Raw genomic sequence first — 54,186 nt, 5'->3', positions numbered from 1 at the left:
CGCGCCAGCGCCGACGTCAAGGCGGTCGCGCGCCAACACTTGCAGCGCATCGACCAAAAGCTGAACGAGCTGGAACAGATGCGCAAAACCCTGTCCACGCTGGTGGCCGAATGCGCCGGAGACCAGCGTCCCGACTGTCCGATCCTGCAGGATCTGGCCACCCGGGGCGGCACCCAGAAACCCGACCGCAAGCGCCTCGACTAGACCCTGCGCCGCTTGGTCACGGCCCCACGGTCCCGCGCCGCTGCTTGCGCCGATAGCTGCCAGGTGTCATGCCGGTCCAGGTCCGGAACGCCCGGTGAAAGCTGGCCGCCGAGGAAAACCCCACATCCTGTGAAATCGCTTCCAGGCTCTTGCTGCCCTGGGTCAGTTCGCGGATCGCGGTGTCGCGGCGCAGCCCGTCCCGGATGGCCCGGAACGAGGTCTGTTCATCGTCCAGCCGCCGCATCAGGGTGCGCGGCGTCATGTTCAGCGCGCGGGCGGCATCCTTGAGGCGGAAATCCAGGTTGTCGGACAGAAACAGAAACTCGCGTATCCGCAACGACAGCGCGTGCTCGCGATAGCTGGTGAAAATCCAGTCTCTCGGCGCGCGTTGCAGGAACTCCTGCATCTCGGCATCCGTGCGCGACATTTCCAGCCCGCCCAGCCCGCGGTCGAACCCGATATAGGAACAGGGCTGACCGAACCGCACCGGCGCGGGAAACAGGATCGGATAATCCTGGGCGAATTCCGGGCGCTGAAACACGAACCCGACTTCGCGCAGCGGCAGTTCCCGCCCGGCCAGCCAGGACGTGATGCCATGGTTCAGCTTGAGCAGCAGCATGTGCCCGAACCGGTTCGGCACCGGCGTGGCATTTGGCCGAATACGCAGGCGCAGGATGTCTCCGTCTTCCTGCAGTTCGAGAAAATAGTCGTCCAGCAACAGGTTCCAGAATGTGGCGAAACGATACAGCGCGCCCCCCAGTGAGGCGGCACCGCGCACCGAAACACAGAGATGTTTCAGCGCGCCCTTGCGGATCGGGCGGCTCCACAGACCCATCATCTCGTCGCCGGTTTCGACCGCGACCAGCTGATACAGGCGCACGATCTGATCATGCGTCACCCGCGCCAACGGTTGATCGGCACCCGATGCCAGGTCGGTTTCATCGAGAAACCTCTGCAATTGCGCCGGCGTACAATGCGCCTGCAGCACCCCCAGCCAATCCTGGATGAACGCATGCGAGACGGTCGAAAGACTCGGCGGGGAATGCGACGGTTTCATGGGATCGCAGGACAGCAGGTTTTGTCACTTTTTGCAAATCTTGCGTCCGTGAAGGTGATAGCGTCCAATTCGTTTTCGGGCAAGAATACAGCCATGACGCAAACGCCCAGGAGGTTGGCCGGTGAAATACGAAGCGCCCATTCGCGACATTCTCTTCTGTATCGAACATCTGTCGACCTGGTCCGACATCGGCACCCTGCCAGCCTATGCGGAGCTGGATCTCGAGGACGTGTCGGCAGTGCTTGAGGAATTCGGACGGTTCTGCGCCGAAGAGATCGCGCCGCTGAATGCGCCGGGCGATCAGGCCGCATCGCGCTTTGATGGCGAAAAGGTGATCCTGCCAGACGGTTTTTCAAATGCTTACAAACAGTTCGTCGATATGGGCTGGCAAAGTCTGCCGCATCCTGTCGACCATGGCGGTCAGGGATTGCCGCGGGCGGTCGGTGCTGCCGCGACCGAAATTCTGAACGCCGCCAATGTCAGCTTTGCGCTGTGCCCGCTGCTGACCGAGGGCGCCATCGAAGCCCTGCTGACCGCCGGTTCCGACGCCCAAAAGGCAACCTATCTGGAACATCTGATCAGTGGCCGNCGGGCGGTCGGTGCTGCCGCGACCGAAATTCTGAACGCCGCCAATGTCAGCTTTGCGCTGTGCCCGCTGCTGACCGAGGGCGCCATCGAAGCCCTGCTGACCGCCGGTTCCGACGCCCAAAAGGCAACCTATCTGGAACATCTGATCAGTGGCCGCTGGACCGGCACCATGAACCTGACCGAGCCGCAGGCGGGCAGCGATCTGGCCTTGCTGCGCACCCGCGCCGAGCGCCACGAGGATGGCAGCTATCGCATCACCGGCACCAAGATTTTCGTCACTTATGGCGAACACGACATGGCGGAGAACACCGTCCACCTGGTGCTGGCCCGGCTGCCGGACGCCCCCAAGGGGGTCAAGGGCATCAGTTTGTTCATCGTTCCCAAAAGGCTGGTGCAACCGGATGGCACGCTGGGCCGGCGCAACGATCTGCACTGCGTCAGCATCGAACACAAGCTGGGGGTCAAGGCCAGCCCCACCGCCGTACTGGAATACGAGGGCGCGACCGGCTTTATCGTCGGCGAGGAAAACCGCGGCCTGAGCTATATGTTCACCATGATGAACGCGGCGCGCTATGCGGTCGGGCTGCAGGGCATCGCGGTCTCCGAACGCGCCCGCCAGCAGGCGTTGGACTATGCCCGCGAACGGGTCCAGAGCCGTCCGGTCGACGGCTCGACTGCCGAGTCGGTTCCGATCATCCAGCACCCCGACGTGCGCCGCCTCTTGTTGCGCATGCGGGCCCTGACCGAGGGCGGCCGGGCGCTGGCCATCGCCACCGCCGGCTGGCAGGATCTGGCCCGCCACGGCGCTACTGCTGATATCCGGGCCGAGGCGGATGCGATCGCCGGTTTTCTGGTGCCGCTGGTCAAGGGCTATTGCACGGAACGCGCGGTCCAGGTCGCCTCGGACGGCGTTCAGGTGCATGGCGGCATGGGCTTTATCGAGGAAACCGGTGCGGCGCAGCATTACCGCGATGCCCGGATCCTGCCGATCTATGAAGGCACGACCGCGATCCAGTCCAACGACCTGCTGGGCCGCAAGACCCTGGCCGATGGCGGCGACACCGCGCACCGGCTGGCCCGGATGGTCCTGCGAACCGAAGAGGCGCTGGCCAAGGGATCGGTCGATGCACTGGCGGTCTCGGTGCGGCTGGCGCGGGCACGCGCTGCCTTTACGGCGGCGGTCAACCATCTGCTGCAGGTTGGCCCGCAGGATCCGAACACTGCCTATGCGGGCAGCGTACCCTATCTGATGCTGGCCGGAAACCTGGCCGTCGGCTGGCAACTGGGCCGGTCCCTGCTGGCCGCCGAAGCGGCGCTGGACCAGGGTTCGGATGACGCGTTTTTGCACGCAAAGATCGCCACCGCGCGGTTTTTCGCCGAGCATATTCTGATCGAAACCGACGCCCTGCGCGAGCGCATCGTGGACGGAGCGGACAGCCTGCTGTCGGCCCCACTCTGACCCCGAAGCACGCGCATAGAGCGCCCAGACCGGCCGCGACCCGGCAAACACGGAAAGGATTACCGATGCACCTTATGGGAAACATGATGCAGGTGCCGCTGCTGATCTCGTCGATCCTGACACATGCGGCGCGCACCAGCCCTGAACAGCGGATCATCGAGGCCACTGGCAACGGCACGTTGAGCGAGATGACATATGCGCAGTTCGAAGAACGGGTAAAGCGGCTGGCCACCGGCCTGCGCGCCAATGGCGTTCAGCCGGGCGCGCGGGTCGGTACGCTGGCCTGGAACACCACGCGTCATCTGGAACTGTATTACGCGGTGTCCGGGATCGGATCGGTCTGCCACACGATCAACCCGCGCCTGCACCTGGATCAGATCGCCTATATCATCAACCACGCCCAGGACGATCTGCTGTTCTTTGATCCGGATTTCGCCGAAACCGTCGCGGCGCTGCAGCCCCTGTGCCCGGACGTGCGGCATTGGGTGGCCCTGACCGGGGACGCAACCGATACCTTGCAGGCGTATGACGCCTGGCTGCACGCCGTACCGGACGATTTCGCCTGGCCCCTGCTGGACGAGAACACCGCCAGCGGCCTCTGCTACACCTCCGGCACGACGGGCCACCCCAAGGGCGCCCTGTATTCGCATCGCTCGACAGTGTTGCACGCGTTGTCCAGCTGTCACCCCGATGCGCTGTCGATGTCCTGTTCGGACCGGGTGATGCCGGTGGTTCCGATGTTCCATGTCAACGCCTGGGGCCTGCCCTATTCGGCCCTGTTGTCCGGCGCGGCCATCGTTCTGCCCGGCGCCGACCTCAGCGGCAAGGCGCTGCATGCGCTGTGCGAGGCGGCCGGCGTCACCCTGTCGGCGGGGGTTCCCACGGTCTGGCAGGGTCTGATCGACCACATCGCGAAATCCGGTCTGCCCCTCAGCACCCTGCGCGAAATCATGATCGGCGGCGTCGCCTGCCCGGCCGCAATGATCCGCGCCTTTCAGCAGATGGGGGTCGAGGTCCGTCACGCCTGGGGGATGACCGAGGTCTCGCCGCTGGGCACGGTCTGCCGGCTGATGCCGCATCACGCGACACTGGACGAAGCCGCGCAGCTGGACATTCTGTCCACCCAGGGCCGCCCGTTATTCGGTGCCGACTTTGCGCTGACCCAGGACACTGGCGAGGTCCTGCCCCATGACGGCCAAAGCTCGGGCCATCTGATGATCCGCGGCCCCTGGGTGATCGAACGCTATTTCCGCGCCGAAGACAGTGCCGCACCGGACGGCTGGTTCGACACCGGCGATGTCGCCACGATCGACGCGAATGGCTATTTGCAGATCCGCGACCGCTCGAAAGATGTCATCAAGTCCGGCGGCGAATGGATTTCGTCGATCGAACTGGAAAACATCGCGCTGGAACACCCGGCGATCGCCCAGGCGGCCTGTATCGCCGAACCCAGCGAGAAATGGGGCGAACGGCCGCTGCTGGCCCTGCTCGCCCGGCCCGGCAGCACTGTGACCGCAGAAGACGTGCTTGCGCTCTATTCCGGTCGCATCGCGCGTTGGGCGATCCCGGACCGCGCCGTGTTTGTCGACGAGATGCCGATGACGGCGACCGGCAAGATTAAAAAGGCCGCTCTGCGCGAGATGTGCCTGTAACCCGAACCCCTGTCCCTATTCCCGAAAGGTCAAACCGATGCCCCTAGATCTCGATATCTCCCGTTTCACCAACCTGGCCATCGATCCGCAAGATGATGGCGTCTGGGTGGTGACCTTGAACCGCCCCCAGAAACGCAATGCCCTGGATGCCGCCACGATCGAAGAATTGGTCGATTTCTTTTCCAATGCCGCGCGGGCGGATGTGAAAGCGGTCGTGCTGGCCGGGGCGGGAGAACATTTCTGCGCCGGCTTGGATCTGGTCGAACATCACGACGAAGACCGCAGCCCGGCGGATTTCATGCATGTCTGCCTGCGCTGGCACGAGGCGTTCAACAAGATGGAATATGGCGGGGTGCCGGTGATTGCGGCGCTCAAGGGCGCCGTGGTTGGCGGCGGTCTGGAACTGGCCAGCGCCGCGCATGTGCGCGTCATGGATCAAACCACCTATTTCGCCCTGCCCGAAGGTCAGCGCGGTCTGTTCACCGGTGGCGGCGCAACGATCCGGGTGGCCGATCTGGTCGGCAAGGCGCGGATGATCGACATGATGCTGACCGGAAGGGTTCACCAGGGTCAGGAGGCCGTCGACATGGGCATGGCCCAATACCTGACCGACGGGTCCAGCTTTGACAAGGCGATGGAGCTGGCACGGCGCGCGGCCGCCAACCTGCCATTGACGAACTTCGCGATCTGCTCGGCGATCAGCCACATGCAGAACATGTCGGCGCTGGATGCCGCCTATGCGGAATCCGTGGTCGCCGGCGTGGTCAATACCCAGCCCGCCGCACGCGCACGACTGGCGGCCTTTGCCGACAAAACCGCGGCCCGCGTCCGCCCCAACAGCTGACCAAGCCCCGATGACGGACCCCGTCCCGGGGTCCACCCCCCCGGCCTGACGCCCTTTGGCGCACCGGCCAGACATTTCGGAGACCAAGACATGACCAGCCCTGCCATCAGCCGCTTTCCCGTGCCCTCGCTGGAGGAGATGCCCGATGACATCCGCGAAACCATTCTGACGGTTCAGGAAAAATCCGGTTTCATTCCCAACGTGTTTCTGACTCTTGCGCATCGTCCGGACGAGTTTCGCGCTTTCGTGGCCTATCATGACGCCCTGATGGAAAAGCCCGGCAATCTGACAAAGGCCGAACGTGAAATGATCGTCGTGGCCACCAGCAACTTGAACCAATGCCAATATTGCGTGGTTGCCCATGGCGCCATTCTGCGCGTCCGGGCAAAGGATCCTCTGGTTGCCGATCAGGTCGCCGTCAATTACCGCAAGGCGGACATCACCGACCGTCAAAAGGCGATGCTGGAATTCGCCGTCAAGGTTTCGGACCAGGCCTATGCGGTTGGCGAGGCCGATTTCGAGAGGCTGCGATCCCACGGTTTCAATGAAGAGGACGCCTGGGACATCGCCGCGATCTCGGCCTTTTTCGGGTTGTCCAACCGCATGGCGAATGTCACCAGCATGCGCCCGAACGACGAGTTCTTTACCCTCGGGCGCTGAGACGCGCGGGCAGCTCCGACAGGTTGCGCCCGGGCCTACATGGCCCGGGACAGCGCCTGACCGAGCTGTCGCGCGATTTCGGAATGGGTAACCGGACCGATGGCCTGTTCGGCCGCCGGCGCCTGCAGCGGTCCGAAATGCATGTGCGGCGTCTCGCCGGCCGGACCGGCCAGCGTCACCGGAATTTCCAGAATGCCGTCCGCATCGGGTTCGAGCTGCGCCAGCATATCGCGCGTCACCATCCAGGGGTCTGCGCCCAACGGCCCCTTGGCGTTGCGATATCGCAGCCACAACAACAGGGTCTTTTGCCCGGTCTTGCGCAACAACAGACGCATGCGCGCCACCCAGATCGACTGCAACTCGCGGCGCACCGCCGCAAAACGCTCTGCGGACAGAGCGTGCAGCGTGATCAGCATGTGCTTGTTGAAATGAAAGTCGGTGAAATCGACCTCGGGATAGATCGCGCTGAGCATCGGCGTGGCGGCCAGAAACCGGTCATTGCGCCGCGGATGCACCCGGTAGTACCGGTTCGTCAAATTCTGCGCGCCCATCACCTGCACCACCGTTACCTCGGCCCCGGCAGAGATCTCCATCAGATCGTCGTCATTGAGAAAGGCATCGACCCCGGCATTCGCGCAGCCCAGATTGATGCAAGGCAGGTCCAGCGCGGATTCGATCAACGCCGGAAACGGCCGGTCGATGAACCGGCCATACGTATCGCTGCTGCCCAAAATCGCCACATATGGCTGTTCCAGGGATCTGCGCGGTCCGCGGACCGGCAATCTGGAGGCGCCATAACGACATGGCGCTTCGTCAAGCGCACCTGCGCCTGGTACTTCAAAACTCATCTTACCCACCAAAAATTTCAGTTCACCCGCAACCAGATTTGATCGACAAACGTTGCGATTCGGCTAACTGGATCATTTGCCGCAAACTGTTGTGGTTTCTGCCTCTTGTCCCCGCCTGCCCGCGACCGATATGGTCGCCTCGACGCAAGACGAAAGGCGGGGACATGAGCATTCAGACTATCGGCGTGATCGGTGCGGGACAGATGGGCAACGGCATTGCCCATGTCATGGCTCTGGCGGAATATAACGTGCTGTTGAACGACATCAGCCAGGATGCTCTGGATGCCGCCCTGGCGGGGATCGAGGGCAACATGGCGCGCCAGGTCGCGCGCGGCAAGATCACCGAGGCCGCGGCAAAAGCCGCGATGTCGCGGATCGACACGACTCTGACCCTGCCCGATCTGGGGGCCATGGATCTGGTCATCGAGGCCGCCACCGAGCGCGAAAGCGTCAAACAGGCGATTTTCGAAGACCTGCAGCCGCATCTGCAGCCGCACACGATTCTGACCTCGAACACCTCGTCGATCTCGATCACCCGGCTGGCCAGCAGGACGGATCGGCCGGAACGCTTCATGGGATTCCATTTCATGAACCCGGTGCCGGTGATGCAACTGGTGGAACTGATCCGCGGGATCGCGACCGACCAGCCCACCTATGACGCCTGCCGCGAGGTCGTGGACCGCCTGGGCAAGACGGCCGCCAGCGCCGAGGATTTCCCCGGGTTCATCGTCAACCGCATCCTGATGCCGATGATCAACGAGGCGGTCTATACGCTGTACGAGGGCGTCGGCAACGTGCAGTCCATCGACCAGTCGATGAAGCTGGGCGCCAACCATCCGATGGGTCCGCTGGAACTGGCAGACTTTATAGGTCTGGACACCTGCCTGGCGATCATGAACGTGCTGCATGACGGGCTGGCGGATACCAAATACCGCCCCTGTCCGCTGCTGACCAAGTATGTCGAGGCCGGCTGGCTGGGCCGCAAGGCTCAGCGCGGTTTCTATGACTATCGCGGCGAAGTGCCGGTTCCGACCCGCTAAACACCAGGCACCGCCAGACAGGCCCCAATTCGGCGGCAACCGCGATCCGGTGCTGCCCGTTCTGTCTATCTTTTAGCGGAACGCCCCAGATTCAGCGTGTGCTGTCGCAACCACGCCATGAACCCGCGCGGGTCGGTTTCCAGCAGCGCCATGTCCGCCTCGCTGATCGGCGCGCCGATGATCGGCGCCTGCGGCTTGTTGCATGAGCGGACGATTTCATGCAGCAACAACCCTTGCCGCAGGACCGGAGAAATCCGGTTTGCGATTTGATAGGCGCGGGAATTGCGCCCGGGAAAATAGATCGGCACGACTGTGGCACCCGAGCGCCGGATCAGCTTGGCGGTAAAGACGTTCCATTCCCGCTCGATGGCCGGTCCGAACCAGCTGTCCGACGACATCACGACACCAGAGGGAAACAATGCCACGACACCGCCCTGTTTCAGATGCGCCATGGTCTTGGCGCGCATCTCGACCATCTTGCTCTGTGCCTCGGGATCGTGCGGAAACGGCACCGGGATCATGAAGGATGTCGCCGCTTCGTCCAGGCCCGTCAGAACCGAGCGTGTCAGAATTCTGTAATCCTGGCGGACGCGCCCGATCAGATCGGCAAAGATCATCCCGTCGACCATCCCGTGCGGATGGTTGGCCACCACGATCACCGGTCCGTCCGCGGGGATATGCGCAAGCTGTTCAGCCGGGGTTTTCAACTGAATACCCATGACATTCAGCGCGCCGCGCCAGAACTTCTGTCCGCGATACTGTTCGTTGGTTTTCTCAAACCGGCTGACCATTCGCAGAATCGTGATCTTTCCGGTGCACCATTCGATGGCGCGGATGGCCAGCGAGGTCCAGCGATCGTCAAAAGAATTGGCATAGGTCAGTGTGCGGCGGTCATAGATCTCGCCTTGCGGCGATTCGCCGTCCGGCACGGCGGCCGGTGTGCTGTCTTGTGCGGACTCCGCCACTATCCCATCCCGTCCTTCGCGCAGCCGGCGGGTGGTCAGTACCCCTCGCCGAATTTATCCGCGACCAGCGCTTCGATCGCTACCGCCAATGCGTCGGCATCCGGCCCCGAGGTATGAACGTCGATCGTCATCCCCTTGGATGCCGCCAGCATCAGAAGACCCATAATACTGTCCCCCGATGCTGACAAGCCATCGCGCGATACCTCGGCGCGCGCGTCGAACCCTTCGACGACCTCGACCAGCTTGGCCGAGGCTCGCGCGTGCAGGCCTTTTTCGTTGATGATCTTCAAACTGCGCTCGGTCATGTTGGCAAAAGGCTCTTATTGAATGCTTATGTTCTGCGTGTTTATGTATTTCCGGCCGGCTTCCATTGCCGCACGCACGGCATCCGCAACCGGCATCTGGCGGCATTTTGCCAACTTGATCAGCATCGGCAGATTTGCCCCATAGAGGATCCGCCGATTGTCCGGTGTGCAGGCCCGCAAGCTCAGGTTCGAGGGGGAACCGCCGAACAGATCGGTCACCACAACAACGCCATCTCCGGCATCCACCGCATCCGCGGCCTCGCAGATCTCGATCTGCTTCTCGTCCCGGTCGTGCTCTGCTTCGATCGCCACAGCCAGCATACCCGGCTGTACCCCGACGACATGTTCGATCGCGGCCAGGTATTCCCTGGCCAAACCGCCATGTGCCACGATCACGATTCCGATCAACTGGGCCTCTCATTCGCTTGGCGACCGTTCAGTTCGCGGTGCCTAATTGACACTTGCTGCCCCGCCTCTGCAAGGGCCTTGGCCAGGGTTTCTGCCAGAACCACGGACCGGTGTTGCCCACCGGTGCAGCCAAAGGCGATGGACAGGTGCGACTTGCCCTCTTCGACATAGGCGGGCAACAGCATTTGCGTCAGATCCAGCACACGGTCGAAAAACGAGTCGAACCGATCGTCAGCACGCACATGGGCCACAACTCGCGGGTCCCGCCCATCCAGCATCCGCAGCGGCGGATGCCAATAGGGATTGCGGAGAAAGCGGCAGTCGAACACCATGTCGATACCGCGTGGCAGCCCGCGCTTGTAGGAAAACGATTGGACTGACACCGCCAGCCGACCACCGGCGCCGGTCAGAAACCGCCGCTCGATCTCGGCGCGCAACTGGTGAACGTTCAGTTCGGACGTGTCGATCAGGGCATCGGCGATGTCGCGGATCGGGGTCATCAGATCGAGTTCTCTGGCGACGCCGATCTCTGGCGATTCCGCCGGTGCCAGCGGGTGCCGGCGCCGGGTTTCCGAGAAGCGCCGCAGCAGGATGTCGCTCTGGCAATCGAGATACAGCACCGACAGGTCCGTGGCCGAGCGTCGCGCCAGTTGCTCGATCAGATCGAGCAGAGCAGCGGTCGAGAAATCACGGTTTCGCGTGTCCACTCCCAAGGCAAGAGGGCGGTGCGGCCCGGGTCCGTCCAACAATCGCGGCATCAGGTGCAAGGGCAGATTGTCAATCGCCTCGAACCCCAGATCCTCCAGCACCTTGATCGACGTCGAACGGCCAGCTCCCGACGGACCTGTGACCAGGACCACCCGGATCGTGTCGCTGTCGTTCTGGCTCATTCGCTCTCGTACCTTCCCGATTTGAGAAACTGCATCAACGCCGGCGCGAAATGCACGCCATCGACACGATGCAACAGGGCCATCGGCTGCCCCAGCAAGGGAATCGTGCGCTTGTCGGGATATCTTGTCGTTTCCGAGTTTGCCATATCCACCACCACGGTCACCGGCACCCGGCCGACCGTGTCGCAGGTCAGCAAACCGATTCCGCGCGCCTCAACCAGGCCCCGGATGGGCGCCGGCGCGGACGCGATCACCGTGTTGTTCACCCGCTCCAGCGCTACCCGGTCGTCGGCAACCAGACTGGCCCCGTATGCCATTAGGGACAGGGCGAGGGTCGACTTGCCGCTGCCCGAAGGTCCGATGATCAGTGCACCGCGATCGGCGACGGCGACACAGCTGGCGTGCAGTATTTCATGCGGTGTTTCGCGCGGGCCGAAACCGTCGGTCACGGGATCAGACCGGCAGGCCCACGACGAATCGCGCGCCCAGCGGAGCCGAGGTGAAATCCGCCGAGGTCGGCCGGATGTTTTCGGCCCAGATGACGCCGCCATGCGCCTCGACGATCTGCTTTGAAATCGCCAGTCCCAGCCCCGAATTGTTGCCGAAATGTTCGTCCGGGCGCTGGGAATAGAATCGCCTGAAAACCTTGGTCAGAGCCTGCTCTGGAATGCCGGGTCCGGTATCCTCGACCACCACCAGCACGCGGTTCTGTCGCTTGCGCGCCCAGACACGCACGGCATCGCCTTCTTCGCAAAAGGAAATGGCATTGCTGATCAGATTCACAAAGACTTGCGCCAGACGCGCTTCAAGGCCCTGTATCATGATCGGTGTCTTGGGCAGGTCGGTAATGTACTCGATCCCTTTCGCGCGCGAATCCTCGCCCAGATACTGGTTCAGATTGGTGACCATTTTCAACAGGTCAAAGGTCTCTTCTTCTTCTTTCACCAATTCCGCATCCAGCCGCGAGGCATTCGAGATGTCACTGACCAGCCGATCCAGCCGGCGCACATCATGTTCGATCACGTTCAAGAGTTTGACGCGTTTGTCTTCGGCCTGAATCATGCGCAACGTGCCCACCGCCGATTGCAGGCTGGCCAGAGGGTTCTTGATCTCGTGTGCAACGTCGGCCGCGAATTGTTCGTTGCTTTCGATCCGGCTGTAGAGCGCGGACACCATGCCGCGCAGCGCGAGGGACAGGCGCCCGATCTCGTCCGGACGTCCGGACAGGTCCGGAATGCGGATGCGCCCCGGCTGGGTATTGCGGGAATTGCGGTCGCGTCCCAATTCGGCGGCTGCGGCAAGATCGGACAACGGCGTGGCAATGGTTGAAGCCAAAACCAGGCTGAGGCCGATCGAAACAAGTGTCGCAACGACGAACATCTGCAGCACGCGCTCGCGCTCACCCCGCACCAGCGCGTCGATCTCGCCCGAAGGACTGGCGACGCCGACAATGCCGACCGGAATGCCGTTCCACAGAATCGGTGTCGCGGCCGAGATCACCGCTCCGCCCGACGTGTCCAGCCCGGTTCGGACCTGGGTGCCCTTGGCGATGGTGGCCGGGATCAGCTTGCGCATCTGATCCTCTATCGTCGCCGAGCCCCGCGCGTCACTGGCATGAAACACAGCCAGAATGCCATTCCACAACGCAGCCATGCCATCACTGATCAGCGTCGGCCCAAGTTCCTTCGGAGCCAGCGCCGTCAACGCCTCGCTCTGATTGTCAACGCGGGTGCGACCGACCAGGACATGGCTGCGATCGAAGACGAATACCTCTATACCGTTACGCAGGCTCAAGAGTTCCAGAATCGCGGAAACATTGGCCCCGTCGGCCCATTGCGAAGCCGGACCCGATGCCGGCAGGCGCGCCTCGAACACGTTCGCGACCAGTTCGGCATCCCCCACCAGCGCGCTGGCGCGCTGCTGCACCAAACTTTCGCGGGTGTTGTTCAGATAGAGAATGCCGGCCACCAGGACGTTCAGCGCGATCAGGTTGAAGATGATGATCTTGTGCGCCAGCGGCGAGGCTTTCAGCGTGAAATAGGCACGCCAGGCAGGTTTGGGCCGGGCCGTGGTCTCGGCCGACTCTGCGACAGATCGAGACGCATCGGACCCTGTATCCGTCACAACGGGCTTTTCGGTTTCCTGGTGTGGCGGTGTCGTGAAACGCCCGAATGCCCTGGCGGCGATATTCATAGCCCGATCTATTCTTCGTTGTAACGATATCCGATCCCGTACAATGTCTCGATCGCCGAAAAACCGTCATCCGCGCTGCGCATCTTCTTGCGCAGCCGCTTGATGTGGCTGTCGATGGTCCGGTCGTCGACATAGACCTGATCGTCATAGGCGACATCCATCAACTGATCGCGGCTTTTGACAAAGCCGGGCCGCTGGGCCAGGGCCTGCAGCAGCAGAAATTCTGTCACCGTCAGCGACACGTCCCGGCCCTTCCAGCTGACCGCATGACGCAGCGGGTCCATGCGCAGATGCCCGCGCTCCATCACTTTTGCTTCGCCGCCCGCCCCTTCGGCATCGCCTGCGACGGCGTCCTGCCGACGCAGCAGCGCCCGAATCCGTTCGACAAGCAGCCGCTGCGAAAACGGTTTCTTGACATAGTCATCAGCCCCCATGCGCAGGCCGAGAACCTCGTCGATTTCATCATCCTTAGAGGTCAGGAAGATCACCGGCATCTGCGTCTTGTGGCGCAGGCGCTGCAACAGGTCCATCCCGTCCATGCGCGGCATCTTGATGTCCAGAACCGCCATGTCCGGCATTTTCTTGTTGAACGCGTCCAGCGCGGCCTGTCCGTCGTTATAGGTCTCGACCTCGAACCCCTCGGCCTCGAGTGTCATCGACACCGATGTCAGGATATTCCGGTCATCATCGACCAATGCGATCTTTGACATCTGATATGCCCCTATTCTGCCCGGCACCCAGGCCGCTTTCACCATTCGCCATCGTTTGCCGCATCGGTTCCGTGCCCGCATGCGAATCACCCGGATGGGTTTGGCCAGTCTGGGCAAACAATCGTTAGGAATGACTGAATTGCGCCTCAAAGCTCGTCCGGATCGCCGATCTGTGAAATCGTGGTTGCGCTAAAGATGGCCGTGGTTGCGCTAACTGCGCCAAACCGCCCTGTTCAGTTCTCAAGGCCGCGTGTTAAAGCCTGCGCCATGGCGCGCTGACCGCCGTGCCCGGCAGGGTACCCGAATTCGAAAAGACCGCGCCGACACAGGAGAAACGACCTCATGACAGCTGGACGGGTAAACCCGAAATTTCGCCTCGAAGATCAGGGCATCGAAGGGGTGGAAAATGTTCACTACAACCTATTGGAACCCGCAATCATAGAGGCGGCCCTGAAATTGGGCGAAGGTGCGTTGGGCCTGGGCGGGTCATTCATGGTGGAAACCGGCAAGTTCACCGGCCGCTCGCCCAAAGACAAACATGTCGTCCGGTCCGCAACCACCCAGGATACGATCTGGTGGGACAACAACGCGGCAATGGAACCGGATGCTTTTGACCGGCTCTATGATGACATGATCGCCCATATGAAGGGCAAGGAATATTTCGTTCAGGACATGTTCGTCGGTGCCGACCCGATCTATCGGCTGAACGTGCGCCTGGTGACCGAACTGGCCTGGCACAGCCTTTTCATCCGCAACATGTTCCGCCGTCCGGATCGCGACGAGTTGGACACGTTCACCGCCGAATACACGGTGATCAACTGCCCCAGCTTCAAGGCCGACCCGGAACGTCACGGATGCCGCAGCGACACCGTCATCGCGATGAACTTCGATCGCAAGCTGATCCTGGTGGCCAACACCGAATATGCCGGCGAAAACAAGAAATCTATCTTTTCGCTGATGAACTACATGCTGCCGGACAAAGGCGTCATGCCGATGCACTGCTCGGCCAACCACGCCCCCGGCAACGCGGTGGATTCGGCGATCTTCTTTGGTTTGTCGGGCACCGGCAAGACCACGCTTTCGGCGGATCCCGACCGCATCCTGCTGGGGGACGACGAACATGGCTGGTCCGATCGCGGCGTCTTCAACTTTGAGGGCGGCTGTTACGCCAAGACCATCAATCTGAGCCCCGAAGCCGAGCCGGAAATCTATGCCACCACCAGCAAGTTCGGCACCGTGATCGAGAACATGGTGTATGACGAAGAGACCCGTATTCCGGATTTCGAGGATGACAGCCTGACAGCCAACATGCGCTGTGCCTATCCGCTGCACTATATCTCGAATGCTTCGGATACCGGCACCGGTGGGCATCCCAAGAACATCATCATGCTGACCTGCGACGCGTTTGGCGTGTTGCCGCCGATCGCGCGGCTGACCCCGGCCCAGGCAATGTATCATTTCCTGTCCGGCTTTACCTCGAAAATGGCCGGCACCGAGCGGGGCGTCACCGAGGCCCAGCCGACCTTCTCGACCTGTTTCGGCGCGCCGTTCATGCCACGCCGTCCCGAGGTCTATGGCAACCTGCTGCGCGAAAAGATCGCCCAGCACGGCGCCACCTGCTGGCTGGTCAACACCGGCTGGACCGGCGGGTCCTACGGCGTTGGCAGCCGCATGCCGATCAAGGCCACCCGCGCACTGCTCAGCGCCGCTCTGGACGGATCGCTGGCCGAGGCCGAGTTCCGCAAGGACGCCAATTTCGGCTTTGAAGTCCCGGTCAGCGTGCCGGGCGTGGCCGAAGTGCTGCTGGACCCGCGCCGCACCTGGGACGATCCAGAGGCCTATGACCGGCAGGCGGCCAAGCTGGTGGACATGTTCGCCGGCAATTTCGAGCAGTACCTGCCCTATATCGACGAGGACGTGAAAGCCGCCGCCATCGGCTGACGCGCCCCGTCAATTCAAAACACGAAAAGCGCCCTGCGGGGCGCTTTTTTGTTCCCCATCCGCGCGGGTGGTACCCGATTCCGGGACGGGACTGCCGATCGTTGCATGCCGGCGCGGTCCGCACGCGGGGGAATGTCCGAAAGATGCCCGCGCTCAGCCGAACAGGCCGCGCCGGGTCAGATTCAGACCGGCGATCAGCAACACGAACAGCGTGGCCCTGCGAAAGGTGTTTTGCTCGATCCGGTCCTGAAACCACCCACCCAGCCACATGCCCAGCACCGCCGGCGCGATCAGCGTGACCGAAAAGGGCAATGTCTCGGCCCGCAACACCCCCGACCCCAGATGCGCCGCGAACAGGGCGACGGCCCCCAGCCCATAGATCACGCCCTGCACCCGCATCTGTTCGCCCTTGGGGGTGTTCAGGGCGGTCAGATAGGCCACGGTTGGCGGTCCCCAGATGCCCGACATGCCACCGATAAACCCGGCGACCGCTCCGATCAGCGCCTCGATGCGCCGGTTCGCGCCGTTCAGGGAAAACTTGAGTCCGCCCAATTGAAACAGCGAAAAGGCCACGATCGGCAGACCGATCATCAGAAGCAGGGCGGATTGCGGCAGCACCCGGACCAATTGGGCGCTGGCCAGCAGAAACACCAGACCGACGCCCAGAAAAACGCCGAACCGGCGGATTGACTGCAGTGCGGCGCGCGGCCCCTGCCGCAGCGCCTGAATGCCATTGGCGACCAGGGTCGGCAGGATCAATCCGGCCAGAGCGATCTCGGGCGCCAGGAACATCCCCAGCCCCGAAACCACGATCATCGGCAGCGCGAACCCGACCAGCCCCTTGACCAACCCGGCAAGGCAGGTGATGGCCAAAGCCAGCGAAAATTCGCCCCAACTCAGGCCGGGCGTCAGAAAACTGAGGATTTCGGTCATTTCAGCGCCATATCACCCCTTGAGGATGCCGCATTGCAGTAACTTGTCACGCAACTTTTGATCCTCTTCGACGTTTCCAGCGTATTTTTGTTGCGCTGCACCTGCGAAATGACTAGGACCGACCACGGGAAGAACAGGACTTGATTCATGGCACATGACGGACGGGATCTGCAAATGACAACTCGGGAAAACGGGGCGGTGATCCTGCCCGATCTACTGGCATTGACCGGCGCGGCGATCGCCCCGGTTCAGGGTGTTCTGGACATCGCGCGCGCACGGCTGCGCGACATGGTCACCCAGGATGGCCGCGTCTCCGGCGCTCTGATCGAGGCGAATCAGACTGCGGCACACGGGCTGGCCTGGCTGGCCACCTATGTCGAAAGCCTGCAACAGATGCAGGGCTGGGCCGAACGGCTGACCGCAGACGGAAAATTCGGCGAGACCGAGCAGCTGATCCTGCAGATCGCCTTTGGCGAATATCTGCACCAGATCGCCGGCGGTATCCCGATGAACCAGGGCGAAATCCTGCGTTTGCAGGAAATGGGCCTCGGGTGGGACGCCCTGTCGGGCTTTCAATGCGCCGAGGTGCAGACCCTGATGAGCGCGGGCAACACCCAGGCCGCCCGCACCCGCCTGGTCGAGCTGATGCAGGAACATTCCGCCAATATCATGGTCGGGGCCTCGGGGTTGGACGACGAGCTCGAGATGATCCGCGAACAGTTTCGCCGCTATGCGGTGGAAAAGGTCGAACCCTTTGCCCATGACTGGCATCTCAAGGACGAGCTGATCCCGATCGAGGTGATCGAGGAACTGGCCGAAATGGGCGTCTTTGGCCTGACCATCCCCGAGGAATATGGCGGGTTCGGTCTGTCCAAGGCGTCGATGTGCGTGGTGTCCGAGGAATTGTCGCGCGGCTATATCGGTGTCGGCAGCCTGGGCACCCGCAGCGAGATCGCCGCCGAACTGATCCTGTGTGGTGGCACCGACGCGCAAAAGGCGAAATGGCTGCCGCGCATCGCCAGCGCCGAAACCTTGCCGACGGCGGTCTTCACCGAACCCAATACCGGCTCGGACCTGGGCAGCCTGCGCACCCGTGCGGTCAAGGATGGCGACGATTATCGCGTCACCGGCAACAAGACCTGGATCACCCATGCCGCGCGCACCCATGTGATGACGCTGTTGGCGCGCACCGATCCCGCCACCACCGACCATCGCGGGCTCAGCATGTTTCTGGCCGAGAAAACCCCCGGTACGGTCGACGATCCCTTTCCCACCCCCGGCATGACCGGCGGCGAGATCGAGGTTCTGGGCTATCGCGGCATGAAGGAATACGAGCTCGGCTTTGACGATTTCCACGTCAAGGGCGAGAACCTGTTGGGTGGCGAAGAAGGGCGCGGCTTCAAGCAGTTGATGGAAACCTTTGAATCCGCCCGCATCCAGACCGCGGCCCGCGCCATCGGCGTGGCGCAGTCGGCGCTGGATATCTCGATGCAATACGCGCAGGACCGCAAACAATTCGGCAAATCGCTGATCGAATTCCCGCGCGTCTCGGGCAAGTTGGCGATGATGGCGGTCGAACTGATGATCGCCCGCCAGCTGACCTATTTCAGCGCCCGGGAAAAGGACGAAGGCCGGCGCTGCGATCTCGAAGCCGGCATGGCCAAGCTGCTGGGCGCCCGCGTCGCCTGGGCAGCGGCCGACAACGGGTTGCAGATCCATGGCGGCAATGGCTTTGCCATGGAATACAAGATCTCGCGGGTTCTGTGCGACGCCCGAATCCTGAACATCTTTGAAGGTGCTGCGGAAATCCAGGCCCAGGTCATATCGCGCCGCCTGCTGGGCTGACGCGTACCGGTGCCGGGGTCCGGGGCGGCGAACCGTCCTCGCATCGGACAACCCGGCACCTCTTCCTTGCGCGCCATCCGGGCGCGCCCCGGACCGAGCAGAGAGACCTATGTGATGCCACCGGCCGTTCTGCCTGCCCGTGCCCCGGTTCGGGTCAACCGGGTCCGATCGCGACGGCATGGGCCATTGCGCTGGCCCTGATTGCGCTGACCCTGACAGCGGGTCTGGCCGGTTGCGCCACGAATGAAACCCTGTCGCGCTATGCCGGCACCGGAACATATTGGCGGTTGACCGAGTTCCAGGGACGCCCTGCCCGGTTGCACGCCACGCTGGGCTTTCCCGCCGCCGGTCAGATCGCCGGACACACGCCGTGCCACCGCTATCGGGCGTCGATCCGTGCGCCCTATCCCTGGTTCCAGATCGGACCGCCGGCCGTTGCCCCGATGCCCTGCACCGATGTCATCCCCGCTACCCGCTATCTGGACGCATTGAGCGCCATGACAGAGGCCGAGGTCAGCGGTTCGGTGCTGGTCCTGCGCGAGGCCTCCGGGCGCGAGATGGTCTTTACAGCCGCCGGCGGAACGCCTGGATGAACCGGGCGCGCGCTTCGGGGACAGGCTTGTTTCCCAGCGCCGGTGCCAGACGGTTCTCGATGAAATAACCGGTCGTGCCCAGCGCCTGCGCCACCTCGGAATCCGGGGCTGGCCCCACCCCGCGCAGAACCGGCGGTAGAGGCAGCATGCGGTTCGCCCAGTCACCGGCCCCGTCGCGCGACACGGCCCGTCCCGATTTCGGCGAGACATAGATCAGATCGTCGGTCGACCCGGTCGCGGCGCAATTCCGCAGGTCCAGACCAAAGCCCAACTCGTCCAGCAGCGCCAGTTCCCAGTTCAGATAGGCCAGCGGCCAGATATCGTTCTGCCCCAACAGATCCAGCAATTGTTCACTGCGCTGATAGAGCGCGTCATGCGGCTCGCGGTCCGGCAGGCCAAAGGTCAAAAGCGCGGTCACCGCGTTCAGCCCGGCCAGCGCCAGCCGATCCGACATGGCCGCAGCGGCCCGGCTGCGGATCGGCTCGACCTGATAGGCGCCGATATGGTTCTCCAACCGCGCCCGCCATAACAGGTCGAGCTGCGCGCCGGGTTGCAGGATCGGCGCGATCCTGCGGCTGGCACCGCCCCGTACGACACCGGCATGGCGGCCATGCGCCCGGGTGAAAACGTCGATGATCGCCGCGGTCTCGCCGTGGCGCCGCATCGTCAGCAATATGCCCTGGTCACGCCATTCCATGACCTCATAGTCCATGCCGCGCGGGCGAAGGCAAGGCGCCGCCCGATTGCCGCCACGCGATCGCCGCAATTGTATGGTAGGCATCCGGGGCCGCAAACCCAAGGAGGTCGCACCATGCTGCGCTGCATCCTGACCCTTGCACTGACCTGTGTGCCGACATTGGCCGGCGCCGCCGATCTGGCCCCGATCCGTTCGGATTTCGATACCGGATACGATATCCGTGCGCCCCGGATCGGCATCGTCATGGCCCGGCACCGGGCCGCGGTCTTTGCCGAGGGGCGTGAATCCGAACCACTGATGAACCCCAGCTATGGCCGGCGCGTGCCCGCCGACGCCCGTCTGCGCGCGGCGCTGGCCGACAGCCTGGCCAACCTGCTGCAAGCCCCCCAGCAAGCGCGTTACCGCAATGTCCGGATGATGACCAGCGCAAGCGAGGCGCTGATCGTGGCCTGCGGCACGGTGCAGGAGGCCGACGGGATTGATCCGGCCAAACCCTTTGTCGCCCTGTTCACCAACCCCCATGCCGATGCCGTCGTGCAATCTGTCGGCTATGCCGGCGGCGACTGGATTGCCCAGGCCTGTGGCGCGATGGGCATCGACGGACCCTAATCCGACAATCCCGGCTCCTGCAGCAGGTGACGGCCCTGCCGATCCTCGACCTCGATGACCCACAGATCCGGGTCAAAGCCGCGCTGCCGGGCAATCGCCGCGTCCACCTCGGTCTCGTCGCCGCTGGCCAGATCCACCCAGCGCCGGTTGCCGGTCATCAGGTCGAACGAGCGCTGATAGGCCGTCGCCTGCCCGTCCAGCGTGTTCAGCTTGACCAGAACCGCGCCGGCGGAATCGTCGCCATGCGCCACGACAAAGGCGGGAATCTCCATCAGCCGCAGCCGCGCCAGATAGGCCTGCACCCAGAACTCTGCCGTCAGACGGCTCATGCCACGCCCCCGTGGATAACGGGACGCGCCTGCTGGCGTTGAAAAAAGCGATGTCCGATCATGCGCCGTCTTTGAAATCCAGCCCCATCTCGGAATAGCGCTCGGCCTCGTCCAGCCAGTTCGGACGCACCTTGACCTGCAGGAACAGATGGACCTTGCGCCCAAGGAATTCGCACAGCTCTTCGCGCGCCGCTTTCGACACGGCCTTGATGGTTTCGCCCTTATGACCCAGCACGATCCCCTTGTGCCCGTCGCGCACCACATAGATCACCTGATCGATCCGGGCCGAGCCGTCCTTGCGCTCCTGCCAGGTCTCGGTTTCCACCGTCATCTGATAGGGCAATTCCTGATGCAACCGCAAGGTCAGCTTTTCCCGGGTCATCTCGGCGGCGATCATGCGCATCGGCAGATCGGCGATCTGGTCTTCGGGATACAGCCACGGCCCCTCGGGCACCTCGCCCGCCAGCCATTCCCGCAAGGCCTGCACCCCATGGCCTTTTTCGGCGGAGATCATGAACGTCTCGGCAAAGCCATAGCGATCGTTCATGTCCTTGGTCAGCGCCAACAGCGCTTCGGATTGCACCCTGTCGATCTTGTTGATCGCCAGCGCCACCTTGCGTCCCTGCCCGATATCAGCAAGACCTTCCAGTATCCGCTCGACGCCTTCGGTGACACCGCGATGTGCCTCGATCAGCAACACCACCACGTCGGCATCCGCCGCCCCCCCCCAGGCCGCCGCCACCATGGCACGGTCCAGCCGCCGGCGCGGCTGGAACAGGCCCGGCGTGTCGACAAAGACGATCTGCGACGGCCCCTGCATCGCCACACCGCGAATGCGCGCGCGGGTGGTCTGCACCTTGTGCGTGACAATCGACACCTTGGCGCCGACCATCCTGTTCAACAGGGTCGACTTGCCCGCGTTGGGCTCTCCGATCAGGGCGACGAATCCGGCGCGCGTCATGTGTTCTGCTCCAGTTTCTGCAGCAATGCGGTTGCTGCGCCTTGTTCCGCCTGGCGTTTCGAGCCGGCCGTGGCGCAGGCCTCCTGGCCACTCTGCAGACGCGCGACAATGGTAAAGACCGGCGCGTGGTCCGGGCCACTGCGGTCGATCTCGAGATAGGTCGGCGGCGTCTGGCCGCGGGCCTGCGCCCATTCTTGCAGCGCGGTCTTGGCGTCGCGCGCGTCTGCCTCGACACGGTCGACGCGATCGCCCCACAGGCGCAGGATCATCGCGCCCGCCGCCTCGAGCCCGGCATCCTTGTAAACGGCGGCGATCACCGCTTCCATGGCATCGCCCAGCAGCGCCTGTTTGCGCCGCCCGCCCGACAGCATTTCCGAGCGACCCAGCTTGAGCACCGCGCCAAGGTCGATGTCGCGGGCGACATCGGCACAGGTTTCCTTGCGCACCAGCGCGTTGAACCGGGGCGCCAACTGGCCCTCGGTCGCAGTCTTGTCATGTTCCAGCAGGGCATTGGCCATCACCAGCCCCAGCACCCGGTCACCCAGAAATTCCAGCCGCTGGTTATGGGCCCGGGTCGGCGACGAGATCGAGCCATGGGTCAGCGCCCGCAGTAACAGCTCGGGCCGGGAAAACTCGTGGCCGATCCGGCGTTGAAACGCCTGCAATTCGGCCGACAACTTCACCGCACCGCCTTGAAGAACCGATCACCGCGCCAAGTCCAGAAGAACAGCATCGAACGGCCCGCTGAACTGAACATGACCCGATCGGCACGCCCGATCAGGTTTTCATACGGCACGAACCCGACCCCGCCGGCCGATTGCGGCAGGCGGCTGTCGCTGGAATTGTCGCGGTTGTCGCCCATAAAGAAGTAATACCCCTCGGGCACAGAATAGATGCCGGTATTGTCCATGCCCTGCATGCCGATATCCAGGATCGTGTGTTGCGTGCCTTCGGGAAAGGTTTCCACCATACGGGTCTTTTCGCAGTCCGCACCGTTGCCGACCGGGCCGTTGGAACAGCGTGGGCGGGTGCCCTGCGGCCCCTGCGCCTCGTAGGTCTCGGTGAACACGCCGTCCGCTTTCAATCCCACGGGTTGACCGTTGATGGACAGCACCCCGGCGCGCACCTGAATTCGGTCGCCCGGCAGCCCAACCAGCCGTTTGATGAAATCGCGCCCCGAGACCGGGTGACGGAACACCACGACGTCGCCCCGTTCCGGTTCCGAGCCGAACAGGCGGCCATTGTTCTTTCGGAAGACGCCGCAGATATCCTCGGCGTCGATATTGATGCCGACACCGGGCAGGATCACGCTGGGGCACGAGGCGTAGGAATAGCCATAGGCCATCTTGTTCACAAAGAGGAAATCCCCGATCAACAACGTCTCTTTCATCGAACCCGAGGGAATCCAGAAGGGCTGAAAGAACAGCGTGCGGAATACGCCTGCGATCAAGAGCGCATAGACGATGGTCTTGACCGTTTCCAGAACGGCGCTTCCTTTTTTGGCTTGCTCGGCCATTCGGGTCTCCGGGGTATCTTGAGTTGGGCGCTACATGCGGGGCGCTCGGGCCAGTGTCAAGGCGCGGCGACCGTGTTGCCCAGCGGGCGTGCCTCGATCACGACAAAGGCCTGCGCCCAGGGGTGATCGTCGGTCAGCGTGACATGGATGATCGCCTCGTGCCCGGGCGGAGTCATCTGCGCCAGCCGGTCGGCGGCCCAGCCGGTGACCTGCATGACCGGCTGCCCGGTGCGCAGATTGCTGACGGCCATGTCCTTCCAGGCAATGCCCATGCGCAACCCCGTGCCCAGCGCCTTGGAACAGGCCTCTTTCGCGGCCCAGCGCTTGGCATAGGTGCCGGCGGTGTCGCGCCGGCGTTCGGCCTTGCGTTGCTCGACCTCGGTAAAGACCCGGTTGCGGAATCGGTCGCCGAACCGGTCCAGCGTGGCCTGTATGCGGTCGATGTTCGCCAGATCGGTGCCGATGCCCAATATCATCGGAGCGGCCCCGTCAGTTGGCATTGCCTGGTGTCAAGTCGTCTGGTGCTCATCCGGCGGGATGTGCCACGGTTCCCGACGAATTGGCAAGTCGGAGGATCAGTTGACCAGCCCCTCGCGGGTCAGGTAGTCGGCCATGCCCTGAATGTTCAGTTCACGCCAGGCTTCGTATTGCATCCAGCCGCTGTAATCCGCCAGCATCAGGTCGGCCTGAATCTGCTCGACCGTCGCACCGGCCTGCAACCCGGCCAGCACGCCGCTGCGCAGATCGGTGAAATAGTCCAGATGCGCCTGCAAGTCGGCATGGGTGCCGATCGGTCCGTGACCGGGCGCGAATATCTCGAAATCCATCGCCTGGGCGGCCTTGATCTGGGCCATCCAGTCATCCAGGTTGGCGCCCCCCATATCGCGGTAAGGCAACCGGTTGGGCGCCGCCACATCGACGACAAAGCCGACATTCTCGGGCCGCACCACCGCTGCAATCATGTCCTGACCATGTCCGGGGCCGAGATAGGTCAGTTCAACCGTCTTGCCGCCCACTTCCAGCACATGGCTGTCGCCCACCCGCAGATCCGGTGAGACACCGTCGATGCTGTCCGGGGCGTTTTCATGCGCGATGACCTGCGCTTCCGGATGCGCGGCGCCGCCCGAAGCATGATCCAGGTGGCTGTGGGAATAGATCAGATGGGTCACCGGCTGATCGGTGATTTCGGAAAGGTTGTCGTTCAGCCAGGCGCCGGCTTCGGCGTTGATCGGATCGATCCTGACGGTCCCCTCGTCGGTGACAACGATCAGCGACTGGTGGAAATTGTTCTGGAACAGATAGACATCGCCCTTGACTGGAATGAGCTTGCGCACCGTGTCCTGCGCCGCCAGCGGCGCGGCGACGAACAGGGCCAGGGTGACAGCGGAAACAATGTGCCGCATGATGGAACCTCCCAAATGATGTGATGTGACGTATCGCGTCCACAGCCTGCCGTGCCGGTGTCCAGCGGGCAATCGGCACCGCCCCGGCCTCACGCGAAAGTGTCAGCCCCGGGCTGCGTCCATCAGGCGGCGCATCTCGGCAATCGCCGGCTCCAGCCCGCGAAAGATCGCCTCGCCGATCAGGAAATGCCCGATATTCAACTCGCGCACCTCGGGAAAGGCGGCAATCGGCGTCACCGAGTCATAGGTCAGCCCATGCCCGGCATGCACTTCCAGCCCCAGGGAATGCGCATAGGCCGACATCTCGCGCAGCGCCTGCAGCTCGGCCTGATACGCCTCCATCCGGCCCTCGGAGAACGCATCGCAATAAGCGCCGGTATGCAGCTCGATCACTTCGGCGCCGATCCGATGCGCGGCGTCGATCTGACGCCGGTCGGCAGCGATAAAGATCGACACGCGACACCCGGCCTCGCGCAGCGGCGCGATGAAATGCGCCAGCCGGTTTTCTTCGCGCGCCACCTCGAGCCCGCCCTCGGTGGTGCGTTCCTCGCGCTTTTCCGGCACGATACAGACCGCATGCGGTTTGTGGCGCAGGGCGATCTGCTGCATCTCGTCGGTTGCCGCCATCTCGAAATTCAGCGGGATCGACAAAACCTGCATCAGCCCGTCAATATCGGCATCGCTGATATGACGGCGGTCTTCGCGCAGATGCGCGGTGATGCCGTCGGCCCCGGCCTGCTCTGCGACCTGCGCCGCGCGCAGCGGATCGGGATAGGCGCCGCCGCGGGCGTTGCGCACCGTCGCGACATGGTCGATATTCACGCCGAGGCGCAGGGGCTGATCTGTCATTGCGCAGGTTCCGTTCAGAGCGTCCCGCGCAGCCTAATCCCGTTTGTCCCCCGCGTCAGCCTCGGACTCGGCCTTTTTTCGGATCGCGTCGAATTTCTTTTTGATCACTTTCTTGCGGCGCTTTTGATAGGCGCGGATCAGCGGCAGGCTGAGCACGTAACAGACCGTGCCCGCGACGATGCCGGGGACCAGCCCGCCGATGAGATAGGGAAAGAACACCTCGTCATAAAACACGCTCAGCCCGGACCAGTCAGGCTCGCCTCCGGCAAACAGGGCGATAAAGTTGTTCTTGAGATCGCCCAGCGCATCGACGAATTTTCCGCTGAACGAACGCGCATCGCCCTCTTCAAAGGTCGTGCCGAGCAAGAAATGTCCGGTTTTCAGCGAAATGAACCCGATCGGGACATAGGTCAGCGGATTGCCGAAGAACGTCGCCATGAGCGCCGCCAGGATGTTTCCACGCATGATCCGGGCGATGATAAAGGCGATAAGGAAATGCAGGCTGTAAAACGGGGTAAAGGTGGTAAAGACCCCGGCCCAAATGCCACGCGCAATACGTTCGGGGGTGTCCGGCAGACGTCTGACCCGGTGTTTCACATAGTGAAAGGCCCGGGTCCAGCCCCCCCTCGGGTACAGGAAATCCGCGATCACGCGCAGCACGGAGCGTCGGTCACGGCGTCTGAATACCAAGGGCTCGTCCTTTGCTGTCCCGGTTCAAATCAATTGACCGCGGCGTGAACCTTGGCCTTTTCTCTATGGCGCTCGACGGCGGCGACGTCGCTGTCCGCCTCCAGCGCCAGCATCAGCGACAGCAATTGTTCGACATCCCGCAATTCGACCTTGACGATAATGCGGTAAAAATCGGGTTTCCGGTCGACGAATTCCAGATCGCTGATATTGGCCTTCTTTTCGCCGATCAATGTGCAAATGCGCCCCAGGACGCCGGCGTCATTACCGATGGTCAGATCCAGCGTGGCGCCATAGACCGCCGGATGGGTGCCGCTGTGCCAGTGCAGATCGACCCAGCGGTCCGGCTGATCCTCGTATTCGCTCAGCTTGTCGCAGTCGATCGCATGTACGACGACACCCTTGCCGCGAAAGGTGATCCCAAGAATGCGTTCGCCCGGCAGCGGCTGACAGCAGGGTGCGCGTTCAAACGACTGGCCCGGGCTCAGGCCGATCACCGCGCGGCGCAGCGGAATCTGATCGCCCTCGTCGGGGGCGAGATCCGGATAGACCGCCTGCACCACGTCATGCGCGGTCAGTTCGGCGCTGCCCAGACGGGCCAGCAATTCCTTGCGCCCCTTCAGCCGAAGGTGTTTTGCCGCCGTGTCCAGCGCCTTGTCGGTGGCCTTGCGTCCCACATGTTCAAAAGCCGACCGTGCAAGTTCCTGGCCCAGCTTGACGAACCGCTCGCGGTCGACCTCGCGCAGAGCCCGACGGATCGCGGTGCGGGCCTTGCCGGTGGTGGCGATGTCCAGCCAGCTGGCCTGCGGAGTCTGCCCCTCGGCGGTGATGACCTCGACCGACTGGCCGTTTTTCAGCCGGGTCCACAACGGCACGCGCAGCCCGTCGACCTTGGCCCCGACGCAGGAGCCGCCGATGCGGGTGTGGATGGCATAGGCGAAATCGATCGGCGTGGCGCCGCGCGGCAACTTGACGACATCGCCCTTGGGGGTAAAGCAAAAGACCTGATCCGAATACATCTCCAGTTTGACCGCTTCGAGAAAATCCTCGTGATCCTCTTCGGCGTCGAACTGTTCGGTCAGCCCGGATATCCATTTCGCCGGATCCACCGCAAACGGGTTTTCCGTGCGCACCCCGTCACGATAGGACCAGTGCGCCGCAACGCCGGTTTCGGCCACGTCATGCATCTGGCGGGTGCGGATCTGCACCTCGACGCGTTTGCCGTCGCGCCCTGATACCGTGGTGTGAATGGACCGGTACCCGTTGGTCTTGGGCTGGCTGATGTAATCCTTGAACCGCCCCGGCACGGCCCGCCAGCGCCGGTGGATCGCACCCAGCGTGCGATAGCAATCCTCTTCGCTGCCGGTGATGATGCGAAATCCGTAAATGTCGGACAGGCGCGAGAACCCCTGTTCCTTTTCCTGCATCTTGCGCCAGATCGAATAGGGTTTCTTGGCGCGTCCAAAGACTTCGGCCTCGATTCCGGCCTTTTCCAATTCGTGGCGCATGTCGCCGGTGATGCGTTGGATGACGTCGCCGGTTTCGCGCTGCAGAGTGATGAACCGGCGGATGATCGACTGCCGGCCCTCGGGGTTGAGGACACGAAACGACAGGTCTTCCAGCTCTTCGCGCATCCACTGCATGCCCATGCGCCCGGCCAGCGGCGCATAGATGTCCATGGTTTCGCGCGCCTTTTGCACCTGCTTGTCCGGGCGCATCGACTTGATCGTGCGCATGTTGTGCAACCGGTCGGCCAGCTTGACCAGGATCACCCGCAGATCCTTGGACATGGCCATGAACAGCTTGCGGAAATTCTCGGCCTGTTTGGTCTCGGTGCTGGACAACTGCAGGTTGGTCAGCTTGGTAACACCGTCGACCAATTCGGCGACTTCGCGCCCGAACCGGGACTCGACCTCGCCATACGAGGCCTTGGTGTCCTCGATCGTGTCATGCAGCAGCGCGGTGATGATCGTGGCGTCGTCCAGCCGCTGTTCGGTCAGAATGGCAGCGACGGCGACGGGATGCGAGAAATACGGCTCGCCGGAATGGCGGAACTGCCCCTCGTGCATCTGCAGCCCGTACTCATAGGCGTCGGCGATGCGCCGGGCATTGGCCTTGGGGTTGTAGTTGCGGACCAGCGCAATCAGATCTTCAACTGCAATCATCCGGTCCGCACCTCGGAGTGTCGCGCCTGGCTCAGCCCTGGCCCTGCGCCTCCATCAGCGCCCGCAACAGCTTTTCCTCGGACATGTCGTCATCGGCGGGCTTGTCCGCCTCGGCCCCCATCAACAGCGCCATGCTGTCCTCTTCGGGCTCGTCGACCTCGATCTGGCTCTGGTTGCTTTCGATCAGACGTTCGCGCAGATCGTCGGCGCGCTGGGTCTCGTCGGCAATCTCGCGCAGTGACACGACCGGGTTCTTGTCGTTGTCCCGATCCACGGTAATCGCGGCACCGGCAGAAATCTCGCGCGCCCGATGGGCGGCCAGCATCACCAGTTCGAACCGGTTCGGAACCTTGTCAACGCAGTCTTCGACCGTTACGCGGGCCATCGGCGACTCTCCAACAGATAATTTCGTCCAGAAGGGGCGTATGTAGTCGCGAATCTGCCGATTGACAAGCAGAGAATCACCTGATCCGTCCGGTCACAACGGGCGGATCGCGTCTCGTTCCCCTGCCGGCAGATCGGCGCAGAGCTGCCTTACGGTGCGCCCCAGCACCGGATGCCGCCAGTCCGGCAGGATATCGGCCAGCGGCACCAGTACAAAGGCGCGGTCCTGCAGCCGCGGATGCGGCAGGATCAGCCGCTGGGGCGCCGCCCGTCTCTGCTCGGCCGGCGGCAGGTTCAGCCAATGTGCGAAACCGGCGCGGTCAGGGTGGATGGTGTCACCATGCAGCAACAGGTCCAGATCCAGCGTACGCATGCCCCAGCGGGTGTCGCGGGCCCGACCGAACCGGCTTTCGATATCGTGCAACCTATGCAAGATCTGCTCGGGGGGCGTCCCGGCACCTATGGCAACGGCCGCGTTGACATAGTCGGGGCCGGCACCGGCCGGAAAGCAGGGGGTGCGGAAAAACCGGCTGACCGCGCGAATCACCAGACCGGATTCAGCCAGAGCCTGAATCGCCTGCATCAGGGTTGTTTCGACCGGAAAATCGGAAAAAGGCAGGTTTCCGCCCAACCCAATCGCAATATCTGACCGGAATTCGATCATTTTTGACCAATAATCCCTTAACCACTATACTTGCGATACATGCCAATTCTCCTATTTTAAGTCTACCGCTCCGTCAAAATTTAAGCACTCACTCACGGAACTGACGACGGAACGGATTACCGGAAGGACCAATTGATGTTTTACAAGGACGAACGGCTCGCGCTGTTCATCGATGGGTCGAATCTCTACGCGGCAGCGAAAGCACTGGGTTTTGATATCGACTACAAGTTGTTGCGCCAGGAATTCATGCGACGCGGAAAAATGCTGCGTGCATTCTATTATACGGCACTGCTTGAAAACGATGAATACTCGCCGATCCGCCCCTTGGTGGACTGGTTGCACTACAATGGCTTCACCATGGTGACAAAACCCGCCAAGGAGTACACCGACAGCATGGGGCGTCGGAAAGTCAAGGGCAACATGGATATCGAATTGACGGTGGACGCCATGGAACTGGCTCCGCGTGTCGATCATATCGTGCTGTTTTCCGGCGATGGCGATTTCCGGCCGCTGGTGGCCAGCCTGCAACGGCAGGGGGTCCGCGTTTCGGTGGTCTCGACCATTCGCAGCCAGCCGCCGATGATTTCGGACGAATTGCGCCGTCAGGCCGACAACTTCATTGAACTCGAAGAGCTCAAGGAAGTCATCGGTCGCCCGCCACGCGCCGTCATGACGGAACCGCGCAGCGTGGCAATGGCAGGCAGCCAATAGGCTGACGAAACCCGGACGAACGGCCGGAATTGCCGGACACGGCGATTCCGGGGCTGGCGTTGCAGATAGCAGTGCGCTCTGTCCGCCGTCCTCCCTGTGATCACTCTGGACCATCGACGCGCAAAGCCTTAGGTCTCGCGCCAAGGAGTGACGACATGCACAAACAACCCCTGACTCTTTATCTGGCCGCCCCGCGCGGGTTCTGCGCCGGGGTTGACCGGGCGATCAAGATCGTCGAGATGGCGCTGCTGAAATGGGGCGCGCCGGTCTATGTGCGCCACGAGATCGTGCACAACAAATTCGTGGTCGACGGGCTCAAGGCCAAGGGCGCGGTCTTTGTCGAGGAACTGGACGAATGCCCGACGGACCGGCCGGTGATCTTTTCCGCGCATGGTGTTCCAAAATCGGTTCCCGCCGAGGCGGCAGAACGCCAGATGGTCTATGTGGATGCCACCTGTCCGCTGGTCAGCAAAGTGCATATCGAGGCCCAGCGCCACGCCGAAAACGGCCTGCAGATGATCATGATCGGTCACAAGGGCCACCCGGAAACCGTCGGCACCATGGGGCAATTGCCCGAGGGCGAGGTCCTGCTGGTGGAAACCGTGCAGGATGTCGACCGGGTGCAGGTGCGCGACCCCGAGCGGATCGCCTTTGTCACCCAGACCACGCTCAGCGTCGATGACACCGCCGACATCGTCGCCGCCCTCAAGACACGTTTCCCGGCGATCATCGGACCGCACAAGGAAGACATCTGCTATGCCACCACCAACCGGCAGGAGGCGGTCAAGGCCGTAGCGCCGCTGGCCGATGCCATGCTGGTCGTGGGTGCGCCCAACTCGTCCAATTCGCGCCGGCTGGTCGAGGTCGGCACCAAGGCCGGATGCGGCTATGCGCAGCTGGTGCAACGTGCCAGCGATATCGACTGGCGGGCACTGCAGGGCGTGTCCAGCATCGGCGTGACCGCCGGCGCGTCGGCGCCCGAACGGTTGATCGCCGAGGTGATCGACGCGATCAAGGACCGCTATGACGTCACCGTCCAGACCGTCGAAACCGCCGTCGAAGATGTCGAATTCAAAGTCCCGCGCATTTTGCGGGCGTAAACGGACTGGAGGCGCCATGATCTCGATGCACTTTCTGCTGACCGCGCTGGTCGTGGTCCTGGCGCCCGGAACGGGTGTGATCTACACGCTGGCGCTGGGCCTGGGTCAGGGGCGGCGCGCAGCCACCTGGGCGGCGCTGGGCTGTACCATCGGCATCCTGCCGCATCTGGTGGCTGCCGCGCTGGGGCTGGCGGCGATCCTGCACAGCTCGGCCCTGCTGTTTCAAACCGTGAAATTCGCCGGTGTCGCCTATCTGCTGTATCTGGCCTGGCAAAGCCTGCGTTCGGGCGGCGCTCTTTCGGTCACCTCGCAGCGCCAGCCCCAGCCCGGCCCGACAATCGCCTGGCGCGGCGCCCTGCTGAACATTCTGAACCCCAAACTGTCGCTGTTCTTTCTGGCGCTGCTGCCGCCCTTTCTGTCAGGCACGCCGCAGACGGCCACCGGTGAAATGGCGCTGCTGGGCAGCATCTTCATGGCGATGACCTTTGTGGTCTTTGTGCTGTACGGCAGTTTCGCCGCCACCGCGCGGACCTATCTGCTGGGTTCTGAGCGGGTGCTGCGCTGGTTCAACCGGGGATTTGCCGCGTTGTTCGCCGCGCTGGCCGCCCGGCTTGCGATGGAACGCGCATGAGCCGGGTGCCCACCGCACCGCTGCTGTTGGGTCTGGCCGGGCTGATCCCGTTCCTGTGGGGCGCGGCAAGCTATCTGAACGGGGATCTTCAGGCCTGGGGCGCGGCCCGGCTGGGTCCGCGTTTCGTCGGCCCCTATGTGCAACTGTTTTATGGCTCGGTGATCCTGTCCTTCATGTCCGGCGTGCTGTGGGGGTTTGCCACCCGGACCAGCGGTGGACAGGCCGCCACCGGCTATGCGCTGTCGGTGATCCCGGCGCTCTGGGCCTTTTTCATGACCGGGGGCGGTCCGGTCAGCGCCGGCAGCAATCTGATATTCGGCTTTTCCGCTCTGCTGCTCCTGGACTACGCCTTTTTCCGTTGGGGCCTGACCCCGCCCTGGTGGATGCGCCTGCGCCTGGTTCTGACGCTGGTCGCGGTGGCCTGCCTGTCTGTGGGAGTAGTGATGTGACCGACGCCTCCCCCCTGACCGTCCGGAAACGCCGGACCGATGCCCATGGCTGACCTTTTTGCCTATACAGACGGCGCGTGCTCGGGCAATCCCGGCCCCGGCGGCTGGGGGGTTTTGCTGCGCGCGATGAACGGCGACAAGGTCGTCAAGGAACGCGAGCTCAGCGGCGGCGAGGCCAACACCACCAATAACCGCATGGAGTTGCTGGCCGCCATCCATGCGCTCGAGGCGCTGGGACGTGCCAGCGCCATCACTATTGTGACCGACAGCCAGTATGTCAAAAACGGCGTGACCAGCTGGATCCACGGCTGGAAACGCAACGGCTGGAAGACCGCCGCGAAGAAACCGGTCAAGAACGCCGAATTATGGCAGCGCCTGGACGCTGCACAGGCCGGACATCAGGTCAAATGGGAATGGGTCAAGGGCCACGCCGGGCATCCGGAAAACGAACGCGCCGACGAACTGGCCCGTGCCGGAATGGCCCCTTTCAAAACAAAGGCTGCGGGCAAATGACGTTTCTGGCGCTGCTGGATTATGGTTCCGTCCTGATCTTTGCCCTGACCGGCGCGCTGGTCGCCAGCCGGGCACAGCTGGATCTGGTGGGCTTTGCCTTTATCGCCTGCCTGACAGCGGTCGGCGGCGGTACCGTGCGCGATCTGCTGCTGGGGCGCGACCCGGTATTCTGGATCGGTCAGCCGGCCTATATCCTGATCGGGGTCGCGGCGGCGATCACCGTGTTCTTTACCGCCCACCTGATGGAAAGCCGCTATCGCTGGCTGTTGTGGCTGGACAGTTTCGCGCTGTCCATCGCGGTGGCCGCCGGCACCGGTGTGGCGATCGCACAGGCCCAGCCCGGTGTCATCGTCGTCCTGATGGGCGTCGCCACAGGCTGCCTGGGCGGGCTGATGCGTGACGTCGTGGTCGGGGAAATCCCGTTGGTCCTGAAACAGGGCGAACTGTATGCCACCGCCGCGCTGGCGGGATCGGGCGCGGCGATGCTGGCGCTGACACTGGGCAGCGACACCCGGCTTGCCCTGCTGATCGCCGCGGCGGTCTGCTGGGTGCTGCGCGCCGGCTCGATGGCCTTTGGCTGGCGCCTGCCGGTCTATAAAAGCCGCCCGCCTCGGGTCTGATTCAGCGCCGATAGCGCTGCCACAGCCAGATCAGCAACAGCGCCCCCAGAACCGCGCCGACAAAGCCCGACATCGCCCCCATCACGGTACTCAGCACCCGCAGCACCAGCCCGCCGATCAGCGCACCGGCAATGCCGATGAACATGGTCGTGGGAATGTCGGCCTCGATCCGCATCAGCCGCGTCGCCAGAAAGCCGGCGGCCGCGCCGATGATGATCAGGGCTATGATACTCATGACAACGCCTCACTTGCGCCAGTGGGTCGGCACGATGATCAGAGCGCCGACAGACGACAGGATCGCGTTCAGGCCCGGCGAGCCAAAACCGATCCCGAACATGATCCGCACGAAATAGAACAGAAAAGCCCCGCCGATACAGATGATGATCGACGCCAGATATCCGTTCCGGGTGAACCCCGTCCGCTCGGAAAGATAGCCGACGATCCCGGCAATGACCACGGTGCCGATCAGGGTTGGGAACATCCGGGACTCCTGAACCTAAAGCCGGGTGCCCGCGGGCACCGGACGGCCCCGCAGAAAGCTTTCGGCGTCCTGTGCCGCCTTGCCCGCCCGTTGCAGGCGCGACAGGGTAACCGCGCCCTCGGCGCAGGCAACCGTCAGGGCGTCGTCCAGCACCTGGCCCGGCGGACCGCTCCGGTCTGCAACCAGCCGCGAGGCCAGCAGTTTCACCCGTTCGCCGGCGATTTCGGTCCAGGCGCCGGGAAAGGGCGACAGGCCGCGGATCAGCCGGTCGACCTCGGCGGCTGGCCGGGCCCAGTCCACACGGGCTTCGGCCTTGTCGATCTTGGCGGCATAGGTGACCCCGGCCTGCGGCTGGGGTTCGGGTGTCAGCGTATCGAGCCGCGCCAGCGCCGAGACGATCTGCTCGGCCCCCATCTGCGACAGCCGGTCATGCAGCGCCCCGGTGGTTTCTCCGGGCCGGATCGCGGTTTCGGCGCGCAGCAGCACCGGGCCGGTATCCAGCCCGGCCTCCATCTGCATGATGCAGACCCCGGTTTCGGCGTCTCCGGCCAAGATCGCGCGATGGATCGGCGCCGCCCCGCGCCAGCGCGGCAGAAGGCTGGCATGGATGTTCAGACAGCCATGTTCCGGCGTATCCAGCACCGCTTGCGGCAGGATCAGACCATAGGCCACAACCACGGCAACGTCGGGCCGGAAACCGGCGAACTCGGCCTGTGCCTCGACCGATTTCAGAGAGGTGGGATGGCGTACCGGCAGCCCCAGTTCCTCGGCACAGGTCTGCACCGGGCCGGGCCGGGCCTTTTTGCCGCGCCCTGCCGGGCGCGGCGGTTGGCAATAGACCGCCGCAATCTCGTGCCCCGCCTGCACCAGCGCCCGCAGCACCGGCACGGAAAAGTCGGGCGTTCCCATGAATATTAAGCGCATTGATGCATCCCTGATTTCGGATTTCTATCCACGTCGCCGCTCGGGCGCAAACGGCGCTATCGTGATGGGCTGTCTATTCCCAAGACCAAACGGCTTTGCAACCTGAAAGCCGGTTTTCGGGCGTGTGGCGGTTGTGGTTCAGGAAGAACAGGCGCGCCGTATCCTTGGCCGCCGCACCGGGCGGTCACACGAATCGCGAGGGATCAAAAGTCACGGGCGGTCCCGCGCTCCTGCGACCAGCTTGCCAACAGAAAGGCCAGGCAACAATACAGCGCCACCGCGCTTCCGGTGCCGGAATAGGCCAATACCGAAGCCCAGACCGAACCGCTGGTCAGCAGAATGATCCCACCGGAAACCATGCCGGCCAGAGCTCCGAGAAAGACGAATGCTATGATCACCTGTTCGACCCGACCAGTTCTGTTGCGGACTTTTGCATAGGATCACTCTACTCTTGATTGTACATATGAGAAGCTGAATCTGCTCGGGATCGGCTGAATCACACCGGGATATTCACAACTATCGGCGGATCCCCGCCAATTGCACACCGAATCCAACCGGTACGATCTGTTGCAGGATCGGCACGTCCGCCGGTTCGTTTGGCGCCAGGCCGCGCATCGCGTTGGAAACACCTTTTGAAGAATTGAAAAACCGCGTAAAAACCAGCGGGGGCCACGCCTATGGACCAAACAAGAGAAAGCCCATGATGACACGGTTTCTAACGCTTCTGACATCCCTTCTGATCCTGCCTTTCGCAGCCTCCGTCCTGCATGCGCAGGACAGCTACAAGATCAAGGCCGGCGACGTGTTGCGAATCGAGGTCCTGGAGGATTCCAGCATCAACCGAGAATCGCTGGTTCTGCCGGATGGCCGCGTCTCGGTCCCTCTGGTCGGCTCGGTTCAGGTCGGCGGTCGCAATGTGGATGAAGTGCGCGCCGACATCGTGAAACAGCTGCGGCCGAATTTCGCCGCCGATCCCACGGTTTTCGTATCGCTGTCCCAGCTGGCGCCGTCGCGTGGCAGCCGGTCGGGCGGCTCGCGCAAGCTGTCGATCTACATGCTGGGCGAGGTCAACAGCCCCGGCATCATGGAAGTGAAACGCGGCACCACGTTTCTGCAGGCACTGGCCGCGGGCGGCGGTGTGACCCGGTTCGGCGCCACCAAGCGGCTGCAGCTGCGGCGGGCCGACGCCAATGGCCGGCAACAGATCTATACATTCAACGTCAAGGACATCATTGACGGGAAATCCAGCATCAGCACGCCGATACTGCAAGACGGCGATGTGATCATCGTGCCGCAACGCAGATTGTTCGAATAACCTCCCGGGCAAGGGGACAGTGGTGTATAAGGGACTGATCGCAACCGCCGCCTTCGCCGGCAGCGTCGTTGTCGCCTCTGCTCCTGCTCAAGCGCAGGAAGACGAGGACTATGGCAGCCTGCGGCAACGTCTGCGGATCGAGCAGGAATTCGGCGCGGGCGACAACCTCGGGCTGGAAGTGCCCAGCGAAGGACGGACTTCGTTGGCGACGACGCGCCTGTCCTACGGGCTGGAGAGCAAGACCCGCCTGCAGGAACTGTCGCTGGCGGTCGGTGGCGCGCTGCGGTTTGGCGATGTCGCGGCGGGCAACAACATCAAGACCGGATTTGTCGATCCGCTGATCGGCCTGCGCTATCTGCGCGACACCGGCAATGCCGCGCTGTCGGTCGATGCCGACTATCGCCAGACCGATATCTCGCTGGCCGCGCCGCTATGGACCTTTTTGGATCAGGACGGGATCATCCGCCCACCAAGCGATTTTTCCAACATTCGCGGTTCCGGCGAACGCCGTGCCTATCGCATCAACGCTGAACTGGAAACCGGCAAACAGGCGCCATTCGGGTTGCGTTTTCTGGCCGGTGCCGATGGCACCGACTATATCGACGCGACCGACCCCGGCCTGTCCGACTACGACAATACCGATCTGGGCCTGTCTGCTCTTTTCCGGTTCAACCAGGTTACAACCGGCTTTGTCGATCTGCGCTATTCCACCTACAGCAACCAGAATGCCGCGGAAACCGAGCGCGAAACGCAGACCTTCGAAGCCGGATTCGACCGAGAAATCTCGGCTCGTGCCAGCCTGAATTTCCGCGCCGGCTATACCGATGTCGACACCACCGAAACCGATATCGGCACCAACTTGCGCGGTACCCGGAAACGATCGGGACCCAGCGGCAGAGTCGGCTATGCGCTGGAAATGCCCAATGGCGACTTTCGGTCGGATTTCGATTTGACCCAGAACAGTTCGGGCCAGCGCGGCACGCTGCGCTTCACCCGCAGTCTGACCCTGCCACGCGGCAGCCTGTCGGCGAATATCGGTCTCACCAGTTTCGACAGCTCGGACCCGCGCGTCATTGGCGGCCTCTACTGGACCCATGAACTGCCCTCCAGCCGGTTCAATCTGCGCCTGACGCGCGACGTCTTTGTCGACAGCAATGACGAGGACCAGTTCAGCAATTTCCTGATTGCCGGCTACACGCATGACATCAATTCGGTGTCCAGCGTCTCGGCCGACCTTTCGCTCAGCTATAACGAGGCGACCACGACCAACGGGGCGACGCGCCGCGGCACCGCTTTGCTGGTCTATAATCACACCCTGACTCGCGACTGGAGCATGAATGCCGGCGTCGAATTCAAGGTGCTGGACGAAGATGTCAGCGGCCGCGCTGAGTCCAGCGCGCTGTTTTTCGGCATTGGTCGGAATTTCGACTTTTAAACCGCTACTGGATCAGGCCTGTCCGCACCGGCCAGCACGGGGCTGGTACAATGTTCACGACGCTTCGGTATCGCTCTTGTCCAGTTCGTTCAGCAGGTCCAGCAGCAGTTCATAGCGGTCGGCACCGATTTGCCGGCGGGTCTTTTCCAACAACGCCAGGCTGGTCTCCAGATGCTCGCTGATCAGGGCTTCGCCTGAGCCCGTGATCTGCACGATCTGCTTGCGCTTGTCGACCTTGTCCTTGCGCCGTACGATCAGCTGCTTTTCCTGCAGTTTCTGCAATATCCGCGTCAGGCTGGGCAGCAGCAGACAGGCCTTTTCCGAAATCCGGGTCGGCTCCATCGGGCCTTCCTCCTGCAACACCCGCAGGACGCGCCATTGCTGTTCGGTGATGCCAACGCCCGACAGCATTTCGCGGATCGGCCCCATCACCCGCTCGCGGGCGCGCAACAGGGCAATGGGCAGGGATCGCGATGTCTTGAGAAGAGGTTTGCTCATAGCTTCGTTTTGCCTTTCAATGCGGGCAAGCGCAATCCATGAACGTCGCGGCGCCGACCCAAAGCCCGAACGACCGTACCAAACGCATAATCCTTAGGCAGGAGACCGGCATGAACTGGGATGAGTTTGCTGCCTGGGGGCACCGTTTCACCGACTGGGTCCGGGACTATCGCCAGACCGTCCGGGACCGGCCGGTACGCGCTCAGACCCGGCCGGGGGACATCCTGAACGCCCTGCCGACCGCACCGCCGGACCGGCCCCAGGACATGCGCGAGATCTTTGCCGATTTCGAACGAATCGTCATGCCGGGGATCACCCACTGGCAGCATCCCCGCTTTTTTGCCTATTTCAACGCCAATGCCGCCGCGCCCTCGGTTCTGGCCGAGTTCCTGATCGCCGCCATCGCACCGCAATGCATGCTGTGGCAAACCTCGCCCGCCGCCACTGAAATGGAAACCCGGATGATGGACTGGCTGCGGCAATCTCTGGGCCTGCCCGAGGGATTTACCGGCGTCATTCAGGACAGCGCCAGTTCGGCGACACTGGCCGCGGTGCTGACCCTGCGCGAACGGGCGCTGAACTGGACCGGCAACAGCCGGGGCCTGGCCGGAAACAGTCGGATACGGGTTTATTGCTCGGCCGAAGTGCATACGTCGGTCGACCGGGCCATATGGGTATCCGGCATCGGTCAGGAGAACCTGGTGCGCGTGCCGATCAAGGGCGACTGGCGCGGCATGGACCCGGCGGCTCTGGACGCGGCGATCCGCAGCGACGACGCCGCGGGCCTGACCCCGGCGGGGGTAATCCTGTGCGTCGGCGGCACCGGAACCGGGGCGACGGACCCGATTGATGCCTGTCTGGACGTGGCGCAGCGGCACGGCCTGTACAGCCATGTCGACGCAGCCTGGGCCGGTTCGGCGATGATCTGTCCGGAGTTCCGCAGCTACTGGACCGGCATAGACCGCGCCGACAGCCTGGTGTTCAACCCCCACAAATGGCTGGGCGCCCAATTCGATTGCGCAGCTCATTTCCTTCGTAACCCAGAGGACCTGGTGCGCTGCCTGGCCATCCGGCCGGAATACCTGAAAACCCATGGACAGGACGGGGTTGTCGACTATTCCGAATGGTCGGTGCCGCTGGGCCGGCGATTTCGGGCTTTGAAAATCTGGTTCCTGCTGCGCACCTATGGCCTGCAGGGTCTGCGCGAACGGCTGCGTGACCATGTGGCCTGGTCCGGCGCCCTGCATGACCGGCTGGCGGCGACGCCGGGGTTTCAGATCGTCACCCCGCCAATGTTGTCTCTGTTCACCTTTCGTCTGGCGCCGGAGGGTGCCGAGGATCTGGACCAGCTGAACCAGCGCCTGGTGGACGCGATCAACGACGACGGACGGATCTATCTGACCCAGACCCGGATCGACGACGCGCTGGTCATCCGCTTTCAGGCGGGCCAGTTCGAAACCACCGAGGCGGACGTGATGATGGCCTATGACGTGATCACCGAGATCGCCGGGCAGATAGCCTGACGGCGACGCCCGGCCGGGGCGGCATGCCCGTTCCCCGGGGGCACAGCCCGGGGATTGCGCTGCCGCCAATCTGGACAAACCGATCCGACCGGCGCTAGCGTCGATCATGGAACGCCCGGCGCGCCCTGCCCTGCCCCGCCCCGCCTGTCGCGCAGTCCGAACCCTGACCAGAGGATTGCCCATGCCCGTACCTCTCAACATTCTGAAACAGCGATTTCACGCCGGCGAGACCACATTTGGATGCTGGCTCAGTTTTGCCGAACCCACCGCCGCAGAAATCATGGGCACCGCCGGGTTCGACTGGCTGGTGATCGACGGCGAACATGCGCCCAACGACATCCGCTCGATCCGCGACCAGCTGCTGGCGCTGCAGGCCAGCCCGTCGCCTGCCATCGTACGCGTGCCCGTGGGCGAACCCTGGATGATCAAGCAGGTGCTGGATATCGGTGCCCAGACAGTGCTGGTGCCGATGGTGGAAAGCGCCGCTCAGGCGCACCAGATGGTGCGCGCCTGCACCTATCCGCCGCAGGGTATGCGCGGTGTCGGCGCGGCGGGCACGCGGTCTTCGCGCTTTGCCGCAATTCCCGACTATATTCAAACCGCAGACGCCCAGATCAGCCTGATCGTTCAGGTCGAAAACCGCGCCGGGCTGGCCGCACTGGACGACATCCTGGCGGTGCCCGGCATCGACTGCGTGTTCATCGGCCCCTCCGATCTGTCCACCGATCTGGGGCATCACGGTCAGCCCGCGCATCCCGAGGTGCATGACACGATCCTATCGATGCTGACCCGGATCGCGGCGGCCGGCAAGGTACCGGGCATCATGTCGCGGTCCGAATCCCTGACCGAGGAGTATCTGGCGGCGGGCGCCCGATTCATTGCGGTGGGGGTGGACGTGCTGACCCTGGCACAGGCCGCGCGCGACCTGGCGGCACGCTGGATCACCCCGCCATCGGCCTGACCCGGACCTAGTCGACCCGGCCCGATTTGATCTGGGACGCCGCCCGCGCATAACCCCCCGCGGCCCCGTCCACCAGGTGGATGTGATCGTCCTGAGTGACCGACGGCACGAAACAGGTGATCATCGCCTCATCCTGTTCGAACAGGCCGAAATCGACGATACCGTCGGCATTGGCGGCTTGCAGAATGGCACGGATGCGCCGATGCGTGTCGGCATCGCAATCCAGCGTCATCTTCAGCCCGTCATCGAACTTGCGAAAGTCGGCGTTGCTGCTGACCATGGCGGCATAGGCAACCGGATCAAAGGCGCCGGCCGGTATTCCGGTCCGGAACAGAAACCAGGCAAGCAGGTTCTCGGCGAACAACTGCGCCTTGCGCAACCACAGAGCCCGGCGGCCGCGCGACGCATGCGCCTCGAGTGCCAGCCCCGGCGGCGGATATTGCACGCCTGGGCCTTCGGGCGGCAAGGGATGGCCGCCACGTTTCAGCCCTTCGGCCTCGGCAATCACCTGCCGGGCGACTTCGGCAAAGGCGTCGCCGGGCGCATCGGGCCGGGCGACGACCACCACCGACAGGATGCTGCCGTTTTGCGATCGCGCGTTGCTCCAGCGGCAGGACAGCCCGGTCAGATCGGGTATCGCCCCGGCCTCTGCGGCCGGCACCGCGTAGTCTCCGGCCTTCATACGGGCTTCGGACCAGGACAGGCCGCCGCCACTGAACATGGCATAGTCCAGCACCTCGGAGGCGCGATAGCGCGCCACCGACACCTCGTGCCCGGCCGCGCGGATATCGGCCATCGGCACTTGTGCCGTACGCAGGGTCAGCCCGAATTCCGCCTCGGCCCAGCGCCGCATCACCGCCAGAATCTCGGCCGAACGCGCCGCGCGATCCGGCCCGCAGGCAAAGGTCGCGCCATCGCCGCCAAAGACATAGGGAAAGGTCCCCCCGTCGCCGCCATTGATCTGCGAGGCGATCACCGCCGCACCGATCATATTCACTGTCTTGTAGCGCCCGGCCGCGATCTCTTCTGTCGAACCGACGATGTCGGCGATGCCGACCACCCAGCCCCGGGGCAACGGCGTGTAGCTGGCCGGGTCGGACAGATCGGCAAAGGACGCCCGCCGGGGCAGGCTCTGAAAAAACGCATCGCTGTCATCGTGCCTGGTCATGACGCAACCTAACACCGGTATGCCCGGGCGGCGACCAATTCGTTCGGCCCTGTGCCCGCCTGCCCGGATGCCGACCCGGGCTGTTACCGCAAAACTGCGGCATATCGGACAACAGCGACAGCATGGCCCGGTCTGCCCCCCTTTCCCCCAAGGGACTTTGCCGCTAAGAGGCCGCAGCCGGGTCCTGCACCGGCACATATCTGGAGAAAGATCATGGGATACCGCGTCGTCGTTGTCGGCGCCACAGGCAATGTGGGCCGCGAAATGCTGAACATCCTGGCCGAGCGCCAGTACCCGGTCGATGAGATCGCCGTTCTGGCGAGCCGAAAATCGCTGGGCACCGAAGTGAGCTTTGGCGACAAGACCCTGACCACCCAGGATCTGGACACCTTCGATTTCAGTGGCTGGGACATGGCGCTGTTCGCCGTCGGCTCCGAGGCCACCAAGATCTATGCGCCCAAGGCCGCCGCCGCCGGTTGCGTGGTGATCGATAACAGCTCGCTCTACCGCTATGACCCGGATGTTCCGCTGATCGTGCCCGAGGTGAACCCCGAGGCGATCAAGGATTATTCCAAGAAGAACATCATTGCCAACCCGAACTGCTCGACCGCGCAGATGGTCGTGGCGCTAAAGCCGCTGCATGACCGGGCCCGGATCAAGCGGGTGGTGGTCAGCACCTACCAGTCGGTCTCGGGGGCCGGCAAAGAGGGCATAGACGAGCTGTGGGACCAGACCAAGAGCATCTATAATCCGGTCGACGACAAACCGGCCAAGAAGTTCACCAAGCAGATCGCCTTTAACGTCATTCCGCATATCGACATGTTCATGGAGGACGGGTCGACCAAGGAAGAATGGAAGATGGTGGCGGAAACCAAAAAGATCGTCGATCCGGCGATCAAGGTCACCGCGACCTGCGTGCGGGTGCCGGTCTTTGTCGGCCATTCCGAAGCGGTGAACATCGAGTTCGAAGACCATCTGGACGAGGACGAAGCCCGTGACATCCTGCGCGAAGCGCCCGGGATCATGGTGATCGACAAGCGCGAGAATGGCGGTTACGTGACACCGGTGGAATGCGTCGGCGACTATGCCACCTTTATCAGCCGGATCCGTCAGGACAGCACCATCGACAACGGTCTGAACCTGTGGTGCGTCAGCGACAACCTGCGCAAGGGCGCCGCTCTGAACGCCGTGCAGATCGCGGAAACCCTGGGCACCTGGGTGCTGAAAAAAGGCTGAAAAAGGCTGCGCGCCGTCGGCCCCACGGCCAGCGGCGCGCAATGCCGGACACGCCTGAACGCAGGTCGGTTCGCTCTCGGCGGATGCAAAACTATCCGCGCCGCGGCACCTCTGACCCCGCCAAAATCGGCCTCCGCGATCCCGCGGCGAATGCCCGCACCTTCACGCCGACCGCCATAATCCGAGACCGGATCGCCCTGCGTCACAGCGTGCCGGACAAAAGCGATTCGCGACCTGCGGGGCACCGATTATTTTCCGGACCGGTCCGATCTCCGCCCCCCCCTCTACTCACAGAAAAACGCCGACCCGCCAAGCGGATCGGTGCATGTTCCGGGTTTGGCCGCAGGCGCTGCCCGCGGCCGCGATCTGCGATCAGACCGGCTGGAAATGACCCGAAGAGGGATCGTAGCATTCCAGCCCGCCCTCGGCGATTTCGGTCCACAGCCCGTGCAGGCTGAGTTCGCCGGATTTGACGGCGCTGGCCACGAAAGGAAAGGTCATCAGGTTGTCCAGCGATGCGACAACCGCTTGTTTTTCAAACTCCCGTGCCTGATCCGCGGGGTCCTCGATGGCGGCCACCTTGTCGTATTTAGGACGCAGAATATCCATCCAGCGCCCGACAAAGCTCTCTTTGGCATCCAGTTCGGGCGCATTGCCCTTGCACATTTCGATGCAACCGGCCACGCCGCCGCATTGCGAATGCCCCAGAACGATCAGATGCGACACCTTCAGTGCGGTCACCGCATATTCCACCGTCGCGCTGGTGCCGTGATGGTCGCCATCCGGCTCGTAGGGCGGCACCAGGTTCGCGATATTGCGGTGAATGAAGAACTCGCCCCGATCCGCACCAAAGATCGACGTGACATGGACCCGGCTGTCACAGCACGAGATCACCATTGCACGCGGTCTCTGGCCCTCGGTTGCTAAGCGTCGGTACCATCCCTGATTTTCCTGATACGAGGTGGCCTTCCACCCGTGATACCGCTGAACAAGATAGGCTGGGAGAGGTTTGGCAAATTCCATGAATGTGTCCCTGGTCTGTTTCTAGGAGGTTGAAGATACGGTCCTGATTATAGCCCGCATTCTACCCAAATTCGAGCCATCCGCCCGGCGGCTCGAAACCTTTTGCAAACCTGTCTCGGACAGATTGATGACAGCCGTGGGGGTTTAGAAATTGGGTGACGAAATGAATCATGTAACGACGCTTGTTCCGGCGGAAACCGTGCGTTTGGACCGGGACCAGCTGAACGCGCTGTACCTGCAGCTGGGTCAGTCCGGGGCCGAGGATGTCGTATGCCGGGCGATCGAGGAACTGGCGGTGCGGTTGTCGCATTGCGAACGTCTGTGGCGCCAGCGCGACGACCCGGCCCTGCGCAAATGCGCCCGCTCGCTGATTGCCATCGCCGAGCAGATCGGGATGAATACCCTGGCGCGCGTGGCCAATGATGTCACGATCACCACCGATTCCGGCGATACGGCGGCGACGGCGGCCACCCTGTTCCGCCTGATCCGCATCGGCGAACGCTCGCTGACAGCGGTCTGGGATCTGCAGGATCTTTCGGTCTGACGGGGCTTGCACCACCAGAGCGTGCGGCTAGGCTGCGGGCCAATGTTTCCGAACCGCGAGCGACCGATGCCCTCAGCTTTTGCCAAAACCTCCACCGATGCACTGGCCATGCATGTCATCGACTCCGGCGACCTGACCTCGTGGTTGCAGACCCAGGACTCGCAGGTTGCAACCTGGGTCGAGCAGAACGGGTTTACCGGCGCGCTGGGGCAGGCGTTGCTGGTTCCGGGCCCTCAGGGCCGGCCGGTGATGGCGCTGGCCGGTTACGGCACAGCGGCCAAGCGGGCGCGGGTGCATTTTGCGCTGGCCCATACCGCCGCCAAGCTGCCCGAGGGCCGTTATCGCATCGCATCCGGCCTGCCGCAGGAAGTGGCCGAAATCGAGTGTCTGGGCTGGCTGTTGTCGGGCTATCGTTTCGATCGCTACAAGCGCAAACCGACCAAACGCCTTGAACTGGTGGCACCAGCCGGCGTCGACACGGCACGCGTCGAGATTCTGGCGCAAGCCGAGACCCTGATCCGCGATCTGGTCAACACCCCCACCTCCGACATGGGACCCGAGCAACTGGCGGCAGCCGCCCGCGAGGTCGCCGCGGCCCATGGCGCAACCGTGTCCGAAATCGTCGGTGACGATCTGCTGCACCAGAATTTTCCGCTGATCCACACGGTCGGCCGGGCGTCGGCGACACCACCGCGGCTGATCGATCTGCGCTGGGGGGAATCGGGGCCGAAACTGACCCTGGTGGGCAAGGGTGTCTGCTTCGATACCGGCGGGCTGAATCTCAAGCCCTCTGCCGGCATGCTGATCATGAAAAAGGACATGGGCGGGGCGGCGACGGTTCTGGGTCTGGCGCAGATGATCATGGCGCTGAACCTGCCGCTGCAGTTGCGGGTGCTGATCCCGGCGGTCGAAAATGCCGTTTCGGGCAATGCCTTTCGCCCCGGCGATATCCTGACCTCGCGCAAGGGTCTGACGGTGGAAAACAACAATACCGACGCCGAAGGCCGGCTGGTTCTGGCCGATGCCCTGGCCCTGGCCGACGCCGAAGACCCTGATCTGGTTGTGTCGATGGCCACCCTGACCGGCGCGGCGCGGGTCGCTGTCGGCTCGGACATCGCGCCGTTTTTTACCGACAGCGACGGCATCGCCCAGGCCTTGAGCCGGGCCGCGGCGCGTGTGGATGACCCGGTCTGGCGGATGCCGTTTCACGAGGCCTATGAAGCCAAGATCGAACCGACCAATGCCGATCTGGACAATGCCCCTACGGGCGGGTTCGCCGGTGCGATCACTGCCGCGCTGTTCCTGCGCCGTTTCGTATCCAGCGTGCCCTATGTGCATTTCGACATCTATGCCTGGCAATCGATGAATGCCCCGGCCCGTCCCAAGGGGGGCGTCGGCATGGGCGCGCGGGCGCTGCTGGACGCGCTGCCCGACCTGCTGGACCTGTGAGCGACAGGCGCAGCACGCCGATGAACGCGCGGGTGGCGGCCGCGCATCTGATGCAGGTGCCGGCAGGCGTGAAACGGGTGCGCCCTCAGACAATGCGCGTCACCTGGCCCGTGGTCGATCTGTTGCGGGCGCCGGGCGAGGCGCGCGACCGGCAACTGCTGTATGGCGAAACGGTGGACCGGTATGAGACCCATCGCGGCCACAGTTTCGTGCAGGCGCGCAAGGATGGCTATGTGGGCTATCTGCCCGACGCGGCCCTCGGGCCGGAGCAGACGCCTACCCATTGGGTCAGCGCTCCGGCCACGCATCTTTATGCCGCCCCTGACATCAAGTCGCCGGACCGCCAGATGCTTAGCTTTGGCAGCCTTGTGACCGTGCGCTCCGAAACCGGTGCCTTTGTCGAAACCGCCCAGGGCTTTGTGCCGCGGGTGCATCTGCGCGTCATCGCCGACCGGCTGGACGATCCGGTCGCCGTTGCCCGGCTGTTCCTCGGCACGCCGTATTTGTGGGGCGGCAACAGCCGTCTGGGCATCGATTGTTCGGGGCTGGTGCAGGCGGCCCTGCTGGCCTGCGGCCACCCCTGCCCCGGCGACAGCGACCAGCAGCAGGCCACGCTGGGCCAGCGGCTGGAACCAGGCACCACCCCGCAACGGGGCGATCTGCTGTTCTGGAAAGGTCACGTGGCGCTGGTGTCGGGTCGCGACCGGCTGATCCATGCCAACGCGCACCACATGGCGGTCCGGGACGAGCCCCTGCAGGCGGCTCTCACGCGTATCAAGGCACTGGGTGACGGTGCGGTCACCGCGCATCTGCGGCCCTGCCTGCCGCCGGCAAGCGGGGCCTAGTCGACCGCGCGGATCAGCTTGCGTTCCAGCACCCGCAGCACGGTTTTCAGATCGGCACCGCGTTTGAGGATCTGTCCGTCGATGCCGACCACCGAATACATGCCCTGCCGGTTGCGCAGCTTGGGACGCTTTTCGATCCGATAGAGTGGGTTTTCAGCGGTGCGCCGGAACACCGAGAACACCGCCAGATCGCGCAGGCAGGAGATTCCATAGTCGCGCCATTCTCCGGCCGCCACCATGCGACCGTAGAGCGACAGGATCACGGACAATTCACGCCGGTCGAATGCCACCTGAACCGGAACCGGGCCTTGGGGAAACGGATTGGGCGGTTGGATCGTCATGCAGCCAGAGTTGCGCTAAAATGCGGCCAAATCAAGTCTGTTGCATGTTTCCAAAGCGATTTTCGACCTCTGACACGGGATCCGGCATGGCGCTGAGACCGTCGTCGGCCTGGCTCAGCCAGACCTCGGCGGCCGGTGTCAGCGCGCGATAGGCGCGCGCCACCTCGGCGCGCGGATCGGTCAGCGGCGCGTCCGCCGGCATCAGATCCGGCACCGGATCGGGATAACGCAGCACGATGCGCCGCCAGCGGTGAATCAGCAGCAGCCGTGCCGCCGCCGCGTCCAGCGGCGTCGTCACAGGGCGCTGCAATGCCGCCAGGTCGGCAGCCAAAGCCGCCAGAGCCTGACGATGGTCAGGGCTCAGCGTCGTGGCGCGATAGGCATCGGAAACCTGCGCCAGATCGCCCACGATCCGGCAATCGGCCGCCGCCGGCGCCTCGTCGGCGGGGCAGATCCGAACGCTCTGGGCGCCGGTCCCGGCCAGGGTAAGCACCGCCGCCCATTTCGTAACCGGCGCTGTGCGCGGCGCTGCATAGATCCGCGTCGTCGCCGGGGCGAACCGCTCGATTCCCTGCCGGCTCAGCCGATAGAGACTGGTGCGCCCGTTGCGTTCGCTGTGCACCCAGCCGTCGCTGCCCAGCCGCGACAGGGCCGTGCGCAGGGTGCCCTGTTCGACCCCGACCCGACCCAGCAAGGCCCGCAGCCTGGCGGTCGAAATCTCGCCGCCCCGGTGCTGGACCAGATCGCCGAAGACGGTGATGATCAATGACCAGACACGCAGTCGGCCTTCGGTATGCAATGCGGTGATAAGCGGTGCCAGCGGGTCCATCCGCAAGCCTTAGCGCGGAATGGGCGATCACGTCAAAGCGCGGCCTGCCGCACCTGACAGCGGCGGATTCGAACGCATGTCCTCAGGTCACGGCATGGACCATCCAGGCCAGATACAGCCCGTAAAGCGCCAGCATCGCCGCGCCTTCGCCGCGGCTGATGCGCCAGCCGGACCAGGCGAACGCAACCAGCAGAGCAGTGGCGCCCGTCATGACCCAGATGTCCAGAGCGAGAATTTGCGCCGGCACGGTCAGGGGATGCACCGCCGCCGTGACGCCGAGAATACCGAGGATATTGAAGATGTTGCTGCCCAGCACGTTGCCAAAGGCGATGTCGGCCTGCCGCTGGCGGGCCGCGACCACCGAGGTGATCAGTTCCGGCATCGACGTACCGACGGCCACGATGCTCACCCCGATCACCGCCTCGGACACTCCCAGTCCGGCGGCCAGGCTGATCGCACCCGCGACCAGCAACCGCGCCGCCACGATGGTCAGGATCAGCCCGGCCAGAAACTGGCCCAGAGCGCGCCAGACCGCCGACCCGCCCGGTTCGGGCGCGGCCAAGTCCAGCCCGGCACCCTGCTGGCGCACCGTGCTGGCGCGGTCCAGATAGAGCGTAAGGCCCATATAGACACCCAGCCCGGCGATCAGCGCCATCCCGGCCGCCCGGCCGATGCTGCCGCTCAGAACCACCGCCAGACAGGCGGCGGTGGCCAGTACGAGGAACAAACCGTCGCGCTGAAAAGCGGCGCGCTGCACGGCCATCGGCGCGATCAGTGCGGCCATCCCCATGATCAGCAGGATATTTGCGGTGTTGCTGCCAACCACGTTACCGACGGCGATACCGGGCGATCCGGCCAGTGCCGCCTGCAGGCTGGTGACCAGTTCCGGCATCGACGTGCCGAACCCGACCAGCGTCAGTCCTATGACCATCGGCGAGATGCCCAGGCGCCGGGCCAGGACCACCGCGCCGCGCACCAGCAGGTCACCACCCACCACCAGGCCGGCGAAGCCAGCGATCAACATTGCAACGTTCATTCCTGTCCCCATTCAGCCCGGTCGGTTTTCGGCCCGGCACATCTTCGGGCCGAGATGTGGTGCCGTCTGGCACCCCGCAAGATGGCCTCGGAGTTATTATCGCACTGTGGCGCACAGAAAAACTTTTCGGGGCATGAAACTGTGCCGGCAAGACGGCTCAGGCAAAACTGCCCTGACAGAACCAGCCCGAGGACATTGCTCCGCCATGGCCATGGAACAGCCACAGCCGGTCCCCGGATCGTGTCGTCACGACCCAGTAATCGCGCACACCGCTGCACCAGTCGGGTTCGTCCAGCCACCATTCCGGCGCGATCCGCTCGGGACGCATATGAGCAGCGGCCGCGGAGCGGCCGGCCAGACGCGCGCGCCGGGGCCGACCAGACGGTGGCCAGCATCTGCGCGGTGTTTTTCGGAATATGGCTGGAGACCGGCTGCCGCCGGATGATCACCTCCGGCCCGACCCTGGCCCCCAGCCTGCCGATCAAATCGTCCAGCGCGGTGTTGCCCGCCAGCAGCTGGTTGACCGCGCGCCCGGCCTGCAGATGCCCGACCCGGGTGCGGGCATGCACCGGCTCGCTCTGGATGACTCCCATCCGCAGGCCGCGCCCCCTGTCGGCCAACCGGGCACAGTGGCGCCGCAGCATCCGGTCGATCACGCCCGGCAGGGCCTCTTCGCCACCGAACAGATGCAGCGCGGTCAGGAACGCCGCCTCGGCGGGCGCATTGCAGGTGCGCGTCACCAGCCCGGCACACATGGCATGGGCATCGCGCACCGGTTGCCCAACCTGCAGACCGGCCGCCGATGCGGCCGGGATTAACGAGGTGATAACCTGCATGTTGGACTGTTCCGCAACCACGGCCAGCGGGCGTTCGTCCACACCTCATGCGGCGCGCAGCACCCGATCCGCCGCTGGACGCGGAAACTACAAAGACAGGATTCGACGATTGGACGTCATATCGATAGCTAAATGTTCATTATTTGTTCTATATAATTTCCACAACGGACCAGTCGAGCGGTTTGCAGGGCAGGATATGGGGCAGGCAGGATGAAACAGGCGGACCATCCGCACCGGCTGAGCCTAGCAGCCGTGATTATCGCGGCGATTCTGGCCACCGCGGCCCTGGGCCAGAGCGGCCAGATCAGCCAGGTTGCGAATCGCGGGGTACAAAAACGCATGGCCACGATGAACGGCGCCAACGCGTCGCTGACCACACTGTCGGACATGATGGGCGGGCGGGCGATCTTTGACAAGACGCGCGCCCGGGTGGCACGCCGGTCGCTGATCTCGGCCACCGGCCGGATCCCCTCGGTGTTTCGCCGCCAGCATACCGACCCCCTGTCCCGCGCCCGGCCCGAGATCTGGACGCAGTGGCGCGACTTCAAGGGGCATGCCAAGTCCGCCCAGCGCGCCGCGCGCGACCTGGACACCACGTCGCTGGCCGACCTGCGCCAGACGCTGCCGCAACTGGTCTCGGCCTGCCTGAGCTGCCACCAGGCCTATCGCCACCCGATGCGCTAGGCGCACACGCCCCACTGCCCCTGCCGGTCGTTCCTGCCCGTCGCCCTGAGATCACAATCGTCTGCAGGCAGACGCAACACCAAAAAAACCCGGGACGCCACCAGGACGGGAAACCGATGCCCCGGCCGGACAAGCAAGCTCGCCCCCCCCTGCCGGAGCGCCGCAACGGGGCTTGAAATCCACGCCTCCTTGGCACACGCTCGGCAGCGACAGAACAGGAAGGAACACGCCCATGCGCACGCGAGCCGCCGTGGCCCTGGAGGCCGGGAAACCGCTGGAAATCATGGAGGTGAACCTGGAAGGGCCGCGCGCCGGAGAGGTCCTGGTCGAAATCAAGGCCACCGGCCTGTGCCATACCGACGAGTTCACCCGCTCGGGTGCCGACCCCGAGGGGTTGTTCCCGGCGATCCTGGGCCACGAGGGCGCCGGCGTGGTTTTGGAAGTGGGCGAGGGCGTCACCAGCGTGCAGCCGGGCGATCACGTGATCCCGCTCTATACGCCGGAATGCCGCGAATGCGAGTATTGCCTGAACCCGAAAACCAACCTGTGCCAGTCGATCCGGGTGACCCAGGGCCAGGGCCTGATGCCTGATGGGTCCAGCCGGTTCTCGATGCTGGATGGCACGCCGATCCTGCATTACATGGGCTGTTCGACCTTTGCCAACCACACGGTGCTGCCCGAGATTGCGCTGGCCAAGGTCAGAGAAGACGCGCCGTTCGACAAGATCTGTTACATCGGCTGCGGCGTCACCACCGGCATCGGCGCGGTGATCAACACCGCCAAGGTCGAGATCGGTTCACGCGCCATCGTCTTTGGTCTGGGCGGCATCGGGCTGAACGTGATCCAGGGTCTGCGTCTGGCCGGGGCCGACCAGATCGTCGGCGTCGATCTGAACCCGGGCAAGGTCGAGATGGCCCGGCATTTCGGCTTGACCGATTTCGTCAACCCGACCGAAGTAACCGGCGATCTGGTGGCGCATCTGGTCGATCTGACACGGGGCGGCGCCGATTACACCTTTGATGCCACCGGCAATGTCGACGTGATGCGCACGGCGCTGGAATCCGCCCACAAGGGCTGGGGCGAAAGCGTCATCATCGGCGTCGCGCCGGCAGGGGCCGAGATCAGCACCCGGCCCTTTCAGCTGGTCACCGGGCGCAGTTGGCGGGGAACCGCCTTTGGCGGCGCGCGCGGCCGCACCGACGTACCCAAGATCGTCGACTGGTACATGGACGGCAAGATCGAGATCGACCCGATGATCACCCACACGATGGGGTTGGAGGACATCAACAAGGGGTTCGACCTGATGCATGCGGGCAAATCCATCCGCGCCGTGGTGCAATATTGAGCGGTTCGGGCGCGGTCGACCTGCGCCCGGCCACGGCCGATGACGACGACGCGCTGTGGGACATGCTGCGACCGGCGTTTCGCGCCGGCGACAGCTATGCGATCCGGCCAGACATCGACCGGGCCGATGCCTTGGCCTATTGGACCGGGGCCGATCACGGCGTCTGGCTGGCCGAGGCCGGCGGACAGCCTCTGGGCAGCTACTACCTGAAGACCAACCAACAGGGCGGCGGCGCGCATGTCTGCAATTGCGGCTTTGTCACCGGCCCGGCGGCGCGCGGCCGTGGCATCGCCCGGGCGATGCTGGATCACGCGCTGGACACCGCCCGCGCGGCCGGGTTCCGGGCCATGCAATTCAATTTCGTGGTCGAGACCAACACACGCGCCATCGATATCTGGACCCGGGCCGGGTTCCAGACTGTCGGCCGCCTGCCCCGGGCCTTTCAGCACCCGCAAAACGGGCTGGTGGACGCGCTGGTGCTGTATCGCTGGTTGTGAGCCCGGCGGCTCTGCGCTAGGGGGGGGCATGGTAAACGCGACAAAACCCCCGCTGCTGGCCGTCCTGATCGACGCCGACAACATCTCGGCCAAATACGCCGAAGCGATGTTCGAAGAGATCGCGTCGCTGGGCGAAGCCAGCATCCGGCGCATCTATGGCGATTTCGCCGGCGGCGGCCCACAGGGCTGGTCCAAGGACAAGCTGGCCGCGCTGGCGATCGTGCCGCACCAGCAGTTCGCCAACACGACCGGCAAGAACGCCAGTGACATCGCACTGGTGATTGATGCCATGGACATCCTGCATTCGGGACGGTTCGACGGGTTCGTGCTGATCTCGTCGGACAGCGATTTCACCCGCCTGGCCAGCCGCATCCGCGAACAGGGGCTGGACGTGTTCGGCATGGGCATGCGCAAGACCCCGGCGGCCTTCGTGAAGGCGTGCAAGCGCTTCATCTATGTCGAGAACCTGATCCCGGAACCCACGCGCGGCAAACCCCGGCCGCAAAAGGATGGCGAACCGCCCGAAGCGCATACATCGCTGGAGGACCCCACCAAGCTGGTGATCCGGGCGATGGACGCAATCGACCAAGAGGACGAGTGGTTCACGCTGGGCCAGATCGGCCAGTATATCACTGCCGCCAACCCGGATTTCGACACGCGCAGCTATGGCAAACGCAAGCTGAGCGACCTGATCGCAACGCTGAAACTGTTTGAAACCCGCCGTGGCGAGGGCAACCAGATTCAGGTGCGCCGCATCGACTGATCCCGGTTCTGCCCCCGTGCGCGGCGGCGCCGGCGCCGGCCGTCAGACGCCGTAGCGCGCCATAAAGGTTTCGACCGCGTTTTTCACCACCAGATCGATCTCGGCCCTGGAAAAGTCGGTCTGGATGCCCAGGGCCGCGCGAATCCACAGCCGGGTCTTGCACAATTCCGAAAATTGTTCGGCCGCCAGTTCGATATCCTCGATCGCCAGTTCACCGCGCCCGGCCGCCAACCCGAGATACTCGGCCAGTCTGGCGCGGCCCATTTCCGGTCCGCTGGCATAAAACGCGCGGCCCAGTTCCGGAAAACGCTCGCGCTCGGAAACGCAGATTCGAAACACCTGCTGCGCGAATTCCGACAGCACGAAGGGCACGATCTGGCTGGCGGCGATGGTCAGCACCTGGCGCGGCGGGGCGCTGTCGTCGATCAGATCCAGCGTCCGGGCCGCCATCCGTTGGCATTCCGTGGTGGCCACCTCGACGAACAAGAGCCGCTTGTCCGGGAAATAGCTGTAGAGCGTGGCCTTGGACACCCCCGCCGCCCGCGCAATGTCATCGACGCTGGCGCCTTCGAACCCGTCCGCCAGAAACACCTGACGCGCACCTTGCAGCACCTGTTCGAACTTGCGCCCTGTACGCCGGATTGTAGCAGACTGATTCATCGGGACTCCGTCGGATTGGGTCGGCATCGAAATATAAACCGATTAGTTCAGTTTCAACAACACTCATCCCGTCCTCGCTTGTCATTCGCCCGCCACCGGTTATGTGTACACCCGGAACAATCATGAGGGTTCGCATGCGCTTTCTGTCCCAACGCAAACGGTTCCGCGATCTGACCGAGCAGGAAATCATCGCATTGGCCATATCGTCCGAGGAGGATGACGCCCGCATCTATCGCGGTTACGCCGAAACCCTGCGCGCCGATTATCCGGCCAGCGCCAAATTGTTCGACGGCATGGCCGCCGAAGAGGATCAGCACCGCGCCCGCCTGATCGAACTGCACGAGCAGCGTTTCGGCCCGACGATCCCGCT

At 63.7% G+C, this 54,186-nt stretch carries 64 protein-coding genes and 1 pseudogene (2 of these 65 only partly in view); 31 read left to right on the top strand and 34 right to left on the bottom strand.

From position 1 onward, the window contains the following. Window positions 1-204 carry the 3' portion of a Cu(I)-responsive transcriptional regulator gene (cueR, locus tag ACFMPD_RS11150; RefSeq protein WP_380994102.1) on the top strand. 219 nt of this gene lie to the left of the window's left edge, so only the last 204 of its 423 coding nucleotides appear in the window; its start codon lies off the left edge, out of view; it ends in the stop codon at window positions 202-204. A 16-nt stretch (window positions 205-220) separates the two neighbouring features. Here cueR and ACFMPD_RS11145 read toward each other — a convergent pair whose 3' ends face one another. Beyond that, on the bottom strand, window positions 221-1,261 hold the full coding sequence (locus ACFMPD_RS11145; RefSeq protein WP_380994100.1) for an AraC family transcriptional regulator: 1,041 nt from the start codon (window positions 1,259-1,261) through the stop codon (window positions 221-223). Window positions 1,262-1,382: 121 nt separating this feature from the next. Between ACFMPD_RS11145 and ACFMPD_RS17610 the strand changes: the two are divergent. From ACFMPD_RS17610 to ACFMPD_RS11125, 5 genes and pseudogenes are all read left to right on the top strand, one after another. Next, window positions 1,383-1,835, top strand: a pseudogene (locus ACFMPD_RS17610) (acyl-CoA dehydrogenase family protein); the annotation flags it as partial. A gap of 183 nt (window positions 1,836-2,018) precedes the next feature. Continuing rightward, entirely contained in the window at window positions 2,019-3,308 is a 1,290-nt protein-coding gene (locus ACFMPD_RS11140) for an acyl-CoA dehydrogenase C-terminal domain-containing protein (RefSeq protein ID WP_476463238.1), read from the top strand. A gap of 65 nt (window positions 3,309-3,373) precedes the next feature. Continuing rightward, window positions 3,374-4,960, top strand: coding sequence for a long-chain-fatty-acid--CoA ligase (locus ACFMPD_RS11135; protein WP_380994096.1), 1,587 nt, complete (start codon window positions 3,374-3,376; stop codon window positions 4,958-4,960). A 37-nt stretch (window positions 4,961-4,997) separates the two neighbouring features. Further along, complete coding sequence (dmdD, locus tag ACFMPD_RS11130; RefSeq protein ID WP_380994095.1) at window positions 4,998-5,804, top strand: methylthioacryloyl-CoA hydratase; 807 nt, start codon at window positions 4,998-5,000, stop codon at window positions 5,802-5,804. A gap of 90 nt (window positions 5,805-5,894) precedes the next feature. After that, window positions 5,895-6,464, top strand: coding sequence for a peroxidase-related enzyme (locus tag ACFMPD_RS11125; protein WP_380994093.1), 570 nt, complete (start codon window positions 5,895-5,897; stop codon window positions 6,462-6,464). Window positions 6,465-6,499: 35 nt separating this feature from the next. Here ACFMPD_RS11125 and ACFMPD_RS11120 read toward each other — a convergent pair whose 3' ends face one another. Continuing rightward, window positions 6,500-7,312: a DUF6473 family protein gene (locus ACFMPD_RS11120; protein WP_380994092.1), complete on the bottom strand. Its 813-nt coding sequence runs from the start codon at window positions 7,310-7,312 to the stop codon at window positions 6,500-6,502. A gap of 164 nt (window positions 7,313-7,476) precedes the next feature. Between ACFMPD_RS11120 and ACFMPD_RS11115 the strand changes: the two genes are divergently transcribed. Then, window positions 7,477-8,352: a 3-hydroxybutyryl-CoA dehydrogenase gene (locus tag ACFMPD_RS11115; protein WP_380994090.1), complete on the top strand. Its 876-nt coding sequence runs from the start codon at window positions 7,477-7,479 to the stop codon at window positions 8,350-8,352. A 65-nt stretch (window positions 8,353-8,417) separates the two neighbouring features. On the opposite strand, the gene ACFMPD_RS11110 is transcribed toward ACFMPD_RS11115, so the two are convergent. Genes ACFMPD_RS11110 through ACFMPD_RS11080 form a run of 7 tightly spaced genes read right to left on the bottom strand, consistent with a single transcriptional unit; the run spans window position 8,418 to window position 13,823 of the window. Beyond that, window positions 8,418-9,317 (bottom strand): lysophospholipid acyltransferase family protein, encoded by a 900-nt coding sequence (locus ACFMPD_RS11110; RefSeq protein WP_380994088.1) that lies wholly within the window; start codon window positions 9,315-9,317, stop codon window positions 8,418-8,420. A gap of 35 nt (window positions 9,318-9,352) precedes the next feature. After that, on the bottom strand, window positions 9,353-9,622 hold the full coding sequence (locus tag ACFMPD_RS11105) for an HPr family phosphocarrier protein (RefSeq protein ID WP_380994086.1): 270 nt from the start codon (window positions 9,620-9,622) through the stop codon (window positions 9,353-9,355). A 15-nt stretch (window positions 9,623-9,637) separates the two neighbouring features. After that, window positions 9,638-10,030 carry a PTS sugar transporter subunit IIA gene (locus tag ACFMPD_RS11100; RefSeq protein WP_380994084.1) on the bottom strand — a complete coding sequence of 131 codons (393 nt, stop codon included), beginning with the start codon at window positions 10,028-10,030 and terminating at the stop codon, window positions 9,638-9,640. Further along, entirely contained in the window at window positions 10,027-10,920 is an 894-nt protein-coding gene (rapZ, locus tag ACFMPD_RS11095) for an RNase adapter RapZ (RefSeq protein WP_380994082.1), read from the bottom strand. Before rapZ ends, ACFMPD_RS11100 begins: the two co-directional genes overlap by 4 nt. After that, complete coding sequence (locus ACFMPD_RS11090) at window positions 10,917-11,369, bottom strand: HPr kinase/phosphorylase (RefSeq protein WP_380994080.1); 453 nt, start codon at window positions 11,367-11,369, stop codon at window positions 10,917-10,919. The genes rapZ and ACFMPD_RS11090 overlap by 4 nt, the downstream gene beginning before the upstream one ends. 4 nt (window positions 11,370-11,373) lie before the next feature. After that, complete coding sequence (locus tag ACFMPD_RS11085; RefSeq protein ID WP_380994078.1) at window positions 11,374-13,113, bottom strand: sensor N-terminal transmembrane domain-containing protein; 1,740 nt, start codon at window positions 13,111-13,113, stop codon at window positions 11,374-11,376. 8 nt (window positions 13,114-13,121) lie between these two features. Beyond that, on the bottom strand, window positions 13,122-13,823 hold the full coding sequence (locus tag ACFMPD_RS11080; RefSeq protein WP_380994076.1) for a response regulator transcription factor: 702 nt from the start codon (window positions 13,821-13,823) through the stop codon (window positions 13,122-13,124). A 342-nt stretch (window positions 13,824-14,165) separates the two neighbouring features. On the opposite strand from ACFMPD_RS11080, the gene ACFMPD_RS11075 reads away from it, so the two are divergent. Next, window positions 14,166-15,764, top strand: coding sequence for a phosphoenolpyruvate carboxykinase (locus ACFMPD_RS11075; protein ID WP_380994075.1), 1,599 nt, complete (start codon window positions 14,166-14,168; stop codon window positions 15,762-15,764). A 153-nt stretch (window positions 15,765-15,917) separates the two neighbouring features. Here the strand turns inward: ACFMPD_RS11075 and ACFMPD_RS11070 are convergent, their stop codons facing one another. Further along, window positions 15,918-16,697 (bottom strand): sulfite exporter TauE/SafE family protein, encoded by a 780-nt coding sequence (locus tag ACFMPD_RS11070; RefSeq protein WP_380994074.1) that lies wholly within the window; start codon window positions 16,695-16,697, stop codon window positions 15,918-15,920. A gap of 147 nt (window positions 16,698-16,844) precedes the next feature. Here ACFMPD_RS11070 and ACFMPD_RS11065 point away from each other — a divergent pair, with 147 nt between their 5' ends. Together ACFMPD_RS11065 and ACFMPD_RS11060 are read left to right on the top strand one after the other, a co-directional pair. After that, complete coding sequence (locus ACFMPD_RS11065) at window positions 16,845-18,542, top strand: acyl-CoA dehydrogenase family protein (RefSeq protein WP_380994072.1); 1,698 nt, start codon at window positions 16,845-16,847, stop codon at window positions 18,540-18,542. Further along, entirely contained in the window at window positions 18,521-19,135 is a 615-nt protein-coding gene (locus ACFMPD_RS11060) for an META domain-containing protein (RefSeq protein WP_380994114.1), read from the top strand. The genes ACFMPD_RS11065 and ACFMPD_RS11060 overlap by 22 nt, the downstream gene beginning before the upstream one ends. On the opposite strand, the gene recO is transcribed toward ACFMPD_RS11060, so the two are convergent. Continuing rightward, window positions 19,107-19,832 (bottom strand): DNA repair protein RecO, encoded by a 726-nt coding sequence (recO, locus tag ACFMPD_RS11055; RefSeq protein ID WP_380994112.1) that lies wholly within the window; start codon window positions 19,830-19,832, stop codon window positions 19,107-19,109. The two genes, ACFMPD_RS11060 and recO, sit on opposite strands and share 29 nt — an antisense overlap. A gap of 114 nt (window positions 19,833-19,946) precedes the next feature. On the opposite strand from recO, the gene ACFMPD_RS11050 reads away from it, so the two are divergent. After that, a complete protein-coding gene (locus ACFMPD_RS11050) occupies window positions 19,947-20,441 on the top strand; it encodes a hypothetical protein (protein ID WP_380994070.1) in 495 nt (164 codons plus the stop codon). Here the strand turns inward: ACFMPD_RS11050 and ACFMPD_RS11045 are convergent. The 11 genes from ACFMPD_RS11045 to folK all read right to left on the bottom strand — a co-directional run bounded on the left by ACFMPD_RS11045 (window position 20,438) and on the right by folK (window position 29,399). Continuing rightward, on the bottom strand, window positions 20,438-20,770 hold the full coding sequence (locus tag ACFMPD_RS11045; RefSeq protein ID WP_380994068.1) for a DUF1491 family protein: 333 nt from the start codon (window positions 20,768-20,770) through the stop codon (window positions 20,438-20,440). The genes ACFMPD_RS11050 and ACFMPD_RS11045 overlap by 4 nt on opposite strands. A 58-nt stretch (window positions 20,771-20,828) precedes the next feature. Next, entirely contained in the window at window positions 20,829-21,731 is a 903-nt protein-coding gene (gene era, locus ACFMPD_RS11040; RefSeq protein ID WP_380994067.1) for a GTPase Era, read from the bottom strand. Then, window positions 21,728-22,414, bottom strand: a complete 687-nt coding sequence (gene rnc / locus ACFMPD_RS11035; protein WP_380994065.1) for a ribonuclease III — start codon at window positions 22,412-22,414, stop codon at window positions 21,728-21,730. Before rnc ends, era begins: the two co-directional genes overlap by 4 nt. Next, entirely contained in the window at window positions 22,411-23,247 is an 837-nt protein-coding gene (lepB, locus tag ACFMPD_RS11030; protein WP_380994064.1) for a signal peptidase I, read from the bottom strand. Before lepB ends, rnc begins: the two co-directional genes overlap by 4 nt. Window positions 23,248-23,303: 56 nt before the next feature. Further along, window positions 23,304-23,723, bottom strand: coding sequence for a holo-ACP synthase (gene acpS / locus ACFMPD_RS11025; RefSeq protein ID WP_380994063.1), 420 nt, complete (start codon window positions 23,721-23,723; stop codon window positions 23,304-23,306). A 99-nt stretch (window positions 23,724-23,822) separates the two neighbouring features. Then, window positions 23,823-24,650, bottom strand: coding sequence for an MBL fold metallo-hydrolase (locus tag ACFMPD_RS11020; RefSeq protein WP_380994061.1), 828 nt, complete (start codon window positions 24,648-24,650; stop codon window positions 23,823-23,825). 102 nt (window positions 24,651-24,752) lie between these two features. Further along, window positions 24,753-25,499: a pyridoxine 5'-phosphate synthase gene (locus ACFMPD_RS11015; protein WP_380994059.1), complete on the bottom strand. Its 747-nt coding sequence runs from the start codon at window positions 25,497-25,499 to the stop codon at window positions 24,753-24,755. A 33-nt stretch (window positions 25,500-25,532) separates the two neighbouring features. Then, window positions 25,533-26,189, bottom strand: a complete 657-nt coding sequence (locus ACFMPD_RS11010; protein WP_380994057.1) for a DUF2062 domain-containing protein — start codon at window positions 26,187-26,189, stop codon at window positions 25,533-25,535. A 29-nt stretch (window positions 26,190-26,218) separates the two neighbouring features. Continuing rightward, the gene (locus tag ACFMPD_RS11005; RefSeq protein ID WP_380994055.1) at window positions 26,219-28,351 is read right to left on the bottom strand and encodes a RelA/SpoT family protein; all 2,133 of its coding nucleotides are present in this window, start codon (window positions 28,349-28,351) and stop codon (window positions 26,219-26,221) included. Between the two features lie 31 nt (window positions 28,352-28,382). Further along, the gene (rpoZ, locus tag ACFMPD_RS11000; RefSeq protein WP_380994053.1) at window positions 28,383-28,736 is read right to left on the bottom strand and encodes a DNA-directed RNA polymerase subunit omega; all 354 of its coding nucleotides are present in this window, start codon (window positions 28,734-28,736) and stop codon (window positions 28,383-28,385) included. Window positions 28,737-28,829: 93 nt separating this feature from the next. After that, a complete protein-coding gene (gene folK, locus ACFMPD_RS10995) occupies window positions 28,830-29,399 on the bottom strand; it encodes a 2-amino-4-hydroxy-6-hydroxymethyldihydropteridine diphosphokinase (RefSeq protein ID WP_380994052.1) in 570 nt (189 codons plus the stop codon). Between the two features lie 135 nt (window positions 29,400-29,534). Between folK and ACFMPD_RS10990 the strand changes: the two genes are divergently transcribed. From ACFMPD_RS10990 to ACFMPD_RS10965, 6 genes are all read left to right on the top strand, one after another. Beyond that, entirely contained in the window at window positions 29,535-30,110 is a 576-nt protein-coding gene (locus ACFMPD_RS10990) for a LabA-like NYN domain-containing protein (RefSeq protein ID WP_380994050.1), read from the top strand. Between the two features lie 155 nt (window positions 30,111-30,265). Next, window positions 30,266-31,210 carry a 4-hydroxy-3-methylbut-2-enyl diphosphate reductase gene (ispH, locus tag ACFMPD_RS10985; RefSeq protein ID WP_380994048.1) on the top strand — a complete coding sequence of 315 codons (945 nt, stop codon included), beginning with the start codon at window positions 30,266-30,268 and terminating at the stop codon, window positions 31,208-31,210. Between the two features lie 16 nt (window positions 31,211-31,226). Next, complete coding sequence (locus tag ACFMPD_RS10980; RefSeq protein WP_380994047.1) at window positions 31,227-31,841, top strand: LysE family translocator; 615 nt, start codon at window positions 31,227-31,229, stop codon at window positions 31,839-31,841. After that, window positions 31,838-32,290, top strand: a complete 453-nt coding sequence (locus ACFMPD_RS10975) for a DUF3429 domain-containing protein (RefSeq protein WP_380994045.1) — start codon at window positions 31,838-31,840, stop codon at window positions 32,288-32,290. Before ACFMPD_RS10980 ends, ACFMPD_RS10975 begins: the two co-directional genes overlap by 4 nt. Before the next feature lie 45 nt (window positions 32,291-32,335). Beyond that, complete coding sequence (rnhA, locus tag ACFMPD_RS10970) at window positions 32,336-32,803, top strand: ribonuclease HI (protein ID WP_380994043.1); 468 nt, start codon at window positions 32,336-32,338, stop codon at window positions 32,801-32,803. Further along, the gene (locus ACFMPD_RS10965; RefSeq protein ID WP_380994042.1) at window positions 32,800-33,423 is read left to right on the top strand and encodes a trimeric intracellular cation channel family protein; all 624 of its coding nucleotides are present in this window, start codon (window positions 32,800-32,802) and stop codon (window positions 33,421-33,423) included. The genes rnhA and ACFMPD_RS10965 overlap by 4 nt, the downstream gene beginning before the upstream one ends. 1 nt (window position 33,424) lies before the next feature. Here ACFMPD_RS10965 and ACFMPD_RS10960 read toward each other — a convergent pair whose 3' ends face one another. From ACFMPD_RS10960 to ACFMPD_RS10945, 4 genes are all read right to left on the bottom strand, one after another. Further along, window positions 33,425-33,658 (bottom strand): GlsB/YeaQ/YmgE family stress response membrane protein, encoded by a 234-nt coding sequence (locus tag ACFMPD_RS10960; protein ID WP_380994041.1) that lies wholly within the window; start codon window positions 33,656-33,658, stop codon window positions 33,425-33,427. A 9-nt stretch (window positions 33,659-33,667) separates the two neighbouring features. Continuing rightward, a complete protein-coding gene (locus ACFMPD_RS10955) occupies window positions 33,668-33,904 on the bottom strand; it encodes a hypothetical protein (RefSeq protein WP_380994039.1) in 237 nt (78 codons plus the stop codon). A gap of 15 nt (window positions 33,905-33,919) precedes the next feature. Next, window positions 33,920-34,828, bottom strand: coding sequence for a methionyl-tRNA formyltransferase (fmt, locus tag ACFMPD_RS10950; RefSeq protein ID WP_380994038.1), 909 nt, complete (start codon window positions 34,826-34,828; stop codon window positions 33,920-33,922). A 203-nt stretch (window positions 34,829-35,031) separates the two neighbouring features. Beyond that, window positions 35,032-35,226 carry a hypothetical protein gene (locus tag ACFMPD_RS10945; RefSeq protein WP_380994036.1) on the bottom strand — a complete coding sequence of 65 codons (195 nt, stop codon included), beginning with the start codon at window positions 35,224-35,226 and terminating at the stop codon, window positions 35,032-35,034. A gap of 302 nt (window positions 35,227-35,528) precedes the next feature. Here ACFMPD_RS10945 and ACFMPD_RS10940 point away from each other — a divergent pair, with 302 nt between their 5' ends. Further along, window positions 35,529-36,143 (top strand): polysaccharide biosynthesis/export family protein, encoded by a 615-nt coding sequence (locus ACFMPD_RS10940; RefSeq protein ID WP_380994035.1) that lies wholly within the window; start codon window positions 35,529-35,531, stop codon window positions 36,141-36,143. 22 nt (window positions 36,144-36,165) lie between these two features. Further along, window positions 36,166-37,578, top strand: a complete 1,413-nt coding sequence (locus tag ACFMPD_RS10935) for a hypothetical protein (RefSeq protein WP_380994033.1) — start codon at window positions 36,166-36,168, stop codon at window positions 37,576-37,578. Window positions 37,579-37,632: 54 nt separating this feature from the next. Here the strand turns inward: ACFMPD_RS10935 and hpaR are convergent, their stop codons facing one another. Further along, complete coding sequence (hpaR, locus tag ACFMPD_RS10930; RefSeq protein WP_380994031.1) at window positions 37,633-38,076, bottom strand: homoprotocatechuate degradation operon regulator HpaR; 444 nt, start codon at window positions 38,074-38,076, stop codon at window positions 37,633-37,635. Window positions 38,077-38,186: 110 nt separating this feature from the next. Between hpaR and ACFMPD_RS10925 the strand changes: the two genes are divergently transcribed. Beyond that, on the top strand, window positions 38,187-39,599 hold the full coding sequence (locus tag ACFMPD_RS10925; RefSeq protein WP_380994030.1) for a pyridoxal phosphate-dependent decarboxylase family protein: 1,413 nt from the start codon (window positions 38,187-38,189) through the stop codon (window positions 39,597-39,599). A gap of 181 nt (window positions 39,600-39,780) precedes the next feature. Further along, a complete protein-coding gene (locus ACFMPD_RS10920; protein ID WP_380994028.1) occupies window positions 39,781-40,560 on the top strand; it encodes an HpcH/HpaI aldolase family protein in 780 nt (259 codons plus the stop codon). Window positions 40,561-40,567: 7 nt separating this feature from the next. On the opposite strand, the gene ACFMPD_RS10915 is transcribed toward ACFMPD_RS10920, so the two are convergent. After that, window positions 40,568-41,728: a DUF3095 domain-containing protein gene (locus ACFMPD_RS10915; RefSeq protein WP_380994026.1), complete on the bottom strand. Its 1,161-nt coding sequence runs from the start codon at window positions 41,726-41,728 to the stop codon at window positions 40,568-40,570. Between the two features lie 213 nt (window positions 41,729-41,941). Between ACFMPD_RS10915 and ACFMPD_RS10910 the strand changes: the two genes are divergently transcribed. Continuing rightward, window positions 41,942-42,964 carry an aspartate-semialdehyde dehydrogenase gene (locus ACFMPD_RS10910; RefSeq protein ID WP_380994024.1) on the top strand — a complete coding sequence of 341 codons (1,023 nt, stop codon included), beginning with the start codon at window positions 41,942-41,944 and terminating at the stop codon, window positions 42,962-42,964. A 372-nt stretch (window positions 42,965-43,336) separates the two neighbouring features. Here ACFMPD_RS10910 and ACFMPD_RS10905 read toward each other — a convergent pair whose 3' ends face one another. Beyond that, the gene (locus ACFMPD_RS10905; protein WP_380994023.1) at window positions 43,337-43,987 is read right to left on the bottom strand and encodes a carbonic anhydrase; all 651 of its coding nucleotides are present in this window, start codon (window positions 43,985-43,987) and stop codon (window positions 43,337-43,339) included. Between the two features lie 163 nt (window positions 43,988-44,150). Here ACFMPD_RS10905 and ACFMPD_RS10900 point away from each other — a divergent pair, with 163 nt between their 5' ends. The 3 genes from ACFMPD_RS10900 (at window position 44,151) to ACFMPD_RS10890 (ending at window position 46,825) form a co-directional block, all read left to right on the top strand. Continuing rightward, the gene (locus ACFMPD_RS10900) at window positions 44,151-44,531 is read left to right on the top strand and encodes a hypothetical protein (protein ID WP_380994021.1); all 381 of its coding nucleotides are present in this window, start codon (window positions 44,151-44,153) and stop codon (window positions 44,529-44,531) included. Window positions 44,532-44,597: 66 nt separating this feature from the next. Next, the gene (locus ACFMPD_RS10895; protein ID WP_380994019.1) at window positions 44,598-45,980 is read left to right on the top strand and encodes a leucyl aminopeptidase family protein; all 1,383 of its coding nucleotides are present in this window, start codon (window positions 44,598-44,600) and stop codon (window positions 45,978-45,980) included. Continuing rightward, window positions 45,977-46,825 carry a C40 family peptidase gene (locus ACFMPD_RS10890; RefSeq protein WP_380994017.1) on the top strand — a complete coding sequence of 283 codons (849 nt, stop codon included), beginning with the start codon at window positions 45,977-45,979 and terminating at the stop codon, window positions 46,823-46,825. The genes ACFMPD_RS10895 and ACFMPD_RS10890 overlap by 4 nt, the downstream gene beginning before the upstream one ends. Here ACFMPD_RS10890 and ACFMPD_RS10885 read toward each other — a convergent pair. The 4 genes from ACFMPD_RS10885 to ACFMPD_RS10870 all read right to left on the bottom strand — a co-directional run bounded on the left by ACFMPD_RS10885 (window position 46,822) and on the right by ACFMPD_RS10870 (window position 49,359). Next, window positions 46,822-47,166 carry a DUF2794 domain-containing protein gene (locus ACFMPD_RS10885; RefSeq protein ID WP_380994016.1) on the bottom strand — a complete coding sequence of 115 codons (345 nt, stop codon included), beginning with the start codon at window positions 47,164-47,166 and terminating at the stop codon, window positions 46,822-46,824. The genes ACFMPD_RS10890 and ACFMPD_RS10885 overlap by 4 nt on opposite strands. Before the next feature lie 31 nt (window positions 47,167-47,197). Continuing rightward, on the bottom strand, window positions 47,198-47,932 hold the full coding sequence (locus ACFMPD_RS10880) for a PaaX family transcriptional regulator C-terminal domain-containing protein (RefSeq protein WP_380994014.1): 735 nt from the start codon (window positions 47,930-47,932) through the stop codon (window positions 47,198-47,200). Window positions 47,933-48,077: 145 nt separating this feature from the next. Further along, window positions 48,078-49,019, bottom strand: a complete 942-nt coding sequence (locus ACFMPD_RS10875) for a calcium/sodium antiporter (protein ID WP_380994012.1) — start codon at window positions 49,017-49,019, stop codon at window positions 48,078-48,080. A 169-nt stretch (window positions 49,020-49,188) separates the two neighbouring features. Continuing rightward, window positions 49,189-49,359 (bottom strand): hypothetical protein, encoded by a 171-nt coding sequence (locus ACFMPD_RS10870; RefSeq protein WP_380994010.1) that lies wholly within the window; start codon window positions 49,357-49,359, stop codon window positions 49,189-49,191. 88 nt (window positions 49,360-49,447) lie between these two features. Between ACFMPD_RS10870 and ACFMPD_RS10865 the strand changes: the two genes are divergently transcribed. From ACFMPD_RS10865 to ACFMPD_RS10845, 5 genes are all read left to right on the top strand, one after another. Further along, window positions 49,448-49,849 (top strand): hypothetical protein, encoded by a 402-nt coding sequence (locus tag ACFMPD_RS10865; protein ID WP_380994008.1) that lies wholly within the window; start codon window positions 49,448-49,450, stop codon window positions 49,847-49,849. A 228-nt stretch (window positions 49,850-50,077) separates the two neighbouring features. Next, the gene (locus ACFMPD_RS10860; RefSeq protein ID WP_380994007.1) at window positions 50,078-50,551 is read left to right on the top strand and encodes a c-type cytochrome; all 474 of its coding nucleotides are present in this window, start codon (window positions 50,078-50,080) and stop codon (window positions 50,549-50,551) included. A gap of 232 nt (window positions 50,552-50,783) precedes the next feature. Beyond that, window positions 50,784-51,896 carry an S-(hydroxymethyl)glutathione dehydrogenase/class III alcohol dehydrogenase gene (locus ACFMPD_RS10855; protein WP_380994006.1) on the top strand — a complete coding sequence of 371 codons (1,113 nt, stop codon included), beginning with the start codon at window positions 50,784-50,786 and terminating at the stop codon, window positions 51,894-51,896. Continuing rightward, window positions 51,893-52,393 (top strand): GNAT family N-acetyltransferase, encoded by a 501-nt coding sequence (locus tag ACFMPD_RS10850; protein WP_380994004.1) that lies wholly within the window; start codon window positions 51,893-51,895, stop codon window positions 52,391-52,393. Before ACFMPD_RS10855 ends, ACFMPD_RS10850 begins: the two co-directional genes overlap by 4 nt. 28 nt (window positions 52,394-52,421) lie before the next feature. Next, a complete protein-coding gene (locus ACFMPD_RS10845; protein ID WP_380994002.1) occupies window positions 52,422-53,156 on the top strand; it encodes an NYN domain-containing protein in 735 nt (244 codons plus the stop codon). A gap of 42 nt (window positions 53,157-53,198) precedes the next feature. Here ACFMPD_RS10845 and ACFMPD_RS10840 read toward each other — a convergent pair whose 3' ends face one another. Continuing rightward, on the bottom strand, window positions 53,199-53,816 hold the full coding sequence (locus ACFMPD_RS10840) for a TetR/AcrR family transcriptional regulator (RefSeq protein WP_380994000.1): 618 nt from the start codon (window positions 53,814-53,816) through the stop codon (window positions 53,199-53,201). A gap of 134 nt (window positions 53,817-53,950) precedes the next feature. Between ACFMPD_RS10840 and mbfA the strand changes: the two genes are divergently transcribed. Continuing rightward, window positions 53,951-54,186, top strand: partial view of an iron exporter MbfA gene (gene mbfA, locus ACFMPD_RS10835; protein ID WP_380993998.1) — the beginning only. The gene runs 739 nt beyond the window's last position; 236 of the gene's 975 nt are visible here — the first part of the coding sequence; the start codon lies at window positions 53,951-53,953; its stop codon lies beyond the right edge, outside the window.

This window comes from Sedimentitalea sediminis, assembly GCF_042687825.1.
Classification (GTDB): Bacteria; Pseudomonadota; Alphaproteobacteria; order Rhodobacterales; family Rhodobacteraceae; genus Sedimentitalea.
The sequence above is the reverse complement of the archived record's forward strand: the minus strand, read 5'-3'. Positions and strand labels throughout refer to the sequence as shown.

Coding starts and splice junctions, on each gene's coding strand:
- ACFMPD_RS10915 (WP_380994026.1), bottom strand. CDS start 41,728: ATGACCAGGCACGATGACAGCGATGCGTTTTTTCAGAGCCTGCCCCGG.
- ACFMPD_RS11145 (WP_380994100.1), bottom strand. CDS start 1,261: ATGAAACCGTCGCATTCCCCGCCGAGTCTTTCGACCGTCTCGCATGCG.
- ACFMPD_RS10980 (WP_380994047.1), top strand. CDS start 31,227: ATGATCTCGATGCACTTTCTGCTGACCGCGCTGGTCGTGGTCCTGGCG.
- fmt (WP_380994038.1), bottom strand. CDS start 34,828: ATGCGCTTAATATTCATGGGAACGCCCGACTTTTCCGTGCCGGTGCTG.
- ACFMPD_RS10885 (WP_380994016.1), bottom strand. CDS start 47,166: ATGACGATCCAACCGCCCAATCCGTTTCCCCAAGGCCCGGTTCCGGTT.
- ACFMPD_RS10965 (WP_380994042.1), top strand. CDS start 32,800: ATGACGTTTCTGGCGCTGCTGGATTATGGTTCCGTCCTGATCTTTGCC.
- ACFMPD_RS10840 (WP_380994000.1), bottom strand. CDS start 53,816: ATGAATCAGTCTGCTACAATCCGGCGTACAGGGCGCAAGTTCGAACAG.
- lepB (WP_380994064.1), bottom strand. CDS start 23,247: ATGGCCGAGCAAGCCAAAAAAGGAAGCGCCGTTCTGGAAACGGTCAAG.
- ACFMPD_RS10855 (WP_380994006.1), top strand. CDS start 50,784: ATGCGCACGCGAGCCGCCGTGGCCCTGGAGGCCGGGAAACCGCTGGAA.
- ACFMPD_RS10900 (WP_380994021.1), top strand. CDS start 44,151: ATGAATCATGTAACGACGCTTGTTCCGGCGGAAACCGTGCGTTTGGAC.
- ACFMPD_RS10845 (WP_380994002.1), top strand. CDS start 52,422: ATGGTAAACGCGACAAAACCCCCGCTGCTGGCCGTCCTGATCGACGCC.
- rapZ (WP_380994082.1), bottom strand. CDS start 10,920: ATGAGCCAGAACGACAGCGACACGATCCGGGTGGTCCTGGTCACAGGT.
- ACFMPD_RS11070 (WP_380994074.1), bottom strand. CDS start 16,697: ATGACCGAAATCCTCAGTTTTCTGACGCCCGGCCTGAGTTGGGGCGAA.
- ACFMPD_RS11045 (WP_380994068.1), bottom strand. CDS start 20,770: ATGAGCCGTCTGACGGCAGAGTTCTGGGTGCAGGCCTATCTGGCGCGG.
- ACFMPD_RS11075 (WP_380994075.1), top strand. CDS start 14,166: ATGACAGCTGGACGGGTAAACCCGAAATTTCGCCTCGAAGATCAGGGC.
- ACFMPD_RS10975 (WP_380994045.1), top strand. CDS start 31,838: ATGAGCCGGGTGCCCACCGCACCGCTGCTGTTGGGTCTGGCCGGGCTG.
- folK (WP_380994052.1), bottom strand. CDS start 29,399: ATGATCGAATTCCGGTCAGATATTGCGATTGGGTTGGGCGGAAACCTG.
- ACFMPD_RS11140 (WP_476463238.1), top strand. CDS start 2,019: ATGAACCTGACCGAGCCGCAGGCGGGCAGCGATCTGGCCTTGCTGCGC.
- ACFMPD_RS11135 (WP_380994096.1), top strand. CDS start 3,374: ATGCACCTTATGGGAAACATGATGCAGGTGCCGCTGCTGATCTCGTCG.
- ACFMPD_RS10870 (WP_380994010.1), bottom strand. CDS start 49,359: ATGCGTCCCGAGCGGATCGCGCCGGAATGGTGGCTGGACGAACCCGAC.
- ACFMPD_RS11020 (WP_380994061.1), bottom strand. CDS start 24,650: ATGCGGCACATTGTTTCCGCTGTCACCCTGGCCCTGTTCGTCGCCGCG.
- era (WP_380994067.1), bottom strand. CDS start 21,731: ATGACGCGCGCCGGATTCGTCGCCCTGATCGGAGAGCCCAACGCGGGC.
- ACFMPD_RS11005 (WP_380994055.1), bottom strand. CDS start 28,351: ATGATTGCAGTTGAAGATCTGATTGCGCTGGTCCGCAACTACAACCCC.
- ispH (WP_380994048.1), top strand. CDS start 30,266: ATGCACAAACAACCCCTGACTCTTTATCTGGCCGCCCCGCGCGGGTTC.
- ACFMPD_RS11085 (WP_380994078.1), bottom strand. CDS start 13,113: ATGAATATCGCCGCCAGGGCATTCGGGCGTTTCACGACACCGCCACAC.
- ACFMPD_RS11050 (WP_380994070.1), top strand. CDS start 19,947: ATGCTGCGCTGCATCCTGACCCTTGCACTGACCTGTGTGCCGACATTG.
- ACFMPD_RS10920 (WP_380994028.1), top strand. CDS start 39,781: ATGCCCGTACCTCTCAACATTCTGAAACAGCGATTTCACGCCGGCGAG.
- dmdD (WP_380994095.1), top strand. CDS start 4,998: ATGCCCCTAGATCTCGATATCTCCCGTTTCACCAACCTGGCCATCGAT.
- ACFMPD_RS10905 (WP_380994023.1), bottom strand. CDS start 43,987: ATGGAATTTGCCAAACCTCTCCCAGCCTATCTTGTTCAGCGGTATCAC.
- ACFMPD_RS10955 (WP_380994039.1), bottom strand. CDS start 33,904: ATGTTCCCAACCCTGATCGGCACCGTGGTCATTGCCGGGATCGTCGGC.
- ACFMPD_RS11080 (WP_380994076.1), bottom strand. CDS start 13,823: ATGTCAAAGATCGCATTGGTCGATGATGACCGGAATATCCTGACATCG.
- ACFMPD_RS10860 (WP_380994007.1), top strand. CDS start 50,078: ATGAAACAGGCGGACCATCCGCACCGGCTGAGCCTAGCAGCCGTGATT.
- rnhA (WP_380994043.1), top strand. CDS start 32,336: ATGGCTGACCTTTTTGCCTATACAGACGGCGCGTGCTCGGGCAATCCC.
- ACFMPD_RS10910 (WP_380994024.1), top strand. CDS start 41,942: ATGGGATACCGCGTCGTCGTTGTCGGCGCCACAGGCAATGTGGGCCGC.
- ACFMPD_RS10875 (WP_380994012.1), bottom strand. CDS start 49,019: ATGTTGATCGCTGGCTTCGCCGGCCTGGTGGTGGGTGGTGACCTGCTG.
- ACFMPD_RS11120 (WP_380994092.1), bottom strand. CDS start 7,312: ATGAGTTTTGAAGTACCAGGCGCAGGTGCGCTTGACGAAGCGCCATGT.
- ACFMPD_RS11125 (WP_380994093.1), top strand. CDS start 5,895: ATGACCAGCCCTGCCATCAGCCGCTTTCCCGTGCCCTCGCTGGAGGAG.
- ACFMPD_RS10895 (WP_380994019.1), top strand. CDS start 44,598: ATGCCCTCAGCTTTTGCCAAAACCTCCACCGATGCACTGGCCATGCAT.
- ACFMPD_RS11015 (WP_380994059.1), bottom strand. CDS start 25,499: ATGACAGATCAGCCCCTGCGCCTCGGCGTGAATATCGACCATGTCGCG.
- ACFMPD_RS10940 (WP_380994035.1), top strand. CDS start 35,529: ATGATGACACGGTTTCTAACGCTTCTGACATCCCTTCTGATCCTGCCT.
- ACFMPD_RS10925 (WP_380994030.1), top strand. CDS start 38,187: ATGAACTGGGATGAGTTTGCTGCCTGGGGGCACCGTTTCACCGACTGG.
- hpaR (WP_380994031.1), bottom strand. CDS start 38,076: ATGAGCAAACCTCTTCTCAAGACATCGCGATCCCTGCCCATTGCCCTG.
- recO (WP_380994112.1), bottom strand. CDS start 19,832: ATGGAATGGCGTGACCAGGGCATATTGCTGACGATGCGGCGCCACGGC.
- ACFMPD_RS11065 (WP_380994072.1), top strand. CDS start 16,845: ATGGCACATGACGGACGGGATCTGCAAATGACAACTCGGGAAAACGGG.
- ACFMPD_RS11115 (WP_380994090.1), top strand. CDS start 7,477: ATGAGCATTCAGACTATCGGCGTGATCGGTGCGGGACAGATGGGCAAC.
- ACFMPD_RS11105 (WP_380994086.1), bottom strand. CDS start 9,622: ATGACCGAGCGCAGTTTGAAGATCATCAACGAAAAAGGCCTGCACGCG.
- ACFMPD_RS10960 (WP_380994041.1), bottom strand. CDS start 33,658: ATGAGTATCATAGCCCTGATCATCATCGGCGCGGCCGCCGGCTTTCTG.
- ACFMPD_RS10990 (WP_380994050.1), top strand. CDS start 29,535: ATGTTTTACAAGGACGAACGGCTCGCGCTGTTCATCGATGGGTCGAAT.
- rpoZ (WP_380994053.1), bottom strand. CDS start 28,736: ATGGCCCGCGTAACGGTCGAAGACTGCGTTGACAAGGTTCCGAACCGG.
- acpS (WP_380994063.1), bottom strand. CDS start 23,723: ATGATATTGGGCATCGGCACCGATCTGGCGAACATCGACCGCATACAG.
- ACFMPD_RS10865 (WP_380994008.1), top strand. CDS start 49,448: ATGGCTGGAGACCGGCTGCCGCCGGATGATCACCTCCGGCCCGACCCT.